Annotated in this window: 51 protein-coding genes, 1 tRNA gene and 1 other RNA gene (2 of these 53 only partly in view); 19 read left to right on the top strand and 34 right to left on the bottom strand. The window is 64.8% G+C overall.

What is annotated here, in order from left to right; all coding sequences use genetic code 11:
- The 5 genes from E0473_RS13575 to E0473_RS13595 form a co-directional block, all read right to left on the bottom strand.
- Nucleotides 1-643, bottom strand: partial view of an FAD-dependent oxidoreductase gene (locus E0473_RS13575; protein WP_137681412.1) — the 5' portion only. The gene continues 620 nt to the left of window position 1, outside the view; 643 of the gene's 1,263 nt are visible here — the first part of the coding sequence; the start codon lies at nt 641-643; its stop codon lies beyond the left edge, outside the window.
- Nucleotides 640-2,721, bottom strand: coding sequence for a PQQ-dependent dehydrogenase, methanol/ethanol family (locus E0473_RS13580; RefSeq protein WP_241657511.1), 2,082 nt, complete (start codon nt 2,719-2,721; stop codon nt 640-642). Before E0473_RS13580 ends, E0473_RS13575 begins: the two co-directional genes overlap by 4 nt.
- A gap of 76 nt (nt 2,722-2,797) precedes the next feature.
- Nucleotides 2,798-3,682 carry a kinase gene (locus E0473_RS13585; protein ID WP_137681414.1) on the bottom strand — a complete coding sequence of 295 codons (885 nt, stop codon included), beginning with the start codon at nt 3,680-3,682 and terminating at the stop codon, nt 2,798-2,800.
- Nucleotides 3,679-4,632, bottom strand: a complete 954-nt coding sequence (locus E0473_RS13590; protein ID WP_137681415.1) for a 2-hydroxyacid dehydrogenase — start codon at nt 4,630-4,632, stop codon at nt 3,679-3,681. Before E0473_RS13590 ends, E0473_RS13585 begins: the two co-directional genes overlap by 4 nt.
- A gap of 173 nt (nt 4,633-4,805) precedes the next feature.
- Nucleotides 4,806-5,636: a beta-etherase gene (locus E0473_RS13595; RefSeq protein WP_137681416.1), complete on the bottom strand. Its 831-nt coding sequence runs from the start codon at nt 5,634-5,636 to the stop codon at nt 4,806-4,808.
- Nucleotides 5,637-5,711: 75 nt separating this feature from the next.
- Between E0473_RS13595 and E0473_RS13600 the strand changes: the two genes are divergently transcribed.
- The gene (locus E0473_RS13600; RefSeq protein WP_137681417.1) at nt 5,712-6,614 is read left to right on the top strand and encodes an isopenicillin N synthase family dioxygenase; all 903 of its coding nucleotides are present in this window, start codon (nt 5,712-5,714) and stop codon (nt 6,612-6,614) included.
- Between the two features lie 170 nt (nt 6,615-6,784).
- Here the strand turns inward: E0473_RS13600 and E0473_RS13605 are convergent, their stop codons facing one another.
- Genes E0473_RS13605 through E0473_RS13625 form a run of 5 tightly spaced genes read right to left on the bottom strand, consistent with a single transcriptional unit; the run spans nt 6,785 to nt 10,379 of the window.
- The gene (locus E0473_RS13605) at nt 6,785-7,699 is read right to left on the bottom strand and encodes a ketopantoate reductase family protein (RefSeq protein ID WP_137681418.1); all 915 of its coding nucleotides are present in this window, start codon (nt 7,697-7,699) and stop codon (nt 6,785-6,787) included.
- Nucleotides 7,696-8,241: an NUDIX hydrolase gene (locus E0473_RS13610; RefSeq protein ID WP_137681419.1), complete on the bottom strand. Its 546-nt coding sequence runs from the start codon at nt 8,239-8,241 to the stop codon at nt 7,696-7,698. The genes E0473_RS13605 and E0473_RS13610 overlap by 4 nt, the downstream gene beginning before the upstream one ends.
- Before the next feature lie 22 nt (nt 8,242-8,263).
- Nucleotides 8,264-8,938, bottom strand: a complete 675-nt coding sequence (locus E0473_RS13615; RefSeq protein ID WP_137681420.1) for a TPM domain-containing protein — start codon at nt 8,936-8,938, stop codon at nt 8,264-8,266.
- A 2-nt stretch (nt 8,939-8,940) separates the two neighbouring features.
- On the bottom strand, nt 8,941-9,771 hold the full coding sequence (locus E0473_RS13620) for a TPM domain-containing protein (protein ID WP_137681421.1): 831 nt from the start codon (nt 9,769-9,771) through the stop codon (nt 8,941-8,943).
- An 8-nt stretch (nt 9,772-9,779) separates the two neighbouring features.
- Nucleotides 9,780-10,379: a LemA family protein gene (locus E0473_RS13625; protein ID WP_137681422.1), complete on the bottom strand. Its 600-nt coding sequence runs from the start codon at nt 10,377-10,379 to the stop codon at nt 9,780-9,782.
- 148 nt (nt 10,380-10,527) lie between these two features.
- Between E0473_RS13625 and mscL the strand changes: the two genes are divergently transcribed.
- A complete protein-coding gene (mscL, locus tag E0473_RS13630; RefSeq protein WP_137681423.1) occupies nt 10,528-11,007 on the top strand; it encodes a large conductance mechanosensitive channel protein MscL in 480 nt (159 codons plus the stop codon).
- A gap of 46 nt (nt 11,008-11,053) precedes the next feature.
- Nucleotides 11,054-11,398: a transfer-messenger RNA gene (ssrA, locus tag E0473_RS13635) on the top strand.
- 188 nt (nt 11,399-11,586) lie between these two features.
- On the opposite strand, the gene E0473_RS13640 is transcribed toward ssrA, so the two are convergent.
- The 9 genes from E0473_RS13640 to E0473_RS13680 form a co-directional block, all read right to left on the bottom strand.
- The gene (locus tag E0473_RS13640; protein ID WP_137681424.1) at nt 11,587-11,820 is read right to left on the bottom strand and encodes a hypothetical protein; all 234 of its coding nucleotides are present in this window, start codon (nt 11,818-11,820) and stop codon (nt 11,587-11,589) included.
- A gap of 9 nt (nt 11,821-11,829) precedes the next feature.
- Nucleotides 11,830-12,084 carry a hypothetical protein gene (locus E0473_RS13645; protein ID WP_137681425.1) on the bottom strand — a complete coding sequence of 85 codons (255 nt, stop codon included), beginning with the start codon at nt 12,082-12,084 and terminating at the stop codon, nt 11,830-11,832.
- 113 nt (nt 12,085-12,197) lie between these two features.
- Nucleotides 12,198-13,448, bottom strand: coding sequence for an N-succinylarginine dihydrolase (locus tag E0473_RS13650; protein ID WP_137681426.1), 1,251 nt, complete (start codon nt 13,446-13,448; stop codon nt 12,198-12,200).
- Complete coding sequence (locus tag E0473_RS13655) at nt 13,445-14,458, bottom strand: arginine N-succinyltransferase (RefSeq protein WP_137681427.1); 1,014 nt, start codon at nt 14,456-14,458, stop codon at nt 13,445-13,447. Before E0473_RS13655 ends, E0473_RS13650 begins: the two co-directional genes overlap by 4 nt.
- Nucleotides 14,455-15,666 (bottom strand): hydrolase, encoded by a 1,212-nt coding sequence (locus E0473_RS13660; protein ID WP_137681428.1) that lies wholly within the window; start codon nt 15,664-15,666, stop codon nt 14,455-14,457. The genes E0473_RS13655 and E0473_RS13660 overlap by 4 nt, the downstream gene beginning before the upstream one ends.
- Nucleotides 15,667-15,713: 47 nt before the next feature.
- Nucleotides 15,714-16,532, bottom strand: coding sequence for a 16S rRNA (adenine(1518)-N(6)/adenine(1519)-N(6))-dimethyltransferase RsmA (gene rsmA, locus E0473_RS13665; RefSeq protein ID WP_137681429.1), 819 nt, complete (start codon nt 16,530-16,532; stop codon nt 15,714-15,716).
- Nucleotides 16,529-17,533 (bottom strand): 4-hydroxythreonine-4-phosphate dehydrogenase PdxA, encoded by a 1,005-nt coding sequence (pdxA, locus tag E0473_RS13670; RefSeq protein ID WP_137681430.1) that lies wholly within the window; start codon nt 17,531-17,533, stop codon nt 16,529-16,531. The genes rsmA and pdxA overlap by 4 nt, the downstream gene beginning before the upstream one ends.
- A 4-nt stretch (nt 17,534-17,537) precedes the next feature.
- A complete protein-coding gene (locus E0473_RS13675) occupies nt 17,538-18,920 on the bottom strand; it encodes a peptidylprolyl isomerase (RefSeq protein ID WP_137681431.1) in 1,383 nt (460 codons plus the stop codon).
- 156 nt (nt 18,921-19,076) lie between these two features.
- Nucleotides 19,077-21,371 (bottom strand): LPS-assembly protein LptD, encoded by a 2,295-nt coding sequence (locus tag E0473_RS13680; RefSeq protein WP_137681432.1) that lies wholly within the window; start codon nt 21,369-21,371, stop codon nt 19,077-19,079.
- Between the two features lie 109 nt (nt 21,372-21,480).
- Here E0473_RS13680 and E0473_RS13685 point away from each other — a divergent pair, with 109 nt between their 5' ends.
- From E0473_RS13685 to ndk, 4 genes are all read left to right on the top strand, one after another.
- A complete protein-coding gene (locus tag E0473_RS13685; RefSeq protein ID WP_137681433.1) occupies nt 21,481-22,941 on the top strand; it encodes a leucyl aminopeptidase in 1,461 nt (486 codons plus the stop codon).
- A 97-nt stretch (nt 22,942-23,038) separates the two neighbouring features.
- Nucleotides 23,039-23,464 carry a DNA polymerase III subunit chi gene (locus tag E0473_RS13690; protein ID WP_137681434.1) on the top strand — a complete coding sequence of 142 codons (426 nt, stop codon included), beginning with the start codon at nt 23,039-23,041 and terminating at the stop codon, nt 23,462-23,464.
- A 48-nt stretch (nt 23,465-23,512) separates the two neighbouring features.
- Nucleotides 23,513-24,007, top strand: a complete 495-nt coding sequence (locus E0473_RS13695; RefSeq protein WP_137681435.1) for a hypothetical protein — start codon at nt 23,513-23,515, stop codon at nt 24,005-24,007.
- 99 nt (nt 24,008-24,106) lie between these two features.
- The gene (gene ndk / locus E0473_RS13700; protein WP_137681436.1) at nt 24,107-24,529 is read left to right on the top strand and encodes a nucleoside-diphosphate kinase; all 423 of its coding nucleotides are present in this window, start codon (nt 24,107-24,109) and stop codon (nt 24,527-24,529) included.
- 105 nt (nt 24,530-24,634) lie between these two features.
- Here ndk and E0473_RS13705 read toward each other — a convergent pair whose 3' ends face one another.
- Genes E0473_RS13705 through purM form a run of 3 tightly spaced genes read right to left on the bottom strand, consistent with a single transcriptional unit; the run spans nt 24,635 to nt 27,522 of the window.
- On the bottom strand, nt 24,635-25,840 hold the full coding sequence (locus E0473_RS13705) for a sulfotransferase family protein (protein ID WP_137681437.1): 1,206 nt from the start codon (nt 25,838-25,840) through the stop codon (nt 24,635-24,637).
- 4 nt (nt 25,841-25,844) lie between these two features.
- Nucleotides 25,845-26,432, bottom strand: coding sequence for a phosphoribosylglycinamide formyltransferase (purN, locus tag E0473_RS13710; RefSeq protein WP_137681438.1), 588 nt, complete (start codon nt 26,430-26,432; stop codon nt 25,845-25,847).
- Nucleotides 26,425-27,522: a phosphoribosylformylglycinamidine cyclo-ligase gene (purM, locus tag E0473_RS13715; RefSeq protein ID WP_137681439.1), complete on the bottom strand. Its 1,098-nt coding sequence runs from the start codon at nt 27,520-27,522 to the stop codon at nt 26,425-26,427. Before purM ends, purN begins: the two co-directional genes overlap by 8 nt.
- A 71-nt stretch (nt 27,523-27,593) precedes the next feature.
- Here purM and E0473_RS13720 point away from each other — a divergent pair, with 71 nt between their 5' ends.
- Genes E0473_RS13720 through E0473_RS13735 form a run of 4 tightly spaced genes read left to right on the top strand, consistent with a single transcriptional unit; the run spans nt 27,594 to nt 30,623 of the window.
- Complete coding sequence (locus E0473_RS13720; RefSeq protein WP_137681440.1) at nt 27,594-28,898, top strand: heavy-metal-associated domain-containing protein; 1,305 nt, start codon at nt 27,594-27,596, stop codon at nt 28,896-28,898.
- Nucleotides 28,899-28,916: 18 nt separating this feature from the next.
- Nucleotides 28,917-29,525, top strand: coding sequence for a P-loop NTPase family protein (locus tag E0473_RS13725; RefSeq protein ID WP_137681441.1), 609 nt, complete (start codon nt 28,917-28,919; stop codon nt 29,523-29,525).
- Between the two features lie 40 nt (nt 29,526-29,565).
- Complete coding sequence (epsC, locus tag E0473_RS13730; protein WP_137681442.1) at nt 29,566-30,264, top strand: serine O-acetyltransferase EpsC; 699 nt, start codon at nt 29,566-29,568, stop codon at nt 30,262-30,264.
- Complete coding sequence (locus E0473_RS13735) at nt 30,264-30,623, top strand: DUF2794 domain-containing protein (protein ID WP_137681538.1); 360 nt, start codon at nt 30,264-30,266, stop codon at nt 30,621-30,623. The genes epsC and E0473_RS13735 overlap by 1 nt, the downstream gene beginning before the upstream one ends.
- Here the strand turns inward: E0473_RS13735 and E0473_RS13740 are convergent.
- Nucleotides 30,620-31,294, bottom strand: a complete 675-nt coding sequence (locus E0473_RS13740) for an HAD-IA family hydrolase (RefSeq protein ID WP_137681443.1) — start codon at nt 31,292-31,294, stop codon at nt 30,620-30,622. The two genes, E0473_RS13735 and E0473_RS13740, sit on opposite strands and share 4 nt — an antisense overlap.
- A gap of 74 nt (nt 31,295-31,368) precedes the next feature.
- On the opposite strand from E0473_RS13740, the gene glmU reads away from it, so the two are divergent.
- The 4 genes from glmU to E0473_RS13760 all read left to right on the top strand — a co-directional run bounded on the left by glmU (nt 31,369) and on the right by E0473_RS13760 (nt 37,703).
- The gene (gene glmU / locus E0473_RS13745; RefSeq protein ID WP_137681444.1) at nt 31,369-32,727 is read left to right on the top strand and encodes a bifunctional UDP-N-acetylglucosamine diphosphorylase/glucosamine-1-phosphate N-acetyltransferase GlmU; all 1,359 of its coding nucleotides are present in this window, start codon (nt 31,369-31,371) and stop codon (nt 32,725-32,727) included.
- Between the two features lie 40 nt (nt 32,728-32,767).
- Entirely contained in the window at nt 32,768-33,385 is a 618-nt protein-coding gene (locus tag E0473_RS13750; RefSeq protein WP_137681445.1) for a hypothetical protein, read from the top strand.
- 75 nt (nt 33,386-33,460) lie between these two features.
- Nucleotides 33,461-35,284: a glutamine--fructose-6-phosphate transaminase (isomerizing) gene (gene glmS, locus E0473_RS13755; protein ID WP_137681446.1), complete on the top strand. Its 1,824-nt coding sequence runs from the start codon at nt 33,461-33,463 to the stop codon at nt 35,282-35,284.
- Nucleotides 35,285-35,420: 136 nt separating this feature from the next.
- A complete protein-coding gene (locus tag E0473_RS13760; protein WP_241657512.1) occupies nt 35,421-37,703 on the top strand; it encodes a putative bifunctional diguanylate cyclase/phosphodiesterase in 2,283 nt (760 codons plus the stop codon).
- A 145-nt stretch (nt 37,704-37,848) separates the two neighbouring features.
- Here E0473_RS13760 and purQ read toward each other — a convergent pair whose 3' ends face one another.
- Entirely contained in the window at nt 37,849-38,520 is a 672-nt protein-coding gene (purQ, locus tag E0473_RS13765) for a phosphoribosylformylglycinamidine synthase subunit PurQ (RefSeq protein ID WP_137681447.1), read from the bottom strand.
- Nucleotides 38,520-38,756 carry a phosphoribosylformylglycinamidine synthase subunit PurS gene (gene purS, locus E0473_RS13770; protein WP_137681448.1) on the bottom strand — a complete coding sequence of 79 codons (237 nt, stop codon included), beginning with the start codon at nt 38,754-38,756 and terminating at the stop codon, nt 38,520-38,522. The genes purQ and purS overlap by 1 nt, the downstream gene beginning before the upstream one ends.
- Nucleotides 38,757-38,929: 173 nt before the next feature.
- On the opposite strand from purS, the gene E0473_RS13775 reads away from it, so the two are divergent.
- Nucleotides 38,930-40,111: a PepSY-associated TM helix domain-containing protein gene (locus E0473_RS13775; protein WP_161981619.1), complete on the top strand. Its 1,182-nt coding sequence runs from the start codon at nt 38,930-38,932 to the stop codon at nt 40,109-40,111.
- On the opposite strand, the gene E0473_RS13780 is transcribed toward E0473_RS13775, so the two are convergent.
- The 3 genes from E0473_RS13780 to purC form a co-directional block, all read right to left on the bottom strand.
- Entirely contained in the window at nt 40,108-43,005 is a 2,898-nt protein-coding gene (locus tag E0473_RS13780) for a M16 family metallopeptidase (RefSeq protein ID WP_137681450.1), read from the bottom strand. The genes E0473_RS13775 and E0473_RS13780 overlap by 4 nt on opposite strands.
- A gap of 52 nt (nt 43,006-43,057) precedes the next feature.
- The gene (locus E0473_RS13785; RefSeq protein WP_241657513.1) at nt 43,058-45,100 is read right to left on the bottom strand and encodes a DUF3857 domain-containing protein; all 2,043 of its coding nucleotides are present in this window, start codon (nt 45,098-45,100) and stop codon (nt 43,058-43,060) included.
- A 97-nt stretch (nt 45,101-45,197) separates the two neighbouring features.
- Entirely contained in the window at nt 45,198-46,004 is an 807-nt protein-coding gene (purC, locus tag E0473_RS13790) for a phosphoribosylaminoimidazolesuccinocarboxamide synthase (protein WP_137681451.1), read from the bottom strand.
- Between the two features lie 187 nt (nt 46,005-46,191).
- Here purC and E0473_RS13795 point away from each other — a divergent pair, with 187 nt between their 5' ends.
- Nucleotides 46,192-48,441, top strand: a complete 2,250-nt coding sequence (locus E0473_RS13795) for a TonB-dependent receptor (RefSeq protein ID WP_137681452.1) — start codon at nt 46,192-46,194, stop codon at nt 48,439-48,441.
- Between the two features lie 82 nt (nt 48,442-48,523).
- Here the strand turns inward: E0473_RS13795 and E0473_RS13800 are convergent, their stop codons facing one another.
- Together E0473_RS13800 and wrbA are read right to left on the bottom strand one after the other, a co-directional pair.
- A complete protein-coding gene (locus tag E0473_RS13800; RefSeq protein ID WP_137681453.1) occupies nt 48,524-50,983 on the bottom strand; it encodes a PhoX family protein in 2,460 nt (819 codons plus the stop codon).
- Between the two features lie 110 nt (nt 50,984-51,093).
- Nucleotides 51,094-51,696, bottom strand: coding sequence for an NAD(P)H:quinone oxidoreductase (wrbA, locus tag E0473_RS13805; protein WP_137681454.1), 603 nt, complete (start codon nt 51,694-51,696; stop codon nt 51,094-51,096).
- Between the two features lie 190 nt (nt 51,697-51,886).
- On the opposite strand from wrbA, the gene E0473_RS13810 reads away from it, so the two are divergent.
- Nucleotides 51,887-51,961, top strand: a tRNA-Phe gene (locus E0473_RS13810).
- A 25-nt stretch (nt 51,962-51,986) separates the two neighbouring features.
- On the opposite strand, the gene E0473_RS13815 is transcribed toward E0473_RS13810, so the two are convergent.
- From E0473_RS13815 to infA, 4 genes are read right to left on the bottom strand one after another with little or no spacing between them, the layout of a single operon-like run.
- Nucleotides 51,987-52,157, bottom strand: a complete 171-nt coding sequence (locus E0473_RS13815; RefSeq protein WP_137681455.1) for a DNA gyrase inhibitor YacG — start codon at nt 52,155-52,157, stop codon at nt 51,987-51,989.
- Nucleotides 52,154-53,107, bottom strand: coding sequence for a ribonuclease (locus E0473_RS13820; protein WP_137681456.1), 954 nt, complete (start codon nt 53,105-53,107; stop codon nt 52,154-52,156). Before E0473_RS13820 ends, E0473_RS13815 begins: the two co-directional genes overlap by 4 nt.
- Nucleotides 53,100-53,687 carry a Maf family protein gene (locus E0473_RS13825; RefSeq protein ID WP_137681457.1) on the bottom strand — a complete coding sequence of 196 codons (588 nt, stop codon included), beginning with the start codon at nt 53,685-53,687 and terminating at the stop codon, nt 53,100-53,102. The genes E0473_RS13820 and E0473_RS13825 overlap by 8 nt, the downstream gene beginning before the upstream one ends.
- Nucleotides 53,688-53,698: 11 nt before the next feature.
- Nucleotides 53,699-53,950 (bottom strand): translation initiation factor IF-1, encoded by a 252-nt coding sequence (gene infA / locus E0473_RS13830; RefSeq protein WP_119592050.1) that lies wholly within the window; start codon nt 53,948-53,950, stop codon nt 53,699-53,701.
- 233 nt (nt 53,951-54,183) lie between these two features.
- Between infA and E0473_RS13835 the strand changes: the two genes are divergently transcribed.
- Nucleotides 54,184-56,335, top strand: partial view of a porin family protein gene (locus tag E0473_RS13835; protein ID WP_241657514.1) — the 5' portion only. The gene runs 632 nt beyond the window's last position; the window shows 2,152 of its 2,784 coding nt (coding positions 1-2,152); its start codon is at nt 54,184-54,186; the stop codon falls past the right edge of the window.

Consider the following 56,335-nt stretch of genomic DNA (forward strand, 5'->3'; position numbering starts at 1 on the left):
CCATGTTGACCGGGTCGCACACGAAGTTGGCCTGCTGATAACCTAGCTCGTTGAACGGGAAATAGACGTTGGTGGCGACGAACCGCTCGGGCCAGGTGTGGCCTTCGAACTCGATTCCCGCCAGCTTGCGCACCGTGCTGCGCGCGCCATCAGCTCCGATCAGCCACTTGGCGGTGAACACTTGCTCGCCTTCGGCACTTGCTGTCGTGACCGACACCGTGGCCTCATGCTCGTGCAGCGCCGTCACCTCGTGGCCGAACAGCACCTCAACGCCGAGCTTGCGGGCATGGTCCATCGCCACGCGGGCGACCTGATGCTGGCCGACATGAAGCTGGTAGTCGTAAGGAATGCCCGCGATCGGCTCGGTTACCACCACGGCGGAGTAGCCGAACTCGGGGATGTGGGTGCCGAAGGTATCGTTGGTGAAGCCGATCTCCAGCAGTTCGGGCAGCAGGCCCAGCTCTTCGAGCACGATCAGCGTGGAGGGAAAGTAGACCGCCGCGCGCGGGCTGTCGATGATGTCGGGCTCCTTCTCCAGCACGCGGACGGAGGCGCCCGCCTGCGCCAGCGTAAGCGCGGTGAGCAGCCCCACCGGGCCAGCGCCAACGATCAGGACATCGGTGGGATCAGGGCTCTCCATCATTCCTCCTCCGCTGCCGCAAGGCGTTCGGCCTCGCTCAGCACATAGGCGCGGATCGCCTCGGCTTGGTCGGCGTCGATCCACGGCGCGAAGCTGATCATGCCCTTGTCTTCCAGCACCCCGCCAATCACCACCTGCTGCCAGGCCTGGGCGTTTGTCGCGAAGGCACTCCGCATCAGGTTGGGGTTGACCGGGCCATTGTGGCAGATGCCGCAAAAGGCGAAGAACTGCTTTTGCCCCTCGGCCAGTTGCGCCGGAGTGAACTCTTCATCGCTGCGGGCATAGGGGGTGGGTTTCCATTCGGGCAGCTTGGCAATGGTGCCCGTGCCGCCGATCCTGAACACCAGCAGCGCGCCATTGGGCGGAGGGCGGCGCATCCAGTCGGTCTGCGTCGCCATGCCCATCGAGCCGCCATAGCCCGCCATCACCGCGACATATTGCACCCCGTCCACGCGGTAGGTGATCGGCCCGGCCATGATCCCGCGCTCGCCCTGCCAGCTCCACAGCTCCTCGCCCTTGTCGGCGCTGTAGGCTACGAAGCGGCCATCGGGCAGGCCCTGAAACACGAGGTTTCCGCCGGTCGCCAGCGTGCCGCCGTTCCACGGCCAGTCGCGGCGGATCTCCCACACCTTCTCCTGTTTGACCGGGTCCCAGGCGGTGAGCTTGCCGTAAGTGATCGAGGACAGGTACGCGCGGCGCGCCTCGGGCGTGGCACCGGGTACAGAGCCTTCGGGCGGGGCCATAAAGGTGACGCCGGTGTTCCAGCGCCCGATGTGCCGTTCAAAATTGGCATCGTCGGCATAGGCGTTGGGCACCTCCATCACCGGGATGTAAACAAGGCCCGTTTTCGGTGAATAGCTCATCGGGTGCCAGGCATGGGCGCCGATCCCCATGGGCGTGATGAGATAGGGGCCATCGGCAAAGCGCGCCTCGGGCACTTCGACCGGGCGGCCCGTTTCAAGGTCGATCTTTTCGGCCCAGTTCTGTTCGGCATAGGGCTCGGCGCTGATCAGCTTTCCGGTCGCCCGGTCGATCACGTAGAAAAAGCCGTTCTTCGGCGCCTGCATGGCGACCTTGCGCTGTTGCCCATCGATTTCGAGCGTCGCCAGTGTGATCTGCTGGGTGGCGGTGAAGTCCCACGTTTCGCCGGGGTTGATCTGATAGTGCCACTTGTAGGCGCCGGTATCCGGATCGAGCGCAAGGATCGAGGACAGGAACAGGTTGTCCCCCTTGCCATCGGAGCGGACGCGGTGGTTCCAAGGGCTCCCATTGCCGACGCCGATCAGCAGCTGGTTGAATTCGGCATCGTAAACGATCGAATCCCACACGGTGCCGCCGCCGCCCAGCTCCCAGTAGTCACCGAACCATGTCTCGCCTGCAAATTCCGCGAAGGCCTCGTCGGAGGCTGCGCCGTCGGGGCCATCGGCGGGGTTGCCGGGCACGGTGTAGAACCGCCAGTCCAGCGCGCCATCGTTGGCATCGTAGGCCGAGATATAGCCGCGCACGCCCATTTCCGCGCCCGAGTTGCCGATCAGCACCTTGCCGCGCACCACGCGCGGCGCGCCGGTGATGGTATAGGGCTTGGACTGGTCGACCGTGGCCACGTCCCACAGCTCTTCGCCGGTTTCGGCATCGAGCCCGATCAGCCGCCCGTCGATGGTGCCGACGAAGACCTTGCCATCCCACACCGCGACGCCGCGATTGACCACATCACAGCAGGCGTGAGCGCCCTTGGCCCCGTCGACTTCGGGGTCGTATTTCCACAGCACTTCGCCGGTGGCGGCATTCAGCGCCCAGACCTTCGACCAGGCAGTGGAGATGTACATCACCCCATCGACGACGATGGGCGTCGCTTCCTGCCCGCGATTGGTGTCCAGCTCCACCGCATAGGCGAGGCTCAGCTCGCCGATATTGCTCTCGTTGATGTCCTCCAGCGGGCTGTAGCGCTGTTCGGCATAGGTCCGGCCATAGCTCAGCCAGTTATCGGGATCGCTTTCGGCGGCGAGCAGCCGGTCCTCGTCAATCGTGCCTGCATCGGCAGCGCTGCAACCCCATAGCATCGCCGCAGCAGAAAGGGCCACCAGACCCCTGGCAATCGCCACCATACATCTCTCTCCCGATCCGGCCCGATTCTTAGCGGTGCCATAATCACAATTGTTAGGTTATCGAGCGTGCCCCTTCGAGTCCATCGGGCAAGCGCAGCGGGCGCTGATCGGGCCCGATTTCGAACACGACATCGGCCCGTGCAGGCATTTCGGTAAGCTGGTGCCGGGTCAGCCGCTCGTAATGATCGAGGAAGCGGGTGAGGGCGGCATCGTCCATCAGCGCCGGCGCGCCGGGATTGGCTTCGGCCAGCTTTTTCTCCTGCAACCGGCGGTTGGCGGCGACGGCTTCGAAGCCTTGCACCTTGAGCATCACCAGCAGATCGATTTGCGCGAAAAGATCGGCATAGTCGCCCGCGAGCGCGTTGTTGACTAGGCCGCGCCACGTGCCGCCGTGATCCTCCTCGGCTTCGAGCCGGTTGATCGGTTCGGCAAGTGCGGCGTGATCCTGCGGCACCGCCCCCACGCACCAGCCTTCAAGCAGCAGCACATCGACCGGGCCTGTGATTGTTTCGCCCTCGGCCATGCGATCATCGACCGACTTGTCGAACCGGGGCAGGGTGACACTGCGGCCCGCCCGCATGTCCTCGATCAGAGCAAGCGCCATGCTTACGTCATGCGTGCCGGGCACCCCGCGCGTGGCGAACAGCGGGTGGAGCTTGGCTGCCATTTCCGCCCGTTCGGCGCGGGTGCGGTAAAGATCGTCGAGCGAGAGTGTGACCACGCGCAGACCCTGAGGTTCGAGCAGCACTTCGAGAAAGCGGCACAGCGTCGACTTGCCCGAGCCTTGGGCGCCGTTCACACCGACGATCAGCGGCTTGCGGCGGGTCGCCTCACGCGCAATTCGCTGGGCGAGCGGCTGCCAGAATTGCTCGACGACCTCGCGATAATCTTCAGGCAGGCGCTCGGCTGCGATCAGCTCGGCGACGGGGTCGCTCATGCGACCGGATCGGGCAACGGCTGGCCTGCGGCAAAGGCCTCCACATTGGCGAGCGCGCGCATTCCCATCGCCTCGCGCGTCTCGGCATTGGCGCTGCCGAGGTGCGGCAGAAGCACCACGTTCTCCAATCCGAGCAGGCAGTCAGGCACCTGCGGCTCAGCCGGGTAAACATCGAGCCCAGCGCCCGCGAGTTGCCCACTGCGCAAGGCCTCGGCCAGAGCCTCGTGATCGAGCACGCCGCCGCGCGCGGTGTTGATGAGGTAGGTGCCCGGCTTCATTGCCTTGAGCGCTGCTGCGTCGATCAGGTTCGCCGTTTCCGGCCCGCCCGGAATGTGCAGCGAGACGACATCGGACACCGCCAGCAGCTGTTCGAGGTCGGGATAGAACGTCCCGTCGACCTCGATCGCCTGCGGCATTTCGCGGCGGGCATAGTAGGCCACGTTCATCCCGAACCCGTGATGCGCGCGGGCGGCGGTCGCCTGTCCGATCCGCCCGAAGCCGACGCAGCCGAGCACCTTGTCCTTCAAAGCCGAGCCTACGAGGTGGGTGGGGCGCCAACCGGTCCACTGTCCGGCGCGCAGTTCGCGCTCGCCTTCGCCCGCGCGGCGCGTGGCCATCAGCATCAGCGTGAGTGCGATATCGGCGGTGGCGTCGGTCAGCACACCGGGCGTGTTGCTCACGGCAATGCCTTTCGCCTCGGCAGCGGCAATATCGATATGGTCGAACCCGACGCCGTAGTTGGCGATCAGCCGCACCCGGTCGCCGCCCGCGATCACCTCTGCGTCGATAGTGTCCGATACGGTGGGGCAAAGCACGTCGAACTTGCCCATCGCCCCAGCAAGATCGTTTTGCGACAATGGCTTGTCATCGCTATTGAATGTAACATCGAACTTGTCGGCGAGGGCATCTTCGACCGCCTTGGGCCAGCGGCGCGTGACGAGAATACGCAATGGGTCAGTCCTTGTTTCGACCTGTGGCAGGGGTGGCAGTCGCCCTTGCGACGAAAACGCGCTGACCCTCCCGAACAATATTTAGAATGCTATGGGTTTGCCGGCCAAAAGAAAAGGCGCTTGTCGGGAAATCCCCACAAGCGCCATTGGTCGCTGCGAGTGCTACGCGCAGGTCAGCTCTTGTTGAGCAGGCTGGTTTCGGCCTTGGTCGATTGCGGCCCGGTGTTGCGCTTGAAGATGCCCCCAAGGCCGGCGGAGCGGTTGAACGGATCGACATCGCCCTCGCGCTGCTTCAGCCCGTAGAGGTCGAACAGGCCTGGGTGCTGGCCGAGCCCGCCGAACAGGTCGCGCACGCGCTCGATCCAGCCGCGCAGCGGATCATCGGCCGCCAAGGGCGGGGTCTGCGCCAGCGAGGCGAGCCAGAGGAAGCCGCCGATAAGGCGATAATCGGCATAGTTGGGCGAATCGCCGCCAAGAAACGGGTGTTCGCGCAGGCCCAGCCGCAGCGGTTCGAGGCTGGCCGAGATCGCCGCCAGCCGATCCTCGCGACCTTTTTGAAGATCCTCCAGATTCCCGCCCAGCATTACCTCGCGCGAGCTGGTGATATAGTCCTTGTCGTGCTCGTAGCAGACGTCGCGGTAGTCGGCGCAATAGCTGCGCATCCACGGGCCGACCGCAGTGCTCCAGAACCAGGCGTCGAGCGTCTTGGTCATCACTGCCACGCTTTCGTGCGGGATCAGCATCGGTCGCTCCGGATAGGTCTCGTCGAGATATTCGACGATGCCCCAGCTATCGAGCACCCATCTGCCGTTGTCGACGATGGCAGGCAGCCGCTCGGTCTTGCCGCCGGTGCGCTCGGCGATGCCGGTGAAGCCGCCTTCCACCACATCGAGGTCGAATCCCTTGTGGCGCACCGCGAACTTGGTCGCCCAGACGAAGGGGCTGATCGTCGCGCCGGTTGAGACCTGAAGGTCGTATAAGGTAATTGCCTTCCTATCAGCCATGGGATCCTCTCGTTGATTATGTCCGAAAAGGGTAATGCTTGCGCGCAGAAAAGGAAAGTGAGACTTGGCAGAGCGATGACACAGATCGCCACGCTTTCCATGCGCCAGCCGCTTGACAGCCTTGCCGCCGGGCTGGGTCGCTCCTTCGCTGAAACGGGCTTTGCCATCGTGCGCGACCATGGGATTTCGCCCGAGGCCATCGCCCGCGCCGATGCGGCGATGCGCGCCTTTTTCGCGCTGCCGGAACCGGCCAAGCAGGCTTACCGGATCGCCGGGCAGGGCGGGGCGCGCGGCTATACCCCGTTCGGGGCCGAGCACGCCAAGGACGCCGCAGTCCACGATCTCAAGGAGTTCTGGCATGTGGGCCGCGAATTGCCCGAAGGCGATCCGCTGGCGCGCTATATGCCCGAGAACGTGTGGCCCGTAGAGGTGCCCGATTTCCGCCCAGCAAGCCTCGCGCTGTTTGCCGAGTTCGAGAAGGCGGGCGGGCATTTGCTGGAAGCGATTGCCGTGGCGCTGGGGCAGGAGCCGGAGTTCTTTGCCGCGTCGGTAGATCAGGGCAATTCGGTGCTGCGCTATCTGCACTATCCGCCCGTGGCGGCGGCGCGAGAGGGGGCCGTGCGCGCGGCGGCGCATGAGGATATCAACACCATTACACTGCTGCTCGGGGCCGAGGAGGCGGGGCTGGAACTGCTCACCCGCGATGGCAAATGGCTGGCCGTCAGCCCGCCCGAGGGGGCGCTGGTGGTGAACGTGGGCGACATGTTGCAACGTCTGACGGCAGGCCGCTTGCGCTCGACCACGCACCGGGTGGTGAACCCGGTCGGCGAGGCCGCGGGTCGGTCGCGTTATTCAATGCCCTTCTTCCTGCATTTCCGGCCCGACTATGTGATTACGCCATTGGGTGAGGGCGGCGAGGAGCCGATTACGGCCGATGCCTACCTCCAGCAGCGGCTACGCGAGATCGGGTTGGTTTGAGCGGACCGGGACACCCCCTCGCTCATCCTGAGCTTGTCGAAGGACACGCGCCAACACCTTCCCCACGATGGGGCTGCCTTTGTGCCGATCCTTCGACAAGCTCAGGATGAGCGGGTCAGGTGCGTAGTCCGAGCAGGAGCAGGGCGCTTAGTCACAGCGGCACGGGCGCTTTAACCCAGCTTAGCCTCTTCCAGCTTCACCAGCCGCCACAAGGTCTTCAGCACTGGCGCTGAAAGGCCATGCGCCTCCGCTGCTTCGACAATCGCGCCAACAATCGCGTCGACCTCGGTGCGCCTGCCCGCCTTCACATCCTGCAACATTGAGGCTTCGTGATCGGCGTGGTCTTTCATGCTCACTTCGGTCAGGTCGAGGATCGGCTGGGCATCGATCGTCACCCCGCTAGCGCGCGCGGCGGCGACGCCTTCGGCCACCGCCTCGCCAATCAGCGCGCGGCTTTCGGCATTGGCACCGAGAAAGCCTGGCGTGCGCAGCGTGAGCGCACACATCGGGTTCATCGTCGCGTTGAAAATCGCCTTGCCCCAGATCGCGGCGTGGATTTCCGGATCGAGCTGCGCGGGCAGGCCGCCAGCGGTCATGGCGTCGACCACTTCGGCGGCAAAGGCGGGATCGCCGCCAAAGGCCGGGTAAAGCCGCGAGTAACCTTCGCCGTGGCTGCGCACCCTGCCGGGGCCGACGAGGTCGCTCGGCAGCATCGACGCGCCGACCATCACCCGATCATCGCTGACAAAGCCCGCCAGTCGTTTATCGTTGCCGAGGCCATTTTGCAGGCTGAGCAGATGGGTGTGCGCGCCGATGGCGGCGGTGATGCCTTCAAGAGCGCCTTGCGTGTGGAAAGTCTTGGTGAAGACCAGCACCAGATCGACCGGCTCGCTCACATCGCCGGGCAGGGCAGCGCGGATCGGCAGGTGCTCCACCCCGTTGCGGTCGAGTTCGAGGCCATTAGCATTGATCGCGTCTACATGCTCCTGATTGACGTCGCACAGGATCACCTCGTGACCGGCGCGGTGAAAGGCTGCGCCATAGAGGCAGCCCATCGCGCCCGATCCCAGAACCAGAACCTTCATACCTTTATCCCTCCCATTCCTGCGCCTAGCAGCAGCAGCATTTTGACATCGACCGCCACCCCGCGTGCCCGCGCATCGGCGATAAATTGCTCAAGATTAGCCCGGTTGACCCGGTGGACGACGATCTCCTCATCCTCGACACCGCCGCCTTCGCCGACCTTGGTCAGCTCGCTGGCGCGTAGCAGGGTGAAGCTCTCGCTGACCATGCCGGGGCTGGAGAAATAGACGCCGAGGTTTTCCCACCGCGCGGCGGAATAGCCGGTTTCCTCGATCAACTCGCGCCTGGCGGCTTCGAGCGGGTCTTCGTTCTCCGCGCCGTCTTCATCCCCGATCAACCCGGCGGGCAATTCGAGGCAGTTGCACCCCAGCGGCACCCGATATTGCTCGACGAGGATCACGTGATCGCCATCGAGCGGCAGGATCACGGCGGCGCGAATGCCGCGTGCGCGCCCGACATATTCCCACTTGCCACGGCGCTTGGCGGTAATGAACCGGCCCGCCCACATCACCTCTTCGGGTGCATCCGCATCGTCTGGTGTCATGGCTGTGCGGACTATCGGAGAGCTACAGCTCGATCAAGCGATCGGGCAGTTCGTTCACATCGTCCTCGGCGCGGGGGAAGTGCGGGGAGAGCACCTTGCCGACATCGCGCACGCCCGCGGCGATGCCATCGGCAATACAGCCCTTGCGCACCTCGGCCAGCATATCGGCCATGGCCTCGCCCCAGACTTCGGCGGGCACGAGTTCGGCAATCGCGCTGTCGGCCACGATTTCGGCGCGGTGTTCGTGCATCGAGAGATAGAGCATCACGCCGGTGCGCCCATGGGTGCGGCTTTCCGCGCCGACCTTGAAGTGGCGCACCGCCGCATCGCGCACGCGGGCGCGCTTCAGCGGCCCCGGCACGAGCCGGAACTTCAGCGCGCCTATCTGCAACACCGCCCAGGTGGCGGCGAAGGCAGCGATCCCCACACCGAGCATCAGCGTGGTGAATTCGCCGGTGGTCCAGTCATGCCCCCAGCCGCCAAGGATGCTGTCCCACAGGTCGGTAAAGACGGTTGGGAAAGCGGCCATCACGCTCATCACGGTGAAGGCGATGGCGGCGCAATATGCCAGCACGACATCGGAATAGCTGTCCGACGCTTGGGTGAGCACGGGCACGATCTCGCCCGAGGTGGTGAGTTCGGCCTCAGCCACGGCATCGGACACGATCTTGTGCTGAGCTGGATCGAGTATCGCCATCGTTACCACCCCCCGGAGGCGCCGCCGCCTCCGAATGATCCGCCACCGCCGCCAAAGCCACCGCCGCCGAAGCCGCCGCCACCACCGAAGCCGCCACCGCCGCCCCAGTCGCTGCCACCCATCGCGCCGCGCGTAATCGCCTTGCCGGCTTCCCACAGAACGATGTCGCCCACCACGCCGCCGACACCGCTACCGCGATAGCGCCGCTTGCGGCCGCGACCCAGGAAGGCGGGCAGCACGACGAAGAACAGCAGGAACCCGAGCCAGATCAGCCCGCCCGCCGGAATGCCGCCCTCGCTCTCGCGCTGCTGGCTTGCTTCTTGCGCCACGCGCGCGGCCTCTTCGGGCGGCAGTTGGAGCTGCTCGATGATCCGCGCCGCGCCGAGCGTGATCCCCGCTGCATAGTCGCCATCGCGGAAATAGGGCTTCATTTCCTCGACGTAGTCATAGGCGAGGCCATCGGGGATGATCCCCTCCAGCCCATAGCCGACCTCGATCCGCACCTTGCGCTCGTTCGGGGCGACGAGCAGGATGATGCCATCGTTGCGCTCGGCATCGCCCAGCGCCCATTCGCGGCCAAGCTGGTAGCCATAGTCGGCAATATCGTAGCCATCGAGACTCTCGACCGTCGCGATCACGAACTGGCGCTGGTTCTCCTGCTCGAACTGGTCGAGCGCGGCGGTCAGCTCTGCCTCGGTGCCGGGGTCGATAATGTTCGCCTGATCGACCACGGGCGCGGTGCCGCGTTCGGGAAAGGCGGGCTGGGCCGCAGCGGGCGCTGCCCACAGCATTATTGCCGCGAGCAGCCCCGCAATCAGACGATAGAGCGCCATGGGAGCGATCAGTTCACGCCCATGTCGAGCGTTGGCGCAACCTCGGCGCCTTCGGTGGTCGCCTCGTAGGACACCATCGGCTCGGCACCGTGGATGATGTTCGCGCCGATTGTATCGGGGAAGGTGCGGATCGTGGTGTTATACTGGCGCACCGCCTCGTTGTAGTCGCGGATGGCGACACGGATGCGGTTCTCCTGTCCTTCGAACTGGGTCATGAAGCGGCCGAAGTTGTCCTGGCTGCGCAGTTCGGGATAGGCCTCGACCGAAACCAGCAAGCGCGAAATCGCGCCGCCCAGCTCGTTCTGCGCGGCCTGATACTGCTGCATCTTGGCCGGATCGCTGAGGTCGTCACCATCGACCTGCACCTCGGGCCGGGTGGCCGAAGCGCGCGCGGAAACCACCGCGTCGAGCGTGGCGCGTTCCTGCTCTGCGGAGGACAGAACGATCTCCTGCAAATTGGGGATCAGGTTCGCGCGCTCCTGAAAGGCAGCCTCCACATCGGCCCATTTGGCCTTGGCGGTTTCCTCAGCCGCGGGGACCGAATTGATGCCGCACGAGGCCAGCACCAGCGTGCAGGCAACCACGAGGGCCTTGGGGACAAATTTCATCAGACGGTTCCTCCAACAGGTGTGTTGCTCATGTAGCACGGCCATGCACGGTTACAAGCATTGCGGCCACCTATGTGGCGGCGGGATCGAAGTTGCCGCATCTGAGTCAATGCGCAAGATAAGGGCGAAGACAGCAGGGGAACGCACCATGTTCACAGAGTTCAAGAAGTTCATCGCACGCGGCAATGTGCTCGATCTTGCCGTCGGTGTGATTATCGGCGCGGCCTTTGGCAAGATCGTGACATCGCTCAACGAAAGCATCATCATGCCGATAATCGGCTGGATTTTCGGCGATGTGGACTTCTCGAACTGGTTCATCCTGCTTGGCGATATTCCGGCAGACTACACCGGCAGCACGCAGAACTATGCCGAATTGAAGGCGGCGGGCGTGCCCATGCTCGGCTATGGCGATTTCCTCACCCAGACCGTGGACTTCCTGATTATCGCCATTGCCCTGTTCCTGCTCCTGCGCACGGTGAACCGGGTGCTCGACGAGATGCAGTCGAAGGCCGTGGAAGCCGAAAATACCGAGGCCAGCGCCGAGCTGCCGACCGATCCGCAACTCGATGTGCTCAAGCAGATCCTGGCCGAGATGCGCAGCCGCCCCGAGGCGGCGCTGAAGGACTAGGCGTTCGAACTCCCCTCCCAATCACGCGCGCGGAGTTTGTTCTCGGTCACTTCACATTCATTGCACAAGGCCTATATAGGGCCTGCCGGTTTCGACCGGATATGGCGATAAATGGCCTTGTGTAATAGATGCAGCGGACCCGGGGGCAGTACCCGGCGGCTCCACCAAGATCGGCGCTTTTGCGCCAGTGTTGACGGGGCCGAACCAGGATCGACGTGTATTCAAAGACAAGGTTTTTGCCCGGGCTGAGTAACCCGTAAAACTGTTCAAAACCTATAAGTGCCAACGATAACGAAGCACTCGCCATCGCTGCGTAATTGATGGGCTAACGCCCTGATATTATTAAGCTATACAGCGCGGTTGGACCCACCGGGCAACAGAAGCGGATTCCGGGGCTCCGGGGGTAGCTAGCAACAGAAACCCCCACCTTCCAATTCACCACAGCCGCGCCTCATGCCGGCCTGCGAATGCACGTTCGCTGCGCTTCCGGTGCTCACGACCTAGAAGGTCGCTGCGCGCCGGTTCTCGCGCCCGCACATTCTCGCCTCGGCCTGAGCCACGCCTGAGGCGGATTGAGCGTTAGCTGTGGTTACGCACGAACTTCATGAACATGCCGAAGCCAACGAGCACCAGCGCGCCTGTAAACCAGACGGGTACCTCGCTATCGAGCACTTCGCCGAAGAAAACCCCCAATCCGACTAGCACACCGCTCAGCAGGATGAACCCGAGCAGGCAACCGAAGCCTTCTAAGGTTGTTGGGGTATAGTTTAGCGCCATTGTCCGTTCGAACAATTTGTGCGGCTTGCGGGGCATAGTTGTCGCCTAATCCGCAGGCAGGATCGACGTCTTCTTCGCCGGCAGCTGCCCGCGCTCATATTTCAGGCAATCGAGAATCTTCGCGCCCGCCATGAACACGGCACCGGTGCAGGCAAGGAACAGCAGCTTGCCGCCCCAACCGGGATACTGCTCAAGATAGACGGCGCCGCGTTCTGTCGCGCCCAGTCCGAGGGCATAGATGATCATAAAGGCTTCAAGCCGGGTCTTGATGACGAACAGACGAGAAATCTTGCGAAACATCAAAGTGCCCTTCCTTAACCCCCAACTAAGCAACCACCGTGCCAGGCACGCAATTGCTGGCAGACGATGGTTAACGAAAGCGCCCGTGTAAGGCAATCCGACAGTCGAGAGGGTCAGGCAAGCTCGGACAGGTCGAGCGCGGTCAGCAGTGCAGCGCGGGCCGAGCGCACATCTTCGGCCAGTGCGGAGTTGCCGATATCGGCGGGGTCGATCTCTTCGGGCCAGTTGGCGGCGATGATGTCGGCCATCAGGTCGGCCTTGGCGTCTGTGAGCAGAAAGCGCGGGTCGATGGTTGCCGGATCGGCCACCACGCGCAGCCGCAAGCAGGCCGGGCCGCCGCCGTTGGCCATCGATTCGCGCACATCGACCACCTTAACCTCGCGGATTGGGCCATTGCTGGCGAGCATGTCATCCAGCCAAGCCGAGACCGCCGCGTTCTCGCGGCACTCGCCGGGCACCACCAAGGTCATTGCTCCATCTGGCATCGACAAGAGCTGCGCGTTGAACAGGTACGAGGAAATCGCATCGGCAAGGCTCACCCGCTCGGCTGGCACTTCGACCACTTCCAGCGCCGGGAACGCTGCGCGGATCGCGTCATAGGCCCCCTCGCGGTCGGCAAAGGCCTGCTCGTGCGCGAACAGCACCTGCGCGTTGGCGACCGCGACCACGTCATTGTGAAAGGCTCCGGCGGCGATGGCTTCGCCGCTTTGCTCGATAAACAGCGCGCGCGCCGGGTCGAGCCCGTGGCTGCGTGCCACCACACGGCTGGCCTGCTCGTGCTGGCGGGCAGGAAAGCGGCCGCCGGTGCGGCCGTAGACGAACACCTCGACGCCTTCGCTACCGTGTCCCTCGCAAAAGCGCATGTGGTTGGCCGCACCTTCGTCGCCGAAGCAGGGCGGGACCGGGCCATGCACGGCAAAGTGGGCGCTGTCGGCAAAGGCAAGGCGTAGCTGAGCCAGCGTGTCGGGCCATTCCTGACTGCGATGCGGCATGGTGACGAGGTTGGCGACGGTCAGGTGGCAGCGCCCGTCGGCGGAATCGGGCGCTGGGGAAACGGTGGCGGCATTGGCCGTCCACATCGAACTGGCAGACCATGCGCTGGCAACGAGCGCGGGGTTCATCGTGACATCGGCAGCAAGCGCTTCGAGCCAGGTCGCGTTGGGGCGGGGGAGCGGCAGGAAGAACCCTTGCGCGAGCCCCGCCGCCATATTCCCGCGCATTTTGGCGAGCCCCTGCAAGGCCGCCTTGCGCGGTTGCGAGACTTTCCCTGCGTTCTTCGTCGCGGCAAGATTGCCGAGGCTGAGCCCGGCATAGTTGTGCGATGGGCCGACGATGCCGTCGAAGTTGATTTCGAGGAGGCTCATCGCCCGATGCTCCACACCATTTCGCCCTCGCTGACCCCCAGCAGGTCCGCTGCGCGGGCATCGATGGCAATGCCGTCCGCCGTCTCAGCACGAGCGCCATAGCAGCAGCGGAAGTCGGCCAGTTTGCCGGTTGCCAGCAGCGCCTTTTCCCCCTTGTCGAGTTCGCACGATACCACGGGCGCGCTCTTTGCATCGCGGATGGAGGCGACATTGTCGGTCCGCGAGGTCATGGTCGGGCCGCCGTCGAAGATGTCGACATAGCCCTCATAGGAAAAGCCCTCGCTTTCGAGCATCCGCATGGCGGCGCGGCCCGAGGGGTGGGGCAGGCCGATCACCTGCCGCGCCGGTTCGCTCAGCATGGCGAGGTAGACCGGGTGCTTGGGCATGAGATCGGCGATGAACTGGTTGCCGTGGACGGCGTTGAACTCGTCTGCCTCCTGAAAGCCCATGTGGAAGAACTTGCCGCCAATCGCATCCCAGAATGGCGAGCCGCCGCGCTCGTCGATGATGCCGCGCAGTTCGGCCAGCAACTTATCGCCAAAGCGCGCGCGGTGGGCCGCGATGAACAGGTAACGGCTGCGCGCGAGCAACATGCCGCGCCCGCCCGCGCGCTCGCTCGGGTGGAGGAACAGCCCGCCGACCTCGCTCGCGCCGCCCAAATCGTTGACAAGGCTGAGCAATTCGGCGGTGACGGTGCGCTCCAGCTCCTTCGAGTGCTGGGTGACGGTGGTGATGCGGTAGGAATAGAACGGCCACTTCTGCCCGATGGCGGAGAAGATCTGGCCGGTGCCGCGCACCTCGCCCGTTTCCACGTTTTCGAGCATCAGCACGAACAGGTCGTCGCCCAGATTGTCGTCATCCCGCTCGCAAGCCGCTGCCGAACGTTCGAGCTTGGCGGTGAGCGAGGCGCGATCGGGCGGTAGGTTGGTGAAGCCGCCGCCGGTCAATTTGGCCATTTCGTAAAGTGGCTGGAGATCGCTGAGGCGAGCAGTGCGGATCACGAAACTCATAGCGGTGCTCCAGAGGCGAGACGATGCAAAACAAGCGCGCTCAGCCGGGCGCGTTCGGTGAGCGAGGAGACGATCATGAATTCCTCGATTGAATGTATTCTACCCCCGCGAACGCCCATCGTATCGACCACTGGCACTCCGCAAGCGGCGATATTGTTGCCATCGCAGACGCCGCCGCTGGGCTGCCAGCCAATGGTCTGGCCGAGATCGGCACCGGCCTGTTTTACAAGGTCGAACAGTTTTGCGGCCCGCGCGTCGACTGGCTTGGGCGGGCGCGAAATGCCGCCGGTGAGTGAGACCTCGACGTCATGATCCTTGGCAATAGTGTCGACTAAGTCATTTACCTGATGCGTAAAATTGTCCGCCGCGCTCGTGGTCTTCGGGCGGATATTGAAGCGCAGCACGGCATGATCGGGCACCACGTTATTGGCCGATCCACCGTCAATCTTCGCCGGATTTATCGGCAGGTCGTCATGCTGCATTCGCTTGAGCGCGAGCGCAAAATCGGCAGCGGCGACCAGCGCATTTCGTCCGTCCTCGGGGTTACGCCCGGCGTGGGCAGATCGGCCTTTGAAAACAACAGCATAATTGCCAGAACCGCCCCGCGCATGGGCGAGCGTGCCATCGGGGAGGGCGCTCGGTTCGTAAGTGAGCGCGGCGGCTTTTCCGGCGGCGAGTTCGGCGATCAGCGCGGCGGAAGAGAGCGAACCGGTTTCCTCGTCGGAATTGATCATCACGTCGTAACCGACCGACTGCGCTATATCGCTGGTCTCGAAGGCGGTAAGTGCTTCGAGAATAACGGCAATTCCGGCCTTCATGTCCGCCGTGCCGGGGCCGTTGAGGGTGTCGTCGTCGAGCCAGGTCAGCTCCTGGAAAGGATGTTCGGCGGGATAGACGGTGTCCATGTGGCCGGTGAGGATGAAGCGCCGCTCCGCCTCGGGGCGCACGCTGACCACGAGGTGGCGGCCATGCTCCAGCTCCACCTCGCGGCCCTCGGCGTCGATAGCCGAAACGGGGGCCGGATCGCGCAGCGTCACCTCGCCGGGAAGAGCGGAGAATGCGCCAGAGAGTTTCTCCGCCATCGCGGCGAGACCGGCCATGTTGGTGGTGCCCGAATTGATCCGCGCCCAGTCTTCGGTCCGCTCCAGCATGCGCCTCTGGTCGATGGCGTCGAACAGGGCGGCTTCGCTGGGAGAGGGCTGTTTCATCGGTAACGATCTGGCCTCTCAACGCGGCCAAGTCAAATGCACCGGAGTCAGGATAGCGCACGTGCCACAGCGACAAATTCGCCGATGGCCAGCGTTTCGGCGCGGCGCTGCGAATCGATACCGCAAGCCTCCAGCGCGTCCAAACCACCGGGCACACCCTTGATGCTTTGACGCAGCATCTTGCGGCGCTGGCCGAAGGCGGCTTCGGTCAGCCGCTCGAGCACGCGCGCTTTTACGCCTTCGGGCGCTTCGGCAGGCGTGACATGGATAATCGCGCTCATCACCTTGGGCGGCGGGGTGAAAGCGCTGCGATGGACCTTCATCGCCAGCTTCGCGGTGCTGCGCCACTGCGCCAGCACGGCGAGGCGGCCATAGGTGCCAGAGCCCGGCGCGGCGACGATCCGTTGCGCGACCTCCTGCTGGAACATCAGCGTGAGCGACTGCCACGCGGGCGGCCATGTCTCGCCGCCGAGCCAACGGGTGAACAGCAAGGTGCCGATATTGTAGGGCAGATTGGCCACCACGTGGAACGGTTCACCCAGCAGCGCGGCGTGATCTTCTGCCAGAGCATCGCCCTCAATCACGCGCAGCTGGCCGGGAAAGGCGGCGGCAAGCTCGGCCAGCGCGGGAATGCAGCGCGGGTCGCGTTCGATGGCGGTGACGCGGGCACCGGCGCGCAGCAGCGCACGGGTGAGGCCGCCGGGGCCGGGGCCGATTTCCAGCACCGCCTTGCCCGAAAGATCGCCCGGAATGGCGGCGATGCGGCTGAGCAATTGTTCGTCGAACAGGAAGTTCTGCCCCAGCGCTTTCGACGCGCTCAGCCCGTGCGCCGCGATCACTTCGCGTAAGGGGGGCAGCTCGCTCATGCGGCGGCGCTGCGGCGGGCGGCAATCTGACCAGCCATGCGGATCGCTGCGATCATCGCCTGTGGACGCGCCACGCCCTTGCCCGCAATATCGAAGGCGGTGCCGTGATCGGGCGAGGTGCGCACGATCGGCAGGCCGAGCGTGACGTTGACCCCCTCGTCGAAGTCGAGCGTCTTCAACGGTACCAACGCCTGATCGTGGTACATCGCCAGCGCGGCGTCGTAGCCATCACGCTTGTGCGGGGCGAACAACGTATCGGCGGGGTGCGGGCCAGTGGCGTCGATGCCCTCGGCGCGCAGAGCGGCAATGGCGGGCATGATCGTCTCGATTTCCTCGCGGCCCATGCGCCCGTTTTCGCCCGCATGGGGATTCAGCCCCGCCACGGCGATATGCGGACGAGCAATGCCATAGTCCTCGCGCAGTGCCCGCGAGAGAATGCGGCACCGGTGAACGATCAGCTCCTGCGTGATAAGGCGCGGCACCTCGGCCAGCGCGCAATGGACGGTGAGCGGCACGGTGCGCAGGCTTGGCCCGGCTAGCATCATCACGGCATCTTCATCCGCGCGGCCGCAGTGCCGGGCGATCAGCTCGGTCTGTCCGACGAAGCTGGGTTCGATGCGCGCAATCTGCGCCTTGGACACGGGCGCGGTTACGACCCCGCCGGCCTCGCCAGCCTTGCAAAGCGCAACCGCGCGTTCGAGCGAGGCGAAGGCGAGCTTCGCGCCGTCTGCGCTGGGAGCGCCCGGCTTGTAGGCACCGTCGGCCACACCCAGCACCGGCAAGCCATCGGTAAAGGCGCTTGCGGCCTCGGCGATGCTGTCGATTTCGACCAGCGGCACGTCGATCTTCGCGCGGGAAGCAGCGGCGCGCATTAGCTCAAGCCCGCCGATGGCGGCGAAGGCGGACAAATCACGTTCGGTCCGCAAACGCCATGCCGCAAGGATCAGCTCGGGGCCGACGCCCGCCGGATCGCCGATCGAGACCGCGAGCGGCTTGTCCATCGGTTCAGTTGTACTCGATCACCGCATCGCGGCGCAGGTCGCGCAGGTAGCGCTGAGCGCGCTTGTTGATGCGTTCGTCTTCCATCTGCGACATCAGCTGACGCATGTCGGGTCCGGCGGCGCTGGGCGGATCGTCGCGGCCGCACAGCATCAGCACACGGATGCCTTCCTCCAGATCGCCGAAGGGCGGGGTGGTCTGGCCGATGTTAAGGCCGAGCAGCACGTTCTGAAGCGCTTCGGGCAGCGCGCGGGCGGCGATCTCGTCGTTATCGACCACGGTAGCGCCGATGGCGGTGGCCTTGGAATTGGCATCGCCGCAGCCGTTCATCGAATCCACCGCTGCCACAAAGGCATTCCCGCGTCGTTCGGCTTCGGCCTGAGTGGTGCCGGGCTCGAAGGTGATAGAAATCTGCTTGAGGCTGAGGACCGCATCGCGCGGATCGGGCATACCGATCTGGCGCCGGTCGATCAGCAAGCCGATCCAGAGACCGCCCGGAATCTCGACCGGGCCGACCAGCTGGCCGGGCTGCATCTCGCCAACGACGCCTTCGAGCTGCGGGTTCTGCAATTGCTCCACGCGAATCCAGCCCAGATCGCCGCCGACTGCGGCGGTCGTCGCCTGCGAGTACTGGCGGGCATAGGCCTGAAAGCTCCCGCCTTCGCGCAGCTGCTGCACGATCTGCTGTGCATTGGCGGCGACGGCGTCGCGGTTGGCGGGGGTGGACTGGAGGAAGATTTCGCCCAGACGATATTCGGTCGCGCCGCGCGATTCCTGCATCCGCTCGTAAAGCTCGCTAACCTCGGCTTCCGAGACGTTGACGAAGGGCGCGACATTGCGGCGAAGCAGCCGGTCCCAGGCCAGCTCGCCCTGGATCTGGCGCTTGATCGTGCGCGGGCTGGAGCCGATCGTTTCGAGATACTGCCCCAGTTGCTCGACCGTCATGTTGCGGCCCTGCTGGGCGAAACGGGCATAGGCCTCTTCCACCTCGTCAGGCGTCACCGCCATGTCGAGCGCGGCGGCTTCCTGCACCTGCAAGGTTTCGTCGATCAGATTGCGCAGCACCTGCAGCCGCAGACGCTGCAATTCGTCGGCCGGAATATCGACGCCTTCGTTGGCTGCGAGAATCAGCGCCACGCGCTGATCGACATCGGTGCCGGTGATGATGTTGCCGTTAACCCGCGCGGTGGCGCGGCGCACGTTCGGATCGCTCTGGCTGAGGAACGAGATATCGTCCGGGATATTGAACGAGTCGCTCTGTGTAGGGGCGGCTTGCGGGCTGGCAGCCTGCGCAAAGGCCCCGGTCGAGCCGGAGAGCAGCAGGGCGCTCGCAGCCGTGATGCTTACGAGCTTTCGGGCAATCGCAATCACGTTATCGTTCTCTTTCATCCATGCGGCGCGAGGTCGTCTCGTGCCTGATTGTTCTTTCCGGCCAATAGCGTGCTGGACTGAACATTAGCTGAGCCATCCGTTGCTGTTGCGCGCACGCGCTCTATCGAAAACCGCGCGTGCTGCCAAATGCCTGAGCGGGCATGGAAGCGCAAATCACCGGAAACTGAGGTTGCGCAGCGAGAAGTATAGCTGAAACGAGTTACCGCTGCGGGCGTCGGCCAGCTCGATATAGTCGCGCCGCCAGGTGAAGCCCATTTCCAGGCAATCGTCGGCATAGGCGATGCCAAGGCGGGTGCGCAGCGGCTCGAACCCGTCCGATCCGTTGGTCGGGTCTTCGGCGGCATCGGTAAGGTTGACCACGGCCGAGCCGAACACCGACCAGTAATTGGCAAAGGCGATCCGACCGGCCACGCGCAGCTCCTCGCGGTCCTGCAAGTCTTCGAAATCCTGCTCGATATTGCGGTTGAGGCGCAGGTAGCCCAGCTCGACATAAGTCCGGTCCGAACCGAGCGTGGCATCGACTTCGGCCCGGCGGATCGCGAGACCGTCCTTGTCGAGCCGGAAGCGGTGGACCAGCTTCAGGAAATCGCGATAGCGCACTTCGGTGCGGCCGACGAAGTCGGAGAAACGCTCGGTAAGGCCGGTGCCATCGGGGAAGAGCACGGGTTCGGTGCTAAGGCGGTAAGACTGGCCGATGGTCGAGGAAATGCGCCAGCCAGGGAAGTTAAGCTGCCAGTCGGCACCGTAGGTCATGCGCGCGCCGTCTTCGACCCGGTCATAGCCGGGGAAGCGGTTAAGCGCGAAGAGGTTTGAATCCTCAAGATCGATGGCGCGGGCATCCTCGTTGGGGATGGCGAGATTGCGGATCGACGGCGCGGCGACGAACTGGACGCGCGGGGTGATCGTCTGCGTGCCGCCCATGAATTCGCCGATCAGTGGCCATTTGATGTCGATGGCGCCCATCGCCACGCCGCGCGTCTGCCAGCCTTCGGTGCCGGCATAGAGCGCGGTGGCGGTGAGATCGTTCTGATCCGAGTGATAGACATCGCCGCGAACCAGCGCAGTGAACGACACCTCCTGCCCGAGCGAAGTGATCTTGCGCAGGTTCCACTGGGCGCGGGCGAAGGCGCGCTGGGTATCCTGCCCATCGGTGCGGGTGATGGCGAGCGTGTTGCCCTGCAATTCGACTGTGCCGCCGAGCACCGGTTCTTCAATGCGCTGGCGATAGTCGATCAGAGGCAGGGCAATCGGCACCTGGCCCTGATCCTGATTGACCAGCAGCAGCTGCGTCGCCCAGCCAGCTATCGAGAGGTAGCTGTTCTCGTCGATATGCTCGAGCGCGACGGTCGAGCGGATGCGGTCCTCGCGGCTGATGTCGTAGCGGCGCAGGAAGGTGCGGTCGCTGGCATAGCGCAGCGAGCCGGAGAGCGAGAGATTCTCGTTGAACTGGAACCGGCCGTTGGCGGCGAGGTAGCCGCGAATGTCGTCGCGGCTGGGGCCGTTCGGCTGGCCCGTCGCGGTGAGCGGGAGGCGGCTGCCGTAGGTGCCATAGCCGGTGATCTGGAACGCGCCCTTCTCGGCCAGCTGGCGATACTTGGCTGACACCATCGGTGCTGTTGCCGTGTAGACATAGCCAGTCAGTTCCAGATCGCGGTTTTCCGCGATACGCCAGTAGAAGCTGTCGGAGATCGAGACGCCGTTCGAAGCGGTCAGCTCGATTTCGGGAATGAAGAAGCCCGAATCGGCGCTGCCATCGGCGCGGATCGAGAGGCCGGGCAGCGGCAGCAGGCGCGCACCGAACAGCTCCAGATAAGCGCCGCGGAAGCGGATGCGCTGGGTCTGCCGGTCGTAATAGACGCGCTCGGCGGTGACGCGCCAGCTCGGGCTTTTCGGGCAGCCGTCCTCGTTGATGACAGAGCAGGTGGAAAAGGCCGCCTTGTCGAGCGCGATATCGCCCTCTTCGTTGCGGCGCGCCTCGTTCGCGGCCAGCCTGGCACCTTCGCGGAACACCAGCAGCAGATTGCTCATGGCCGCGGCTTCGAGCTGGTCGGTGAGCGTCAACCGCTCGGTAAACAGCTGGTTGCCATCGGCGTCGACGAAGCGGATCGAGCCCTCGGCCACGATCTCGCCGCTCATGCGGTTCCACACCACCCGCTCGGCGCGGACCGACTGGTCGCCAGCTTCGAGAATCACGTCGCCTTGGGCGGTGACGGTGTCGGTGTCCTGATCGAACAGAATTTCGTTGGCTTCGAAATCGATCTCGCGCTCGCCATCGAGCGCGTCGATCAGATCGGCGTTCGTGCCTTCGGATTCGCTTTCTTCGGAAATACTATCGGGAACATCCTGCGCATGGGCAGGCAAAGCGGCAAGCATGGCGAATCCGGCCACGCCGATAAGGGGCAGACTGCGCAAGAGTGCCTTCCGAGGATAATGCCTGAGGGGGAGCATGGCTTGCCTATTGCACTGTGCGATCCTAATTCGCAACGCCAGCTTTGATCGCGGCGCATTCGACATGTCGGCGCTGTGCCCCGATCGCATCAGCATGACCGGAGTGACCATGAAAATTGCCTTTAGCCAAACCCTCGATGCCAATAGCCCGCGTCTCGTTGCGCGCGTGGTCGAGCAGGGCGACTTGCCGGGCGATGTGCCCGCGATCATCGCCAGCGGGGCCGAGGCCTCGCGCTTCAAGGGCAAGGCCGGGCAGACCTTCGACGGATTCTATGAAGGCGATAATGGCCCGGTGCGCCTCGCGCTGGCCGGAGCGGGCAAGAAGGACAAGGAGCGCCTGCCGTCGCTGGAAAAGGCGGGGGCGGCGCTGACCGCGAAGTTTCTCACCTCGGGCGAGACGGCGCTGGCGCTCGATTGCCGCGATGCCTCACTGAGCGCGGAGGAAGTGGCCGCCGTGCTGCTTGGCCTCAGGCTGCGGGCATGGCGCTGGGACACCTATCGCACCAAGCTGCGCGACGAACAGAAGCCGACGCTGGCCGAAGTCGTGGTGGTCGGCGCGCCCGAGGGCACCGAAGCCGCCTGGAACGAGGCTGAAGCCCTCGCAAATGGCGTGGAGTTCACCCGCGAACTGGTCAGCGAACCGGCTAACGTGATTTACCCCGAAAGCTTCGTCGAGCGCTGCCGCGAGCGCCTGAAGGACACTGGCGTCGAGATCGAGGTGCTGGGCGAGGCCGAGATGGAAAAGCTCGGCATGGGCGCGCTGCTTGGCGTCAGCCAGGGATCGGTGCGCGAGGGGCAGTTGCTGGTGATGAAGTGGAACGGCGGCGATGCTGGCGCGGCTCCGACCGTGTTCGTCGGCAAGGGCGTGACCTTCGATACCGGCGGCATCTCGATCAAGCCCGGCGCGGGCATGGAAGACATGAAATGGGACATGGGCGGCGCAGGCGCGGTGGCGGGCGCGATGGTCGCGCTGGCAGGGCGCAAGGCGAAGGCCAACGTGGTCGGCGTGTGCGGCCTCGTTGAGAACATGCCCGACGGCAATGCCCAGCGCCCTGGCGACGTGGTCACCACCATGAGCGGGCAGACGGTCGAGGTGATCAACACCGACGCAGAAGGCCGCTTGGTGCTGTGCGACGCGCTGACCTGGGCGCAGCGCGAGTTCAAACCGAAAACCGTGGTCGATCTTGCCACGCTCACGGGCGCGATGCTGATTGCGCTGGGCCATGAGCACGGGGGCGTGTTCTCGAATTCGGACGAGCTGGCCGATGGCCTGCTGGCGGCGGGCAAGGAGAGCGGCGATAAGCTGTGGCGCTTCCCGCTTTCGCCCGCTTACGACCGGCTTATCGACAGCCCGATTGCCGATATGAAGAACGTCGGTCCGCGCTGGGCGGGGTCGATCACGGCGGCGCAGTATCTCCAGCGTTATATCGAGGACGGCGTGAACTGGGCGCACTGCGACATCGCGGGCATGGTTTGGGCGGATAAGCCCGGCGCGACCTGGGACAAGGGTGCGACCGGCTATGGTGTGCGCCTGATCGACCGCTTCGTGCGCGACACCGCCGAAGGGTGAGGCCGGAGGTGGCGCGCCCTGCATTCCGCCCTCGATCAGCGCAGCGCTGGGGCGAAGGAAAACGCCCTCAAGCAGCGCAGCGGTAGGGCACAAGGTAATGCGCGTCGACTTCTACCTGCTCGAATCGGCCAGCGCCGAGCAGGCCACTGCACAGCTCGCTCGCGCCACTCTTGGTGCGGGCGAGCGGCTGCTGGTGGTGGGGGCTGGCGAACACATGGACCGAGCGCTGTGGGAGGAGTTCCCGCAGGATTTCCTCGCCCACGGCCCCGCCGATAGCCCCCACGCCGGACGCCAGCCGATCCTGCTCGCGCCCGATTGCGCGGCAGCGAACGGCGCGCGCTACGTGCTGCTCGCCGATGGCGAGTGGCGTGACGAGGCGCTCAGCTTTGCGCGGGCCTTCCTGTTGTTTGATGACACGACCCGCGCCGGCGCGCGCGATACCTGGCGCAGGCTGGGTAATGAGGCCGGGCTGGAGCGCAATTTCTGGCGGCAGCAATCCGGGCGCTGGATCAAGCAGGCGTGATGGATTAGGTCTCACCCAGGATTGAGGAATTCGAGAGGGGATTTGGCAATGCGCGCACTCTTGGTCATCGCTGCCACCGGGGCGCTCGCCGCCTGCGGATCGAGCGACTCCGGCACGATGGAGAGCGAGGATGGCGAGGTCGCCTATACGGTCGATGAGGATAGCGGCGAATCCCTAACCACCGTGACCAACGCCGACGGCGAAACGGTCACGGTCCAGAGCGGTGAAGGAGCCGCGGCGAACCTGCCCGAAGGCTTCACACTCTATCCCGGCACCAAGGTCGTATCGAGCACCAATGTCTCGGCTGGCGGTAACAGCGGCGCGCTGGTGCAACTCGAAAGCCCGGCCACGCCGGACGAGATCGTCGCGTTTTATCGCAAGGAAGCCGAGGCGGCGGGGATCGAGATCAAGATGGAGATGAAGGCGAACGACGCGCAAATTGTCTCGGGCGAAAGCGCCGATGGGCTGGTGTTCTCGATCAATGCCTCGCCCATCGATGATGGCGGAACCAGCGCGACTCTCACGATCGGCACCAAGAGCTGATCGGTGTCTCGCTTGCTTGGCCTGCTTGCCTGAAACCGAGCTTGCGGCTAGGGGCGCGCGCGAAAGAGATATAAACCAACTTTCGCGAAGGAATTTCCCATGGCGGTCACCCGCACATTTTCGATCATCAAGCCCGATGCCACCCGCCGCAACCTGACCGGTGCGGTCACCAAGATGCTGGAAGAAGCCGGCCTGCGCGTCGTCGCTTCCAAGCGCATCCACATGACCAAGGAACAGGCCGAGGGCTTCTATGCCGTCCACAAGGAACGCCCGTTCTTCGGCGAACTGGTCGAGTTCATGATGAGCGAGCCGGTGGTGGTGCAGGTGCTCGAAGGCGAAGACGCCGTGACCCGTAACCGCGACATCATGGGCGCGACCAACCCGGCCGACGCCGCCGAAGGCACCATCCGCAAGGAACTGGCGCTGTCGATCGGCGAGAACACCGTCCACGGTTCGGATAGCGAAGAGAATGCAGCGATCGAGATCGCCTACTTCTTCAAGCCGGAAGAAATCGTCGGCTGATTTTGCGCGCTGGCTTATCGCTTGCGCAGACGAAACAAGGCCCCGCCGGAGCGATCCGGCGGGGCTTTTGTTCGATCGAAGGCGAGATGGAAGCCGCCTAAACGGTCAGGCCGAGGCGGGGGCAGGCTGATAGACAGCGCGGTGTCCATGATGGGGGCTGGTCCTGGCTCGCCCCTGCTCGGCCCGCATCGCCGCCATGGCCGGCTCGCTCAGCGGTAGGCCGAGCGCATCATAGACACGGGCGATCTCGCGCTCCCAGTCGGCTCCGAGAGCATCGAACTCCACTTCGGCCACCGGGCCTTGGAATTGCGCCAATGCTGCCTCCATGCGCGCTTTGCGCAGAGCCAGCTTACGCCGCCATTCGGCTTCGACACCGTCGAGATCGACCCGGTCTGACTGATAGGCCATCTGTCCCGCCACCACCGACATCGTGCTTGCCAGCACCTGCTCGTCGCAGCGCCGGGTGACCACCACGCGCGCCTTGGGAAACTGCGCCAGCAGGGCAGGCAGATCCTCGGCATATTGCGGGCACTTGAGCACACGAGGGCGCGCGGCATTGCCCATCTGCCTCGCATCGGAGCGCAGCACGCGGGCAAATTCGCGATAGATCGGCGCAGGGTCGCGCGCTTCGCTGAACGCGACAAACGAAGGAATGCGGTACTGTGCCTCCAGCGCGGCGGGCGACAGCGCGTAGGATAGCCAGGGCAGTTCCTCGTCGACCATTGTGGCGCCGAACGGGTGCTGCACATCGATCCATGGGTTGATCTGGCGGGCCAGAGCAATGCCGATCCGTGTCTTGACCGGGCGCAGCTCGGGCTGTTCGCGCAAGGGGTTCATCCCGCAGTAGAACGGGGTTCCGGCATGGGCCGGATCGGCGGCGAGGAGGCGGTGCATTCGGGTGGTACCCGCGCGCATCTGGCCCACAACGATGATCGGCGGTGCTATGTCGGTCTGCGCGATGGCCGCATTGTTGCGCCACAGAGCGCCCAGCCGATGCCGCATCCGGATAGCCGCAGTGATCTGGCCATAGGCCATCGTGTGCCCGAGCGCGTTGAGCCGCGCTTCGTCGCGCAGCGAGCGGCACAGATGCTCTAGCCGAAGGCGGAAGTCGGCGACGTCCTCGGCGCGGCGGCCAGAGTGTTCGTCCGCCGCATCGCAGCCGCTCGCGCCGATGGCCCACAGCGCTTCCGGTTCAAGCGCGGGGCGCGGGTGCAGGCCGTTGCGCCAGATCGCGTCGATGGCGCGGTCGGCCAGCCGCGAGGCGCGCGAGCGGGCGAGCAGGTGGGGGCGGGGCGGGGGCGAACTGGCCAAACGGTCAGGACCGCGCGACGTAGTCTGCGAACATGCGCGGGTAGAGCTGATACTCTGCCAGGATCACCCGGCGGCCGAGGCTCTCGGGTGTATCCTCCGGCAGAATGGCCACCGGCATCTGCCCCAGCAGCGGCCCGCCGTCGAGTTCAGCCGTCACCACGTGGACCGAGCAGCCCCCGAAAGCATCGCCCGCAGCTATTGCGCGGGCATGGGTGTCGAGACCCTTGTATTTTGGCAGCAGCGAGGGGTGCGTGTTGACCATGCGGCTCTCCCACCCGGCAACGAAGTCCTCAGTCAGCACACGCATGTAGCCGCACAGCGCGAGATATTCGGCACCCGATTCGCGCAGGGCTGTGTCCATCGCTTGCTCGTGCGCGCGCCGGTCCATTCCGCGATGGTCGAGCGCAAAGGTGGGCAGCCCTTCGGCAGCGGCGATCTTCAGGCCCGGCGCATCGGGCACGTTGCTCGCCACGAGCACGATCTCATAGGGGCAGCCCGGCAGCTTCGAGGCATAGTGCAGCGCCGACATAGTCGTGCCGTTGCCCGAGAGCAGCGCCGCAACCTTTACCTTGGGCCGACTGGCCTCAGGCATCGTGGCCCGCGTCCCAGTCTGCGTCTGCGCCCCAGGTGCCGGCCGATCCGCGCACGGTGCAGCCGCGCTGGCCCGCTTCGATCACGCCGATCTCAAGCACGTCCTCACCAGCCTTGGCGAGCGCGGCCTTGGCTTCATCGAGCTTCGCAGGGTCGACCGCCAGCACCATGCCAGTGCCGCAGTTGAAAGTGCGCGCCATTTCGCCGGGGGCGATGTTGCCCTCGCTCTGGAGGAAGGCCATCAGCGCAGGCTGCTCCCAGGCATCGGCATTCACCACAGCGCGCGCGCCTTCGGGCAGCACGCGCGGGATATTCTCAAGCAGCCCGCCGCCGGTGATATGCGCGAGCGCGTCGATCAGACCGGCGCGCACCGCAGGCAGCAGGGCCTTCACATAGATGCGGGTCGGCTCCATCAAGGCTTCGATCAGCGGGCGCGAGCCATCGAACGGGGCGGGGGCATCAAGTTGCCAGCCCTTGTCCGCCGCCAGCCGCCGGACCAGCGAATAGCCGTTCGAATGGACGCCCGAACTTTTCAGCGCCAGCAGAACATGGCCCGGCGCGACCTTGTCGCCGGTCAATTGCTCGCCGCGCTCCACCGCGCCGACGCAGAAGCCGGCAAGGTCGTAGTCACCTTCGGAATACATGCCCGGCATTTCCGCCGTTTCGCCGCCGATCAGCGCGCAGCCTGCCTGCACGCAGCCCTCGGCGATTCCTGCGATCACCCGCTCCGCCACGCCGTTTTCCAGCTTGCCGGTTGCGAAGTAATCGAGGAAGAACAGCGGTTCCGCGCCCTGCACGATCAGGTCGTTCACGCACATGGCGACGAGGTCAATTCCCACCGTGTCGTGCTGTCCGCTGTCGATGGCGAGCTTGAGCTTCGTGCCCACGCCATCATTCGCAGCGACCAGCAGCGGATCGGTATAGCCGGCGGCGCGCGGGTCGAAGAAACCGCCGAAGCCGCCGATTTCGCCGTCGGCCCCGGGGCGGCGAGTCGCCTTGACCAGCGGCCCGATGGCCTTAACGAGGGCATTGCCCGCAGCGATGGAAACACCCGCCTGGGCGTAGGTGTAAGAAGGCTTTTCTGAACTCATGGTGCCGATGCCATAAGCTTTCGCGCTTGGATTTCCACTCACCTTTGGGCAAAAGGCCCACGATTTCCCCCATGACCACACGCACACTCCTCTCTCCCAGCCTCACGCAGCGCCTCAATTTGCGGCTCGTGCTCGGTTTTGTTGCCGCCTTAGCCCTGGCGCTTGCTGCGGCGCTGATGGCGCAGGTTTCGGGCGATCGCGGCATACCGCCGGTCGCCAGCTCCACCGATATCGAGGTGCGCGGGATCGAGGTGAATGTCACCGGCGACAACCCGGAAGATGCCCGTTCTAAGGGCTGGGTCGAGGCAACGCGCAAGGCTTGGGAAAAGATCGACGGCCCCGAACTTCCCGATGCGCGACTCGAGTCGCTCGTCTCTGCCATCGTGGTCGAGGTCGAGAATATCGGCCCGCGCCGGTATGTGGCGCGACTGGGTGTGATCTTCGATCGTCAGCGGGCAGGGCCGCTGCTCGGCGGGGGCGGGGATCGTGCGCGGTCCGCGCCGATGCTGCTGCTTCCGGTGATGATGAGCGGGGGCACGGCAACCACTTTTGAAACGCGCAATGCCTGGCAGCGCGCCTGGGCCGAATATCAGTTCGGATCGAGCGCGATCGACTATGTCCGGCCTGTAGGCTCGGGTTCCGATTCGCTGCTGTTGACCTTCGGCCAGACTGGGCGTCGCAGCCGTGCCTGGTGGAACAATGTGCTCGACCAGTTCGGCGCGGCCGACGTGCTGGTGCCGATTGCCGATCTGCGTCACGAATGGCCGGGCGGCCCGGTCGTGGGCACGTTTACCGCGCGCTACGGACCGGACGACCGCTATCTCGACGAATTTACCATGCGCGCCGAAAGCGACGAAGATTTGCCCCGGATGCTGGTGCGCGCGGTTGAGCAGTTCAACGCGATATATACCCGCGCCCTGTCCGCAGGCCGGCTGCGGCCCGATCCCACGCTGGAGCTGGACGGCTTCGAAATGACGCCCGAGATTCGCGCCCTGCTCGACGAGGCGCGCGCGGCCGAAGCTGCCGAAGCGGCGGCCAGGTCTGCGGCGGCGGCGCGCGCGCTGGCCGAGCAGGCGGAAGCTGCGCCTGACGCCGCTGGCGCTCCGGTTGCTCCTTCGGGCGAAACTCCCGCTGCTACCGCCACGAGCTATACCGTCCAGATCGCCACGCCCAATGCCTCGGCCTTCGATGCGGCGCTGGGCGCGGTGCGCGGCACCCCGGGCGTGAGCGCATCGGCGGTTACCAGCACGGCCATAGGCGGCACATCGGTGCTGCGCGTGACCTTTGCGGGCAGCCTGTCGGACTTCGCTGCGGCGTTGAGGGCGCGCGGCTGGCAGGTGACCGAGGGCACGGGCGCGCTGTCTATCACGCGCTAGCCGCGAGGCAGCCCGGCCATGCAGCAGATCGCCCTTCCACTCAGCCCTCGTTCCAGCGGGCCTGCCTCGATTGTAATCGGCAACGCCAATGCGCGCGTGGCCGAGGCGCTCGCGTCGCCGGGCTCTTGGCCTTTCCGCACCGCTGTGCTCACCGGCCCGCCGCGCTCGGGCAAGAGCCTGCTCGCGCGCTGGTTTGCCGACAGCGGGCAGGGCGAGGCGATCGACGATGCACAGAGCCTTCCCGAAGATGCGATCTTCCACCGCTGGAACCGGGCGCAGGAGGCGGGAACGCCGCTGCTGATCGTGGGCGGAACGCCGCCGTGGGAGATAGCCTTGCCCGACCTTCGCTCACGCCTGGGCGCCGCTTTGCAGATGGAGATCGGCCAGCCCGACGATGCGATGGCCGCCGATCTCATCCATTCGCTGGCGCAGGAACGCGGCCTGGCGCTGGGGCCGGGCGCCGCGGATTATCTGGTGCCGCGCGCGGGCCGCTCGTGGGCCGAACTTGAAAAGTTGGTGCTGACAATCGACCGCTTGTCTCTCGAACGAAAGACCCCACCTACCCTCGGAATCTGGCGCGCTGCGCTGGAGGAGGTAACCGGTCCGCAGGAACCGCGAATGCTATGACCTTGCCCCTCGCGGGTTTTGGTGAGAAACTGGGTTGATTATGTTTGAGCGTCTGATCTCCTATCTGGACTCGGTCCGCGCGCGCGATCCGGCGCCGCGTTCGCGCTGGGAAATCCTGCTCTATCCCGGTTTCTGGGCGCTCGCGATGCACCGTCTGGCGCATTGGCTGTTTGAGGCGGAGATGTTTTTCCTTGCCAGGCTGGTGAACCATACGGCCCGCTGGATGACTGCGATCGACATTCATCCCGGCGCCACCATCGGCAAACACCTGTTCATCGATCATGGCTTCACCGTGATTGGCGAGACTGCCGTGATCGGCAACAATGTGACGATTTATCAGTGCGTGACGCTGGGCGGCACCAACCCCACCAACGGCAAGGGCGGCAAGCGCCACCCGACTCTTTCCGATAATGTCATCATCGGCGCGGGCGCGCAGATCATCGGGCCGATTACCGTGGGTGAGCGCGCGCGCGTGGGCGCCAATGCGGTGGTGACCGACGATGTGCCCGAAGGGGCGACGATGATCGGGCTAAAGGCCCGCTCCACGCTCGTTCCTGCCGAAACCTGGCTGCGCGAGTTCATCCCCTATGGCACCCCGTGCGAGGAACCGTGCGAGCCCGCCCCGAGCGAGCGGGTGAAGGAGCTTGAGGACGAAGTGGCCGCATTGCGCCAGATGGTAGAGGCGATGGCCGCCGAGCGGGCGCCGCAGGCAGCACGCAAGAGCGGCACCGATTGCTGATGCAGCCAGGCGGCAGCGGGTCCACCATCGTTCCATTCCCGGGCGGGCGTCAGCCACAGCAGGTCGGGTTCGACCGGCTCGAACTGACGCGCATTCTCGATCTCTATGGCCGCATGGTCGCGGCGGGCGAGTGGCGTGATTATGCGATGGATTTCTCGAAAGACTGCGCCAGCTTCGCCGCCTTCCGCCGCACCGCCGACGTGCCCCAGATGCGGATCGAGAAACGCCCCGCGCTGCGCCAGCGGCAGGGGATGTGGGCGCTGTTCGGCGAACACGGGCAGGTGCTCAAGCGCGGGCACGAGCTTGCTGGCGTGCTCGCCCCGTTAGAGCGGCGGCTGGTGAAGGCGGTTGAGGACTAGCCCAGTTTCGCGAGTGCGGCGGGCAAGTCAGCGAAATGGTCGATCAGGACGTCGCCGCCAAGCTCGCTGACTGGCACATCGTGATAGCCGAAACTCAAAGTCACCACCGGCAGCTCGGCATTGCGCGCGGCGCGCACGTCGTAAGTCGAATCGCCAACCATGGCGGCGCGCGTGCCGCCGCAGACCTTGATCGCGGCCAGCAGCATGTCGGGCTCGGGCTTGCTGCGACCGGGGCCGCAGGTGTCGCCGCCGTAGATCGCGACAAAGTGGTGCGTCAGCCCAAGCGCCTCGATCAGCTGGCGCGCGGGTTGTTCGATCTTGTTGGTGCAGACTGCGAGCTTGCAGCCCTTCGCGGCCAACGCTTCGAGCGTGGCAACAACCCCGTCAAAGGGCACGGTATTGTCGGCGATATGGGCCCAGTAGTGCTTGAGCAGCACGTCGGTAAGTTCGGCCATCCGCTCGTCGCTCGGCTGTTCGCCCTTGGCTTCGAGCGCGCGCCGCAGCATCAGCGCCGCTCCGCCGCCGATGAAATTACGGATCTCGCTCTCGGCGATGGGCCCGTGCCCGGCATAGACCAGCGCATGATTGACTGCCGGGGCAAGGTCGCGGTTGGAATCGACAAGGGTGCCGTCGAGATCGAACAGGATGGTATCGAAAGGAAAATCGCTCATGGGCAGTCATGTGGCGAAGGCCGGTGGAAACCGCAATGGTTTGGTGGCATGGCCGCCAATAAGGAGAAAGCTACATGACCTCGATCGCCGCCATTGTTCTCGCCGCTGGCAAGGGCACGCGCATGAAAAGCACGCGCCACAAGGTGCTGCACGAGATTGCCGGTCGCGCGATGATCGATCACTTGCTGGCCAGCGTCGAGGCGCTTGGGCCGGAGCGGCTGGTGACCGTGGTCGGCGAAGCGCGCGAACAGGTGCAGCAGAAGTTGGGCGAACGCTCTGTTTTCGCAGTGCAGGAGCCGCAGCTGGGTACGGGCCACGCAGTGCAACAGGCGCAAGACGCTTTGGCCGGGTTCAAAGGCATCGTGCTGGTGCTCTATGGCGATGTGCCCTTTGTGCGCACCGCCACGATGCAAGCGATGATCGCACGGCTGGAGGCGGACGATGCCCCCGCCGCCGTAGTGCTCGGGTTCGAGCCTGACGATGCGCTGCGCTATGGCCGGGTGATCGCCGATGAGGCTGGCACGATCTCCAAGATGGTCGAATACAAGGACGCGAACGAGGGTGAGCGCGCCTCCAGCCTGTGCAACTCAGGCTTGCTTGCTGCGCGGGCGGACGAGCTGTTCGCGCTGCTCGCGCGGGTGGGCAACGACAATGCCCAGGCCGAGTTCTACCTGCCCGATATCGTCAACATCGCGATTGCCGATGGTCGCCCCTGCGCGGTCGTCACCACCGATACGCCAGACGAGGTGGCGGGCATCAACAGCCGCGCCGAACTCGCTGCCGCTGAGGCGCAGTGGCAGCAGTTAAAGCGCGAGGCGGCCATGGCCGACGGCGTTACGCTGCGCGCGCCCGAGACGGTGTTCTTCAGCTGGGATACCGAGATCGCCGCTGACGTGGTGGTGGAGCAGAACGTGGTGTTCGGCCCCGGCGTGTCGGTCGCCAGCGGCGCGCGCATTCGCGCTTTCTCGCATCTTGAGGGCGCGAGCGTGGGTGAGGATGTCGAGGTCGGCCCTTATGCTCGGCTGCGCCCCGGCGCGAACCTGCAAACGGGGAGCAAGGTCGGCAACTTCGTCGAGATCAAGAACGCGACGCTTGGCGCAGGGGCCAAGGCTAGCCACCTCACCTATCTCGGCGATGCCACGGTGGGCGAAGGCGCGAATATCGGGGCGGGCACGATCACCTGCAACTATGACGGCTATTTCAAGCATCAGACGACCATCGGCCCCCGTGCCTTCGTCGGCTCTAATTCGGCGCTGATCGCCCCGGTGACGATTGGCGCGGACGCAATTGTTGCGGCGGGCAGCGCGGTCAGCCGCGATGTGGCCGATGGCGAGTTGCGGATGGTTCGGGCGGAACAGTTGGTGAAGCCGGGCTGGGCCGACCGCTTCCACGACGCGATGAAGAAGAAAAAGAAGGATGCCTCGGGCAAGTAATATGGCGAGATACCCAGGTTCAATATTAAGATTGTTCCTCGTGAGTGGGCTCGCCGCATCGGCGCTGGGCGCGTGCTCTAGCGAGCCGGAAAGTCCTGCGGCCACCGCTTCGCAGGCGCCGTCACCTGCTTCCGCTCCCCCGGCTGGGGAAGCGCCGGGAAACGCGCGAGTCCCGCTCGCCTCCGATACGAAGTCCGCGCAAGCGACGACGCTGTGCGCTGATGAGGAAAGGGCGATCTTCAGCTGCAAGGTGCGCGGCGGCAAGGTCGCCTCCGTATGTCTCGCTAAGGGGGGCGAGGAAGATTTCGCACAGTATCGTTTCGGACGCGCGGACACTGCGCCCGAACTGGTTTGGCCGACCAACTCCAGCGAGCAACTCGCATGGGCCTCGACGATGTATTCGGGCGGGGGTGAAACACAGGTTAGCTTTGCCACCGGCGACGTGCGCTACGTGGTGTACAGCAAGGCTGTGCGTACCAACTTTGCCCCCGGCGAACCCAATGATCCCGCCTTTTCCGACGGGGTGGCGGTGCTTCGCGCGGGGAAAGTGCAAGCAAAGTTCGTCTGCGAGGGTGCCGACCTCAAGCCGATTGATGTTGAGGCGGCGCGAGACCATCTTGAAGAGGCGCCCGATCTGTTCACTTACGATATCGACTAGACGGCATCGGGTGGAGTCAAAGCCGCCAAACCTTGTTCAGTCGATCCAACAAATTCAGAGGTTTGGAGTTTCTACATGTGCGGAATTATCGGCATCGTGGGCAATCAGCCGGTCGCCCCGCGGCTCGTCGAAGGGCTGCGTCGGATGGAGTATCGCGGCTATGATAGCGCCGGGGTCTGCACCTATGACGATGGCGAACTGATCCGCCGTCGCGCGCAGGGCAAGCTTATGAACCTCGTTGCCGAGCTGGAGCGCAACCCCGCGCCAGGCACCATCGGCATTGCCCATACCCGCTGGGCCACCCACGGCGCGCCGACCGAGAGCAATGCCCATCCGCACGCCACGCCGCAGGTCGCGCTCGTTCACAACGGGATCATCGAAAATTTCCGCGAACTGCGTGAGGAACTGCGCGGCACCGGTCGCACATTCGAGAGCGAGACCGATACCGAGATTGTCGTTCATCTCGTCAGCCGAGAGATCGAAGCAGGCAAGACCCCGCAAGAAGCGGTACAGGCTGTGCTGCCGCGTCTGCGCGGGGCTTTCGCGCTGGCGATCCAGTTCCGCGACTATCCCGATCTGCTGATCGGCGCGCGGCTCGGCTCGCCGCTGGTGGTGGGCCATGCGGATGGCGAGACCTATCTCGGCTCCGATGCGCTGGCGCTGGCGCCGCTGACGCAGGATATCACCTACCTCGAAGAGGGCGACTGGGTGGTCATCACCCGCGAGGGCGCAAAGATCTTCGACGCCACCGGCGCGCCGGTGGGGCGCGAACAGACCCGCTCGGGCGCTTCGGCGGCTGCCATCGAGAAGGGCAACTATCGCCACTTCATGCAGAAGGAAATCTTCGAGCAGCCAACCGTGGTTGCGCAGACGCTGCGGAGCTACCTGCGCCCGGTCGAGCAGCAGGTCGCCCTGCCACAGATCGATTTCGATATTTCGGCGGTCAACCGCATAACCATCGTCGCCTGCGGCACGTCCTACTATGCCGGAATGGTAGCGAAATACTGGTTCGAACAATTCGCGCGCGTGCCGGTCGACATCGATTTTGCCAGCGAGTTCCGTTATCGCGAACCGGTGCTTGAGGATGGTGGGCTGGCGCTGTTCATCTCGCAAAGCGGCGAAACCGCCGACACGCTGGCTGCGCTCAAGCACTGTAAAGCGGCGGGGCAGGTCATCGCCGCTGTGGTCAACGTGCCGACCAGCTCGATGGCGCGCGAGGCCGATTTGCTGCTGCCGACTCACGCGGGGCCGGAAATCGGCGTCGCTTCGACCAAGGCCTTTACCTGCCAGCTCGCCGTGCTCGCAGCGCTCGCAGCGCACTTCGCGGTGAAGAAGGGACGGCTCGATGCTTCCGAAGAGGCCGAGATCGTGCGCCATCTGCTCGAAGCGCCTGCCGCGCTGAACGCTGCGCTCGATCATGACGAGACGATCGCCGCAATGGCCCACCTCGTGGCCCCGGCGCGCGACGTGCTCTATCTCGGGCGCGGGGCGGACTTTCCGCTGGCGCTCGAAGGCGCTCTGAAGCTTAAGGAAATCAGCTATATCCATGCTGAGGGCTATGCTTCGGGCGAAATGAAGCACGGCCCCATCGCGTTGATCGACGATAAGGTGCCAGTGATTGTACTGGCTCCTTCTGGGCCGCTGTTCGAGAAGACCGTTTCCAACATGCAGGAGGTGCAGGCGCGCGGCGGTCAGGTAATACTGATCTCCGACGAGGAAGGCATTGCCGAAGCTGGGGAGGGCTGCATCGCCACGATCCCGATGCCGAAGGTGCACCCGTTGATCGCTCCGCTGGTATATGCCGTTCCGGTGCAGTTGCTCGCCTATCACGTGGCCTGCGCCAAGGGGACGGACGTTGATCAACCGCGCAATCTCGCCAAGTCGGTAACAGTCGAATAGTGTGACCATTGCCATTTCCGGGGGCTGTCGCTTTACGCGGTCCTAACCATTTGCTCGCTATGGGCGGCGGGTGAGTGACGGACATTCCGATCTGCCGAAACTGCCGCTGCGACTGAGTCCGCTGCAAGTTCTGGGCTTGAAAGACACCGAAGAAGGCGACTGGTCGCGCCTGCGCAGCCTACAGTACTCCTCGTTGCACAGGGAAACGGTTGGCCGCGCTTCGGCGAACGTCGCCGCGTCGCTGGTAGCGTTTTCGATATATTCTTCCCATGTCGGTATCGCATTGCTGGCCCTCTGGAGTTTGGCGCAGCTCTTGGCGACGCTGAACCTTTTGCGGATCGAACAGAAGTTCTCCCATCTCGATGGACGGCGCATGACGCGTAGCGATTTCTACGGCCACTTGCTGGCGGTCGGCGCGCTGGCCAGCTTGTGGAGCTTCGCCCTGTTCGCCTTCGTGCCGAAGGGGCAGATGGTCGAACATTTTGCGCTGTGGACCATTGTCGGCATGATTGTGGCGGGCGCATCGGCAACGTTGAATTCCGCTCCTGCCGGGCCCGCGCTGTTCGGACTCGTCACCGGGATGGCGGGGTCGATATCGTTTGCCTTGGCCGGAGATTGGTATTTCGTGGTGGTCTGCGCGACCTTTGCCGGCATCGCGGTCGCCAGCGCGATTGCGAACGGCCGGATGTACCTCGCCGCCCGAATTGCCGAGGTGGGGGTGGCGGAAAAGTCCGAGGTGGTCTCCCTTCTGCTGCGCGAACACGAGGCTAACGAGGCGGACTGGCTGTGGCAGATCGACGTCAATCGCAAGGTTCGCTCTCCTTCGCCGCGTTTCGCCTTTGCGCTGGGACGCGACCGCGCCGCAGTGGAAGGGGAGAGCCTTCTGCGTCTGATCGGCGGCGAGATTACGCGCGACGCCAGCGAGGATAAAGGGCTGCGCAAGCTGGCCGAAAATCTGAAGCAACGCGCCACATTTTCCGACCTTCTGGTGCAGGTGCAAGTGCCCGACGGCCATCGCTGGTGGGAGCTATCGGGCGCGCCGATTGTCGATGAGAACGGTACCTTCCACGGCTTTCGCGGGGTAGGTTCGGACGTAACCGCGCAGCGTGACCGCGACGAGAAAATCGCTTACCTTGCGCGCTACGATACGCTTTCGGGCTTGCCCAACCGCCTTATGCTGAACGAGGCACTGGCCGATGCGCTGCGTTATTGCGAGCAGTGGAAGTCGCGCTGCGCGTTCCTGATGATCGATCTCGACCGCTTCAAATCGATCAACGATTCGCTTGGCCATCAGATGGGCGACCGGCTGCTGGCCAAGGTTTCGCAGCGGCTGGCCTCCGTGCTCGGAGAGGGCGAGATGTGCGGCCGTCTCGGCGGTGACGAGTTTGCGGTGGTGATCCGCGATGCCGGCAAGATCGGCAATGTCGAGCGCATTTGCGAAGCCATCATCACCAGCCTCTCCAAGCCTTACAACCTCGATCACCACACCCTGTTCATCGGCGCCAGCGTCGGCTCGGCGATTGGTCCGCGTGATGGATCGAGCGTCGAGACGCTGATGCGCAACGCCGATCTCGCGCTATATCGGGCGAAAGATGAAGGCGGCAATGTCCACTTCAGCTACGTGCCCTCGCTTCACGCCGAGGCCGAGGAGCGGCGCGTGCTGGAGGGCAGCCTGCGCCGGGCCATCGCCAACAACGAATTGCAGCTCAATTTCCAGCCGGTGGTGGACGCCAACTCTGAGGACGTGGTCAGCTTCGAGGCGCTGCTGCGCTGGAACAGTTGCGAGCACGGCAAGGTCAGCCCGGCCAAGTTTATCCCGCTCGCCGAAGACACCCGCCTCATTGTTCCTATTGGCAACTGGGTGCTGCACAACGCCTGCCGCGAGGCGGTCAAGTGGCCGGCCCACGTGAGAATTGCCGTAAATGTTTCGGGCGAACAGCTGTTGGAGCCGGACTTCGCCAATGAAGTGGTGCGCGCACTTGCCGATTCGGGCTTGCCGCCGCAGCGGCTCGAGGTGGAGGTGACCGAGAGCGTGTTCCTGCGCGATGGGCGCACCGCGCGCGAAACGCTGGAGAAGATTCTCGCGCTCGGCTGCACCGTGGCGCTCGACGATTTCGGTACCGGCTATAGCTCGCTTGGCTATCTGCGTTCGCTGCGCTTCTCCACAATCAAGGTGGACCGCAGCTTTGTGCTCGGTGCCAGCGAGGGCAGTCAGGAAAGCGTGGCAATCATCAATGCCGTGGTCGCCATGGCGCGCAGCCTTAACATGACCACCACCGCTGAGGGGGTGGAGGACAAGGAACAAGCACGGATGATCGGCGACCTAGGCTGCGACAAGATTCAGGGCTACTACTTCGGCAGACCAATGGTGGCCGAAGATGCCCGCAAGTTGCTGCGGATGAAGCGCGAGGCTGCCTAGCTTTCTTTCCGATCACCCCATCCGGGCGATCGTCCTCGGTGCTGATCCCTCCACTGCGTTGCGGGGCACCTGCGGGGTGCGCGCTCGCGCTTGCGGCCCCGAAGGGGCCGTTGGGAGGTAAGGTCAGCGTTTGGCCTGGTGGCGCTTAGGCGACCGCGAGGTTCGCGAAGATGCTCTCGAACATGGCACGGCCGTCGGTGCCGCCTTGCGCATCTTCGATGGCGCGCTCGGGGTGCGGCATCATGCCGAGCACATTGCCCGCCTCGTTCAGAACACCGGCGATGTCGCGCTGCGAACCGTTGCAGGTCTCGCCATAGCGGAAGGCCACGCGGCCTTCGCCCTCGATCCGGTCAAGCGTCTCGGCATCGGCGAAGTAGTTGCCATCGTGGTGGGCGACAGGAATGCGGATCGTCGATCCGGTGTCATAGCTGCGGGTGAAAAGGCTCTCAGCGTTTTCGACTTTGAGCGGCACGGTGCGGCAAATGAAGGTTTGCCCCGCATTGCGCATCAGTGCGCCCGGCAGCAGCCCAGCCTCCGTCAGCACTTGAAAGCCGTTGCACACGCCCAGCACCGGCACGCCGCGGCCGGCCGCCGCGACCACGCTGCGCATGATCGGGCTGTTGGCTGCCATCGCGCCCGAGCGCAGATAGTCGCCATACGAAAAGCCTCCGGGCAGGGCGATGAAGTCGAGGCTGTCGGGCAGCTCGGCATCGCCGTGCCACACGCGGATCGGCGCGGTGCCGGAAATCTTCTCGATCGCCACCGCCATGTCGCGGTCGCAGTTCGAGCCGGGAAAGGTGATGACTGCGGCGCGCATCAGGCGGCCACCTTCTCGATGCGGTAGTTCTCGATCACAGTGTTGGCGAGCAGCTTCTCGCACATCTCGGCGAGTGCCTCGTCGCTGGTGGTGTCGGCCACTTCCAGCTCGATCAGGCGGCCGATGCGCACGTCCTCGACGCCGGCAAAGCCGAGGCCATCGAGCGCATGATGCACAGCGCGACCCTGCGGATCGAGAACGCCGGGCTTCAGGCTGACATGGATACGGACTTTCATGGGCTTACTCGCGAATGGAATTTCAAACCGGGTGTGAACCGGCCTATGGCTATTGCCGCGCCCGCGCACAAGGGGGCAGGTGCGCCCAGCCACAACAGATTATTACAATTGCGCCGTTGTGCCGACAACACACGGGTTCTACCGCAAATGTCATCCAAACATGGAGGGGGCGTATGAGCCAGTCGCGAAAAAGCACCATCTCAGGTACCGGACAGCGGTTGAAGGGGCGCCCCCATCTCTCACCGCGCGCGCGCCGACAGAAGCTCTGGCTCGACGTGCACCGCTGGCTAGGGATCATCCTGCTGATCCCGATGGCGGTGCTGGGCGTGACCGGCTCGGCACAGGTCTGGCAAGATGAAACCGAGGCGCTGCTCAACCCCGCGCGCGAGGTGGCGGCCAGTGCCGATCCCGCCGCGCTGACCGTGGGGCATGTGGCGGCAGCGCGCGCAGCGGCAAGCGACTATGGGCCGCTGACCGCAATCGAGATCGGCGATGTCGGCACCCCGCTGGTGGCACGCAGCGCGCCTTATGCCGAGCCGTTGCACGGCATTGCGGGGCCGGTTTCGCGGCTGATATATGTCGACCCGGATAGCGCGCAGGTGATCGACAGCGCCCCCTCCTCGGGCAGCTTTATGTGGTACATGCATTTCGTCCACGGGCTGTTTCTCATCCCCGACGGCGGGCGGCAGGTGGTCGGCTGGATGGGCTGGTTCCTGCTGGTCTCCGCCGTGACCGGGCTGGTGGTGTTCTGGCCCGGCAAAGGCCGGATCGTTGCCGCGCTGCGCTGGCGCAAGCGAGATGGCAAGGCGCTGAACCTGCACCGGCAGTCGGGCTTCCTGCTGTCGCTGGTGATCGTGGTCGAGGCGGTGACGGGGGCGTGGATTTCCTTCCCGCAGGCGATGGCATCGCTGGTCGAGCCGGGTGTCGAGCAGCCGCAGCGCCGCCGTCCACCGCCGCCCGGTGGCAATGGCGCGCCGCTGGCGGTGAGCGACGAGGCATGGCTCGCGGCACTCGGCGAAGCGGAAATCGCCTTTCCCGGACGACCGAAGTCCATTGCCGCGCCCACCGAGCAGGAAGGCTCATGGAAGATCGAACTGGCGGGCGAGGGCGTCGACGGTTCGGTCAGCGTACCCGTCGGTGGCGGCGAGGTAACGGTCAATGAAAGCGAGCAGCGCGCCGGACCGCCGCCGCCAAGCACCCGAGCGGGCGCGATCGCGACGGTCATGCGGCAGCTGCACTATGCCACCATCGGCGGCATCGTCTGGCAACTGCTGGTGTTCCTGAGCGGGTTCGCGCTGACCTTCCTCGCGGTCTCGGGCATCTACACCTGGGGCAAGCGCAAGCTGGGCCGTTAGGGCTGGCTGCTCTGGCTGGCTTGCGGGCGCGGCATCACCGCGATCTCCAACCGTTCGTCGGGGATAAGGAACCGTTGCGCCATCGCGGTCAGATCGGCGGGCGTGAGCGCGGCGATCTTGTCGCGCCCGGTCAGGAACCGCTCGGTCCGCCACGGCTCGGACTGAACCTCGTCGGCAATCTGCAACCAGCCGCTGTTGGTGTCGAGCAGGTTGTCGTAAGCCTCCAGCATCGGCTGGCGGGCGCGCAGCAGCAGGTCTTCGTCGATCCCGCCATCGCGCAGCCTGGCAAGCGTTTCCAGCATGGCCTCGCGCGCTTCGTCGACATGCTCGGCGCTCAGCGAGGCCGAGAAGCTGAAGGTGCCGTAGCCCGGATAGGTGCGCGACTGTTCGGCATTGGCCGAGGGTGAATAGGTCTGCCCCAGTTCCTCGCGCAGCGAATCGGTAAGCGCGATCCGCGCCACCCGCTGCAACAGTTCGAGCCGCAGGTTGGTGTCGTGATCCTTATCGTCGGTGGTCGGCCAGAGCATCGTCAGGGCCGCCTGATCGGCGGGGCCATCATGATACACTACCCGCGGCGAACGATCCTGTGTGAAGCTGCGCGAGAGGTTCTCGGTGTAGGGCCGGAACGCGGCCTCGCGCTGTGGCAGCGCGCCGAGAGTGCGGGCTATCAATTCAATCGTACGATCTTCGTCGATGTCGCCCACAATAGTGAGTTCGATCGCGCCGTGGTCCAGCCGGTCGGCAATGCTGGCGCGCAGTTGATCGAACGTCATGCCGAGATAAGCGGCTTCGTCCTGGTAAGAAAAGCGCGGGTCGCCATCGCTGATGATGCGACCGCGCGCGAAGCCCAGAGCGGCAGCGGGCGTGGCGTTGCGGCGGGCGAAGAAGGCGCGCACGTTCTGCCGCGATTGCGCTTCGCCTGCCGACCGGAAGCCGGGATCGGAGAGCGCGGCGGCGAAAAGCTCAAGTTGCAGTTCTAGGTCGTCGGGCGTGGTGCCCGCGCCCATCTGGAAGCGCGATTCGTTCGAGGCAAAGCCGAACGACACATTGCGCCCGGCAAGGATCGACAGCAGCTCGTCATAGCTGTGCTTGCCAAGCCCGCCCTGCGGCAGGAAAGAGGCGAGCCCGGTCGCCAGCGGGTTATCGCGCGTGTTCAGCAGGTCGCCCCCATCGAGGTTGAGCCGCAAGAGCACCCGGTCAGCCTGAAGATCGGTCTGCTTGAGGTTGAGCATAACCCCGTTGGCGAATGTAACTTCGCGAATGCCCAGCTCGGGCTGGCGCATATCCTTTGCCACCACGCCGGGTGTGCCGAAATCCTGATAGGCAAACTCCGTCAAAGCCTCGTCGGCGGGCGGGCTGACTTCGCGCTCCATGCCCTCGCTCCAGGCGGTGCGCAGAGCTTCGGCGCCGCCTTCGGGCGCGGCTTCGCCTTCGTATCGGATGAGCGGATTGTCGAGCGGCACCACCTCGTCGCGCATCGCCGCCAGCACCGTGCCGGGCGTGATCTCGTGCGCATGAGCGGTAAAGCGTTCGAGCGCGCTTTCGGGCGTGGTCGGCACCTGTCCGTCGCGCAGCAGCGTGACCGCGCCGGTGACGAAGGTGGAGTTGGGGCGGGTGGCCGCACCTGCGGCATTGGCGGTGATCGCGGCGCGATAGTTGGCAAGCTGCTCGGCCACTTCCGCCTCGGTAAAGCCGTAGGTCAGCGCGCGGCGATATTCCTCCTGCGCCGCTTCGAGCCCGCGCTCCCACGCGCCCGAGATCGCATAGACGGTGAGCGAGGTGGTGCGCCCTTCCTTGCCGACATCGCTGGTGGACAGGCCCGCAGCGCGGAATGGCGGATCCTCCAGCCGGGTTAGCCGCTCAAGCCTTCGGTTGATGATGTCGTAGCCGATCGCGCGCCGCAGGCGGATGCGCCTTGCTTCTTCGGTGTCAGGCCCGCCCAGCCAGGGGCCGTGACGGCTCACCGTGATGCGCTGGGCGAGGGCGGGGTCGAGATATAGCTGGGTCTTGCCGGCAAGGTCGAAGTCGACTGGCCCCATCGTTGCGGCCGGCATCGACTGCTCGGCCTGCCAGTCCTCGAAACGCTCGCGGATCATCGCCTCGACCGCGTCGGGATCATAGTCGCCCACCACGATCAGTGCGACGTTATCGGGGCGATAGTAATGGTCCCACAACGCCTTCAACTTCGCGCCGGTGGCCGCATTCACAGTTTCAGGCAGACCGCCCGGAAAGCGCTGCGCCATCGCCGAGCCGGGATAAGTGAAGGCCAGCGAATCCTTGGCCGAACGCTGCTGATAGGTGTCGCGCACCGAGATTTCGGAGAGGATAATCCCCCGTTCGCGCTCCACCGCCTCCTCGTCGAATGTCAGTTCGCTGGCGGTCTCGCGCATCAGCATCAGCGCGGTGTCGAGCAGCGCAGGATCGTTGCGCGGCAGATCAAGCCGGTAAAGCGTGGTATCGAAGCCGGTTGAGGCATTGGTGTCGGCCCCAAAGGCCAGCCCCTCGCGTTCGAGCAGCTTCACCATCTCGCCTTCGGGCAGATGGGTCGATCCATTGAAGGCCATGTGCTCGATATAATGCGCCCAGCCTTGCTGTTCGTCGGTCTCGGCGGCGGAGCCGAAATCGACCCACAGCTGCACCAGCCCCTGCTCGGGCGGGGTGCCATTTGGGCGAACGATGTAGCGCATCCCGTTGGCCAGCACGCCGGTGCGGTAAGCCGGGTCTTTCGGCAAGTCGCTGGCGGCGAAGGGCCAGGGATCGGCGGGGGCGGCCACCGCCGCCTCGGCCGCATATTCAGGCGCCTGCGCCGCCGCCGGAGTGGTGAGGGCAAGCGAGAGCGCAAGCGCGGACGAGAGCGTCGCGAAAAGCCGCGCGCGATAGGCAGGACGTGTCATTGCCGCACCTTGTGGCGGCATCCAGCTGAACCTGCAATGTCCTCGGCTTGGTTCAGCCAAGGTCGGCCATGCAGGCGGAGTAATCATCGAGCCAGTCGACTTCGTCCGTGGCGGGAACGCGCTGCTGCTCACTGGCCGAGAAGTCGTCGTAGGGATCGAACTCGATGCGGGCCATCGAGTTGTCGAAGTCCGCAAGGCGGGCATTGTCACGCTCTGCCAGATCGCGATCCACTTCGGGTTGCTCGGTGCGTGACACGCGGATCATGCGGATTTCCTTCCCGCGCCGCTCGAACGCGCGGCGGAACGATGTGCCATACATCCTGGTCGAGAACGCGGTGTTGTAGGACCACTGTTCGGGCTTTGTATCGGCGGGAAGCCGCACGGTGGTCACGTTGCAGGTGAAGTCCACATCCTTGATGAAGGGAGCGTCCTGATCCTGGTCGCTGCTGCGCTGGCGGCGTTCCGGAGGGCTGAAGCCACCACCCGGCAAGGTCAGCGAGAAGCGGTCGCCGCTACGCTCGTCCCAGTCGGGAAGGCCGGTGCCGACGATTTCGAGAATGCTGGCCTGATGGTCGATATCGAACCGCCAGGTTACGTCGTCGATGGTGTCCCAATACGTCGATCCGGCGAGCTGGTTGCGGAAGGCCATCTCCAGTTGATCGTCGGTGGCGGCAGAGAACTGCGCATATTCGACCAGCGCTTGCGGGCCTCGCATGATGCGGGTCTGGCGGAGCCGAGCGGGCGTCTCGAAGCCTTCTCTGGCATCGATGTCGTGGAGAGCAATAGTGCGCGGAATGCTGTCCGGCTGCCATTCTACTGGGTCGAGGTTCGAACCAGTCTCGGTCAGCGGCAACACCCAGCGATAGGGCAGGAGCGGGCGCTCGCTCGGTCGGGCGACGGCCGGAAAGGTGCCGTCTAGCCAGTAGGTCTGGCCCTCGATCTCGGCGCGCACCAAAACGTGATCGAACAGCATCGGGCTGGGCAAGCGCTGGTCGAGCCCATCATCGATCCCGGCGTTGCTGGCGAGCACTGCCTGCGCCGGGACGCCGAGTTCGTCGAGCAGGGCGAGCAGCAGCGCGGTCTTGCCCTTGCAATCGCCATAGCGACGTTGCCACGTCTCTTCGGCGCTGGCCGGAGTCAGCGCGCCGTCATTCAGGCCGACGTAGATATAGCGCACCTGCTGTTCGACCAGTTCGAGCGCGGCGGCGGCGCGGACCATCGGGTCGGCATGGCGCGCCGCGATGCGTTCGGCTTCGCGCCGGACTGGCGAATCTGGCCCAAGCTGCCGGGCACTGTCGAACAGGCCATAGATGCGCTGCGAGACCGCTGGCCAACTCGGGAAATCGGAGAATTGCAACGTTCGCTGCCAGGCATAGCGCGGAGGGGCATCGCGTGGCGGGCTGAAGGCCGGGGGATTGTCGGCATCGATCACCAGCGAATTTGCGGTGCGCGTGGCGAAAGGCTCCAGCCCTTCGGCGAGCACAATCTCGGGCTGGGCACCGTCGGCCCAGTCGAGCGCGATGCGGAAGCGACCGGGTGGCGGAACGTCGGCGAGGAACAGCAGGCCATAGTCGCGATCCGTCAGGGTGGGGCTGCCGCTCGGCACGGTATAGGCGATTTCCAGCTCGTCTCCGATGCGCAGGTCGGGCACTTGCAGGGTAGCCGTCAGCAGCCCGTCGATCCATGCCTGTTCGAGCTGGTTTTCGCGCCGCAGCACTTCGAACTCATGATCGGCAAGGACGTCGATCGTTTCGCCATCGCGAAGGATGTTGAGCTTGTGCACTGTTGGCGTGCCAGCAGCCGGGTTCCACGTGATTGCGATATTGCCCAGCGACAGCGCGTTGGGTTGCAGCAACATCGCCTGAAAGGCGCTGTAGGTGAATTGCCCTTCGCTGCCGAAGTGCGTTTGTGTTTGTTGGCGCCGAAAGAACACCGCCCCGTGCGCATCTTCCGGCGCAGCCAGCGCCGCGATTTCGTCTACCCATTCAGGGGCAGGCGCGAGCGTGACCCCGTCGTTCTGCGCCAAGGCAGCAGAGGCCGTGGATAGAGCGAGCGAAAGGATGGTGAGCCGAAGAGCCGGAAACGATGATGTCATGGGAGCATCATCGCCGAATAATCCTCGGAGACAAGGCGCAATCGCTACAAGACACAAGCAAATTTGACCGGTCTCGCTTGGGTTCGCCCTGTGCGGCTTACTTCTTGGGCTTGCCCGGTGTCGGACGCATCCGAGAGCGCATCGCGTTCATATCGACCACTTCGCCCGGACCGTTGTCGTCGTCCTGCAGCAGGCCAAGACGGCGGGCGACCTCCTGATAGGCTTCCTGCTCGCCGCCCATGTCGCGGCGGAAGCGATCCTTGTCGAGCTTCTCGTTCGTTTCGAAGTCCCACAGGCGGCAATTGTCGGGGCTGATCTCGTCGGCGAGGATCACCCGGCTGTAGTCGCCATCGAAGATGCGGCCGAATTCCAGTTTGAAGTCGACCAGACGGATGCCGATCGCGGCGAACATGCCGCACATGAAGTCGTTCACGCGGATCGCCATGGCGGCGATGTCCTGCATCTCTTCGGGGCCAGCCCAGTTGAAGCAGGCGATGTGCTCTTCGGCGACCATCGGGTCGTTCAGCTCGTCGCTCTTCAAGTAGTACTCGATCAAGGTGTGCGGCAGCGGTTCGCCTTCTTCGATCCCCAGACGCTTGGAGATCGAACCGGCGGCCACGTTGCGCACCACCACTTCGAGCGGAATGATCTCCACCTGCCGCACCAGCTGCTCGCGCATGTTGAGGCGGCGGATGAAGTGGGTGGGAATGCCGATGTGGGCCAACCGCGTGAACACGTGCTCGCTGATGCGGTTGTTGATCACACCCTTGCCGTTGATCGTGCCCTTCTTGGCGGCGTTGAAGGCGGTGGCGTCATCCTTGAAGTACTGGATCAGCGTGCCCGGTTCGGGGCCTTCATAGAGGATTTTGGCCTTGCCTTCGTAGATCTGGCGGCGACGGGACATGGGCAAACCTCGTGGTTGAAGAACAATGTCTGCGAACAAAAGCGAGCGCCCCGGCGAACGAAGACCCTCGTGTCTCCGCATCAGCCGGGGCGCGAAGCGGCACCCTATACACGCGGCTTGGCGCTCTGGCAATTGCGGCTTAGCTCCCTTGCGGCTAGGCGGCTGCGATCCATCAGGGGGGTAAGCAATGAGATATTCACGCAAGGTCGCGATGGCGGCTGCTCTCTCTATCGGCCAGTTTGCCGCACCGGCGTTGGCACAGAGCGACGACACAGGCGACGGAGACGATATCATCGTGGTCACCGTGAAGAACGAGCAGACCGCGCTGATCGACTTTCCGGGCGCTGTCACCGCCATTGACCAGGGCGAGCTTCAGGCCCGCGCCATCGCCGACATCTCGCAGCTTTCTTATGCCGCACCGAACGTTGCGCTCGATACCGTGGGTACGTTCAAGGGCGTGGCCAATTTCTCGATCCGCGGGCTTGGCATCAATTCCTCTATCGTGTCGGTCGATCCGGCGGTGGGCCTGATCGTCGACGGGGTTTACCTAGGGATCAACGCGGGCGCGGTGTTCGATACGGTCGATATCGCGCGGGTCGATATCCTGCGCGGGCCGCAGGGCGTGGCCTTCGGGCGCAATGTGACCGGCGGCGCGGTGCTGGTCGAAACGGGCGAGCCGACCGACGAGTGGGAAGGCCGTGCGCGCCTCGCTTACGAAGGGCCTGTCGATTCGGGTCGCGGCTCGGGCATGTGGAGCGCGCGCGGCGTGGTCTCGGGGCCTCTTTCGGATGCCTTGGCCATTCGCCTTGCCGCGCTGCACAGCAACGACGCAGGCTATTTCAAGAATGAGTTCGATGGCGCAGACTTCGGCGCATCGGAAACCACCGTTCTGCGTGGAGCGATTCGGGCCCGGCTCAGCCCGACCTTCACGCTCACCGCGAAGGGCGAATATACCAAGGTCACCGGCGAAGGCGCGGCGGCGCACAACAACGGGCTGTTCGCGCGCGATTCGTTCGGGCTTTCGATCGATGAGCGCGGCCGCCACGACAGCGAGACGGGCTTCGTAGTCACCCGCGCGGAGTTGGAGCTGGGCGAGGGCAAGCTCACCAACATCTTCGGTTGGCGCTCTTACGATGTGTTTACCCGAAACGACATCGACAGCTCGCCCAATCCGATCTTCTCCTCGGACACGCTGACCACGCAGGAGCAGTTCTCGAACGAGCTGCTCTATTCGCTCGACAAGGAGGGTTGGCATCTCTCGACCGGCGGCTACTGGTTCACGCAGGATGTCAGTTATGACGAGATCCGCAACCTTGCCACGCCGCAATTCGGCGGCGGCAAGCAGACGCACGATGTCCTCGGCCTGTTCGGCGAGCTGGGCTTCGACGTGACCGAACGGCTGACGCTTACCGCAGGCCTGCGCTCGTCGCGCGAGGTGAAGGATGCGCAGGTGACCTATGTCCGTCCGCGCGCAGAGTGTTCGGTGATCGCGGGCACCTGTCCTATCACCGGCGAGCGCGTGCCCGGCGAGAACAACGGCTTTGCCGATAAGCGCGCGTGGGAGAACTGGTCGCCGCGGCTGGTTGCCAGCTACGACGCCAGCGACGATGCGCAGATCTACGCCAGTTGGGCGCGTGGCTATCGCTCCGGCGGTTACAACTTTCGCATCACCCAACCGGCCTCGTTCGAGGAGGTGGCCGCCGCGCTCGGCTCGCCCGCCTATGACGAGGAGCGGGTCGATACCTTCGAGCTTGGCGCAAAGTGGCAATCGCCCGATCGCACCATCTTCCTGCAAGGTGCGGTGTTCCGCAGCGAGGTCGACAATATGCAGCGCGAAGTCGTGGTGAGCAGCCCCACCTCTGGCCTGGCGCAGTCGGTCTATAACACCGCTGATGCACGCATCACCGGATTTGAGGGGGAGGCAACCTTCCGCGCTGCGCCCGGCTTCGAATTGGCCGCCAATGTCGGCTTCACCGATGCGGGATACAAGCGCGTGTTCTACGACATCTCGGGCGATGGCGTGATCGACGCCGCCGACCTCGCGCTCGAGCTGCCGCGCGCGCCGCGCTGGACTTTCGGCGGTAGCCTTTCCTACGAAGCCGACCTGTGGGGCGACAAGTTTGTGCGTGCCTTCGCCACCTTCCAGCGCCGCGACCGGTTCGCCTATTCGGACAACAACTTTGGCTATAACGCTGCCGCCAACCGGGTCGATGCATCGCTCGCTTTGGGTTGTCACGGCTGCGGGATCACGTTGAGCCTGTTCGGGCGCAACCTGCTCGACGAGGTGCAGTTCGGGGCCGACGCCGGGCTGCCGTTCTCAGGCGGGCCGTTCTCCGATGGCAACGACCGGCCGTTCGATCCGAGCCCGGCGCAGGGTACGTTCTCGCCCATGGCCAAGGGACGCGTTCTGGGAGTGGCGATCGAGGCCGACTTCTGACCGCTTCGGGCAGACTTCGACGCAAAGAAAAACGGCGGGGATCGCTCCCCGCCGTTTTCGTTTTCACTGGTCGGTGTTGGGCCTAAAGGCCGACGATCCCGTCAGCATCGCGGGTGATCACCACCACGCCCGAGCGCGGCCGGCCCGAGGTGGTGCCGCTCTGGCTTTGCGGCCAGTTGCTGCCCGGTGCATCGTAGGTGCCGTTTTCGCCCGGATGCTGGATGCCAACGAACAGCGTCCGTCCGTCAGGCGTCGTATCGACGCCGGTAATCTCGCACTGTTTTGGCCCGACCAGAAAGCGCTTGAGCGTTGCCGCCGTGGCATCGGCGCCGGCAATGGTGGTCTGCTGCGCGGTCGCGCCGGTCGCGTCCATGTTGGTGATGGTGACATTGCCGCCATCGCCCACCTGGCCCGGCAGCGCCGCCAGCATCATGCAGTTGGAGCGATCGGTCATCGCGCCATCGTCGGTCTGGATCCACAACAGAGGATTGACCTGACCGGCCGCGTTCTGATCGCGCGAGAACCACAGGCCGTCGGGGCTTGAGAAGTCGTTATCGGCGGTCAGCCCCGAAATGTTGATGTCGGCGTCGGCATCGGCCGAGTCGGCACCGAACAGGTAGATGTCCCAAGTGAAGCCGGTGGCCGCGCCATCGTCACCCGCCTCGCGCAGGCGGATGATGTGGCCGTTGGGGTTTCCGTACTGGTCCTTGCCGTCCTTCGGGTCGTTGTAATGGCGCGGGTTGGCCGCATCGGTGTCGTTGAGCGGACGGTTCGCGGCATTGTTGTTGGTGAGCGTGAGATAGACCTCGCCTGTCACTGGGTTCACCGCGGTCCATTCGGGCCGATCCATCGGCGTTGCGCCGACCGCGTCAGCCGCAAGGCGCGGGTTGACGAGGATGTCCGCCTGGCTCTCGAACACATACTCAGGAAAGCCGCCAGTTGCCGGGCGGTTGGGCACCTGGCCGAACACCAGCGGCAGCCACGTGCCGGAGCCATTGGCGTCGAACCGGGCGACATAGAGTGTGCCATTGTCGAGATACTTGTCGCCCACGGCGAGGCGGTCGGAAGCATTCTCGTCGGCCGCGTCCCAGTTACTGGCCGAGACGAACTTGTAGAGGTACTCGCGGCGCGAATCGTCGCCCATGTAGACCGCCACCTTCTTGCCCGGTGTCAGCTTGCCCATCCACGCGCCTTCGTGGCCGAAGCGGCCCAGCGCGGTGCGCTTGCGCGGCGTAGAGCCGGGGCTGTAGGGATCGATTTCGACCACCCAGCCGAACTGGTTAGGCTCGTTGCGATAGTCTTGCGTGGCAGCTCCGGTTCCGGCGCGGGCGTCCCAGCGGGTGAAGATGTCCTGAGTGGGCGTCGCGGTTGACCATGAATAGTTGCCGGTGGTGCTGCGCACGCCATAACGGGCGAGCGCGGTCCGCTCGCGCACGCTGCGGTTCGCTTCGTCTGATTCAGCACCCGAGCTGGGGCGCTTGAAGTAGCCGGCCCAGTTCTCTTCGCAGGTCATGATCGTGCCCCAGGCGGCATAGCCGTTGGCGCAGTTGTTGATCGTGCCGCGCCCGGAGGTGCCCGACGGCGAGAACTTGGTCTTCAGGTAGTCGGTCCCGGCGACCGGGCCCTTGAAGGTGGTGCCCGTGTTCGGGGTCACGCGGCGGTTGAAGGCGCTGTTCTGCACATAGGACCAGGCGCCGCTACCATCGTCGCTGACTTCGACGAAGCTGAGGCCGTGGCACTCGATCTCCTTAATCGCCTCCGCAGCGGGGCGCGGACCGCCCGAAAGGTTGGTCGGACCGTTGGGGTGCAGATAGGTCTCGGTGATGTTCTCGTGGTTCTGCACCAGAATACCGCGCGCACTGGCGCTGTAGTCACGCTGGCCAGCGGCGTTGAGGCCGAAGAAGTGCAGGGCATCGCCATGGTCGCCGATGCGCGAGGCGAAGTCGGTATCGGTTCCGTCGTTGGCATAAGCAGGCGTGCCTGCGATGATCGGATCGCCCAGCGCGGTAAGCACGCTCACCGAATAGCCGGCGGGGACGGTGACGACATCGTCGAGATTCTTGGGCACCGCATCGAAGTTCAGCGCGGCCGGGCTTACGGTGATAACGGTCTCATCGCTCTGGAGGCCGTTCTCCGCCGAAAAGCGGAAGGTAAGGGCGGTGGCCTCGGCAACGGCAGGGGCCACGAAGGTGACCGTGTTCTGATCGATCATGACCAGGTCGACCGCCTCCCCGCTGACCTGCGACCAGCTGTTGCCGCCGGTGCCACCGGTGACGCTTCCCTGCAGGGTAACAGCGTTGCCCGACGTGGTGGCGGCATCTGCGCCTGCATTCACGGTGATGGCCGAACCCTGCTGCGCATCGTCGTCGTCGCAGGCCGAGAGCAGGGCGCTACCGAATACCGCGAAGGCGCTGGCTTGCAGCCCGCCGAAAATTGTCTGCCGGCGCGAATAGCGTTCGTCGATGATGGCGTTGAGCGACCGGTTACTCGATTCGTTGGTATCGACGTCGCCGTCACTGTAGCCGATTGAATTATTGGACATTATCACCCCCATTCAGGACTTGGTGCTCCTGAATTAAGGGGTGATTTTGACGCGCCGAGGTCCGTTCGAAGGCAACTTGGCGACAGTTTGGTGTCTAATGGGTGTCCTGTCTAGCTTGCGAGCTTGGCAGCCGTCGCACCAACGCGCTTGCCGAGGTAGCGGGCACCGGCCAGCTCGGTCTCGCTCGGCTGGCGCGCGCCGTCCGGCCCGGCAATGGTGGTCGCGCCGTAAGGAGCGCCGCCCTTGACTTCGTCGACCCCGTTCTGGCCTTCGAAGCCATAGTCGAGCCCGATGATCGACATGCCGAAGTGCAGCATGTTGGTAATCAGCGAGAACAGCGTCGTCTCCTGTCCGCCGTGCTGCGAGTTCGAAGAGGTGAAGGCCGCGCCGGGCTTGCCGATCAGCGCGCCCGAGGACCAGATGCCGCCGCAGGTGTCGAGGAATGACGCCATCTGGCTCGGCAGTCGGCCAAAGCGGGTGGGGGCGCCGAACACCACGCCATCGTAATTAGCGAGCGCGTCCGGCCCTTCGATCAGCGGGTGGTTCTCGTTATGTGAAAAGCCGAAGTTCTCGACGATGTCGGTAGGGGCCGTTTCGGGCACGCGGCGAATGTCGCATTCGGCACCGCTTTCGCGCACACCGTCAGCGATGGCCTCGGCCATCTGGGAGGTGTGGCCGTAAGACGAATAATAGAGCACGAGAACGCGAGCCATGGTGTTTCCTTCGTTTGCAGGGTTTGCCAGAGGCAATGGGCGAGCCCCCGCACAGTTCCGGCTTCGGGAAAATTTGCGATAAGGGCAACAAAAGCGTTGGAAGGGCCTTGCCAAGCTCGCGCAGCTTCGCCATAGGGCCGCTTCCAATTTGCTCGCCGGGCGCTTCGAAGATGTCCGACGCAGGAGCAATGCCTGGGTAGCTCAGTGGTAGAGCAGACGATTGAAAATCGTCGTGTCGGTGGTTCGACTCCGCCCCCGGGCACCACTCCCCCCAAGGGGAGCGGTGTGGATCAGCTTTCCTTGGCGATATCTTCAGGATCGGCCGGCGGGCCGGGCACGGCATAGCCATCGCCGAACCACTGCGCGAGGTCGCGGTCGCGGCAGCGGCTGGAGCAGAACGGCGAGAATTCCTCGCTACGGGGTTTCTTGCAGATCGGGCAGGGGCGTGTGCTTGCAGTCATGATGTGAGTAGCTGGGCTTGCGGGGCCTCCAGCGCAAGGGCCGGATCGGTTTCGAGGCGGACCTGCTTGCCGGTACGGCGGGCCAGCTCATCCAGCCATTCCGGCTTTATCTTGGCTTTCAGCGCCGGGTGGACGCGCAGCGCCAGGATTGCGCCCGTTCCTTCCGCTCTTTCGCCCACGCGCATGGCGTAGCGCGCGGCAAGGCCGGTGCGGCTGGTGGCGAAGCGGTGCAGCAGCGACGGGCCTTCGAGCCGTGCCACGATATGCAAGAAGCCGAATCCGTTGATCGCGGTGCGCTCGTGCGGCCACTGTGCCAAAGCCTGCGCGAGCGCCTCGTCGATAGCCTTGCGGTCGGCCTTGGCGGCGAGGGTGGGAAAATCGATCCCGATGGAGCCGCCGAGATCGAATAGCGGCAACGCCTCCGCCAGGGCGGGTATGGCAGCCAGTGCCAGTTCGCGCGGCGGCAGGTCGCCGTCGATGTCTGCCAGCGTCATCGCCGGGGTGGCGCTGAACAGCAGCGCGCCGCCAGGAAAGGCGATTTCGCCCGAAGAGGCATTGTGCCACAAGTCTTCCCACATGCCGGTGGGGAAGCGATGCACCTCGCGGCCCTCGGTAAAGGGTGAGGGGCTGATGGCTTGCCTGTCATAGAGCCGCCCCTGCGCACGCTTGAGGCGACCACGCTCTGCGATCCGGGCGCGGGTTATCAGGACGTCGCAGGTGGAGCCTTCGGTGACGTCAGGCGGAAGACGGTCGACCAGCACCTCGGTGCCGCTGTCTGCAAGCGCGGTGCCGCGCTTCGAGCCAGACGCGCGGGCGACAAGTTTCGCGGACACTACCGAGCCCGCCACCAGTTCACCCGGCCATTGCATCTTTGCCGCCAGCGCCCGGTCGCCGTCGACCAGCAATGCGCGGTCTTCACCAATTCCGCGCTCGATCAGCCACTCAGCCAATGACGAACCCGGCGGCCTTGAGCAGCGCGCGTGTCTCGTATAGCGGCAGGCCCATCACGCCCGAATGGCTGCCCCTGATCCATTCGATCAGCGCCTCGGCCTGGCCCTGGATGGCATAGCCGCCCGCCTTGCCCTCCCATTCGCCGCTTGCGATGTAGGCCTCGATCTCCTCTTCGGACAGGCGCTTGAACTTCAGCTGCGTCTCGCTCAGCCGTTCGCGCAAGGTTCCATCGGGCGCCATCAGCGCCACGCTGGAAAGCACACGGTGGCGGCGGCCCGAGATCAGCGCCAGGCACTTGCGCGCGGTCGCCTCGTCCTCAGCCTTGGGCAGGATGCGCCGTCCGCAAGAAACCACCGTATCGCCCGCGAGCACGAAGCCGCTGCCATCGTGCGCAGCCTGCGCCTTTTCGCGCGCCATGCGTTCGGCGTAGGGGCGGGGGAGTTCGTCCTTGTGCGGGGTCTCGTCGATCTGTGCGGGCGCAACAGCATCGGGCGCAATGCCAAGCCGGGCAAGCAGATCGCGCCGCCGCGGGCTGGCCGAAGCGAGGATCAGGCGAAGGTCTGACAGGTGTGCGGCCATGACCGCGCGCTTTAACCGGTGTAGCCGGGCGGGCCGCCGCGACCGGGCATGAAGCGATAGGTAATGCGCGCCTTCGTAAGGTCGTAAGGCGTCAGCTCGCACAGCACCTCGTCACCGACCAGCACGCGAATGCGGTTCTTGCGCATCCGGCCAGCGGTGTGGCCAAGCACTTCGTGACCGTTTTCGAGCTCCACCCGGAACATCGCGTTAGGCAGCAGTTCGACCACCTTGCCGCGCATTTCGAGGAGTTCTTCTTTGGCCATATGTCGTCCGGTGCTTTCTCTTACTCGTCAGGCGAGTGGGCGGCGCCATAGACTGCAAACAGGCAAAAGGGAAGAGGCTCAGGTTAATGGCGCGCCATTCCTGCACAGCGGCGGAGCTTCTGCGCGATCCGCGATACAATTGCGACACTTTATTACCCAGCATTGCTTGTGTGCTGATGCACCGCACCACATAGCTTGCTCGGGGATGGGAAACATTATTTCAATCGTGTGAGGTGAGTTTGTCGTCGTCCCATCAAGTCAGCCTGCTTACGCTGGCCGTGGCCCTTGCCGCAGCGCCTGTATTCCCGCTCGCCGCCGAGAGCGCGCCTTCCGCGCAGGCGGGCGACCAGCCGGAATCCGGCCCCGAACCCGAAGATCCTACATATGACGAAAACACCATCGTCGTCAGCGGGGCGCGGGTTATCGGCGAGGTCGACGCGCCGCAGCCGCCGATCCTCGAACTCGATGCCGCCGATATTGCCGCCTATGGCGCAGGGTCGATCGCCGATCTGATCGAAGCGCTGGGCGCCGACGTATCGAGCAACCGCGGGCGCGGCGGGGGCGGGCCGGTGTTTCTGGTGGGCGGCGTGCGCATCGCCTCGTTCCGCGAGCTGCGCAGTTTCCCGCCCGAAGCTATCGAGAAGGTCGAGGTGTTTAGTGAGGAAGTGGCGCAGCAATATGGCTATGCGCCCAACCAGCGCGTGGTGAACTTCATCCTGAAGGACAATTTCTCCAGCCGCGAGATCGAAGTCGAATATGGTCAGCCGTTTGATGGCGGATACTCGACGCAGGAGGTGGAAGGCACCTATGTCCGCATCGACGGGCCGAGCCGCCTCAACCTCAACCTCGAATGGAACAATTCGAGCCTGCTGACCGAGGGCGAACGCGGTGTGGTGCAGGCCGAAAGCAGCACGCCGACCTTCGCTATCGATCCCGACCCTGCCGACTATCGCAGCCTCGTCGCCGACAGCGCCGACCTTGAGGCAACGCTCAACTGGGCGAGAAGCCTCGGCGCGGGGGCTTCGCTAAGCGTGAACGGCACTTTCGAGCGCGAGGACAGTCTGCGGCTTCAGGGCCTCGACGAAGTGACGCTGAGCGATGGCACCGACACCGTACGGCGCGTGTTCAACGCCGCGAACCCGATCACGGTCGACCGTCGGACCGAGACCTATTCAGGGGCGGCCACACTCAACTTCGGGCTGGGCGACTGGGAGATGACCGGCACCGCCGATGCCACCTTCGCCCATGCCCGCAGCGTGATCGGGCAGCGGGTCGAGACCGCCGCTATCGAGGAGGCCGCGAGCGCAGGCACGTTGCCGCTCGATGCCGATCTTGATGGCCTGTTCGATCCTGCCGGCAGCGAAACCGCGCTGACCGACACCTACACTATCAATACGCTGCTGACGGCACGGAGCCTGCCGCTCTATCTTCCGGCAGGCGATCTTTCGGTCACGCTGACCACCGGCTACCGCTGGAACGGGATCGACAGCGAGGATACGCGCAACCCCGGCGTGGTGACCGACCTAAACCGCGGGCGTTTGCAGGCTGGCGTCAACCTCGGCGTGCCGCTGACCAGCCGCGACGAGGACTTTCTTGGAGCGGTGGGCGACATCAGCCTCAACCTCAGCGCCGGGGTGGACGATCTCACCGACTTTGGCACGCTCACCAACTGGACGGCGGGCGTGACCTGGGGGCTGACCGACAAGCTGACGCTCAACGCCAGCTACATCAACCGCGAGGATGCGCCATCGCTGAGCGAACTCGGCAGCCCCGAGATCGCCACGCCCAACGTGCCGTTCTACGACCTTTCGCGCGATGAGACGGTGCTCGTCACGACACTTTCCGGCGGCAATCCCAACCTTGCCAAGCAAACGCAGAGCGATTGGAAGGTCGGCCTGCAATGGGACTTGCCGGTGTTCGACCGTTCGAATCTGACCGTCGACTATATCCGCAACCACTCTGAGAACGTCAGCGGCAGCTTCCCCACGCTGACCCCGGCAATCGAAGCCGCCTTTCCGGACCGCGTGACGCGCGATCCCGTGGGCGGCCAGATCGTCAGCATCAACCAGCGCCCGGTGACCTTTGCCGAGCAGGATGTCGAGCGGATCGCGGTCGGGCTGAACTTCTCGGGCCAGTTTGCCAAGCCTGAAGCATCGGACGGCGGCCCTGGACGTGGCGGCGCGGATGGTCCGGCGCGGATGGCGGGCGGCCCGATTGGCGGCGGCGATCCCGAGCGCTTCGCCGCTTTGCGCAAGCAATTCTGCGCAGCCGAACCTGCCGACATGCTCGCGCTGCTCAATCGCGCACTGGCCGCATCGGCGGCGGGCGAGGCCATGCCTGCCGGGCCCGATGGCCAGCCGCTGGCGATTCCGCCGCAGATGCTCC

This window comes from Aurantiacibacter suaedae (assembly GCF_005434915.1).
Lineage (GTDB): Bacteria > Pseudomonadota > Alphaproteobacteria > Sphingomonadales > Sphingomonadaceae > Alteraurantiacibacter > Alteraurantiacibacter suaedae.

Bases quoted from the DNA above. Each gene is read 5' to 3' on its own strand.
- E0473_RS13585 (WP_137681414.1), bottom strand. From the start codon at position 3,682: ATGAGCGACCCCGTCGCCGAGCTGATCGCAGCCGAGCGCCTGCCTGAA.
- E0473_RS13595 (WP_137681416.1), bottom strand. From the start codon at position 5,636: ATGGCTGATAGGAAGGCAATTACCTTATACGACCTTCAGGTCTCAACC.
- E0473_RS13600 (WP_137681417.1), top strand. From the start codon at position 5,712: ATGACACAGATCGCCACGCTTTCCATGCGCCAGCCGCTTGACAGCCTT.
- E0473_RS13605 (WP_137681418.1), bottom strand. From the start codon at position 7,699: ATGAAGGTTCTGGTTCTGGGATCGGGCGCGATGGGCTGCCTCTATGGC.
- E0473_RS13610 (WP_137681419.1), bottom strand. From the start codon at position 8,241: ATGACACCAGACGATGCGGATGCACCCGAAGAGGTGATGTGGGCGGGC.
- E0473_RS13615 (WP_137681420.1), bottom strand. From the start codon at position 8,938: ATGGCGATACTCGATCCAGCTCAGCACAAGATCGTGTCCGATGCCGTG.
- E0473_RS13620 (WP_137681421.1), bottom strand. From the start codon at position 9,771: ATGGCGCTCTATCGTCTGATTGCGGGGCTGCTCGCGGCAATAATGCTG.
- E0473_RS13625 (WP_137681422.1), bottom strand. From the start codon at position 10,379: ATGAAATTTGTCCCCAAGGCCCTCGTGGTTGCCTGCACGCTGGTGCTG.
- mscL (WP_137681423.1), top strand. From the start codon at position 10,528: ATGTTCACAGAGTTCAAGAAGTTCATCGCACGCGGCAATGTGCTCGAT.
- E0473_RS13640 (WP_137681424.1), bottom strand. From the start codon at position 11,820: ATGCCCCGCAAGCCGCACAAATTGTTCGAACGGACAATGGCGCTAAAC.
- E0473_RS13645 (WP_137681425.1), bottom strand. From the start codon at position 12,084: ATGTTTCGCAAGATTTCTCGTCTGTTCGTCATCAAGACCCGGCTTGAA.
- E0473_RS13650 (WP_137681426.1), bottom strand. From the start codon at position 13,448: ATGAGCCTCCTCGAAATCAACTTCGACGGCATCGTCGGCCCATCGCAC.
- E0473_RS13655 (WP_137681427.1), bottom strand. From the start codon at position 14,458: ATGAGTTTCGTGATCCGCACTGCTCGCCTCAGCGATCTCCAGCCACTT.
- E0473_RS13660 (WP_137681428.1), bottom strand. From the start codon at position 15,666: ATGAAACAGCCCTCTCCCAGCGAAGCCGCCCTGTTCGACGCCATCGAC.
- rsmA (WP_137681429.1), bottom strand. From the start codon at position 16,532: ATGAGCGAGCTGCCCCCCTTACGCGAAGTGATCGCGGCGCACGGGCTG.
- pdxA (WP_137681430.1), bottom strand. From the start codon at position 17,533: ATGGACAAGCCGCTCGCGGTCTCGATCGGCGATCCGGCGGGCGTCGGC.
- E0473_RS13675 (WP_137681431.1), bottom strand. From the start codon at position 18,920: ATGAAAGAGAACGATAACGTGATTGCGATTGCCCGAAAGCTCGTAAGC.
- E0473_RS13680 (WP_137681432.1), bottom strand. From the start codon at position 21,371: ATGCTCCCCCTCAGGCATTATCCTCGGAAGGCACTCTTGCGCAGTCTG.
- E0473_RS13685 (WP_137681433.1), top strand. From the start codon at position 21,481: ATGAAAATTGCCTTTAGCCAAACCCTCGATGCCAATAGCCCGCGTCTC.
- E0473_RS13690 (WP_137681434.1), top strand. From the start codon at position 23,039: ATGCGCGTCGACTTCTACCTGCTCGAATCGGCCAGCGCCGAGCAGGCC.
- E0473_RS13695 (WP_137681435.1), top strand. From the start codon at position 23,513: ATGCGCGCACTCTTGGTCATCGCTGCCACCGGGGCGCTCGCCGCCTGC.
- ndk (WP_137681436.1), top strand. From the start codon at position 24,107: ATGGCGGTCACCCGCACATTTTCGATCATCAAGCCCGATGCCACCCGC.
- purN (WP_137681438.1), bottom strand. From the start codon at position 26,432: ATGCCTGAGGCCAGTCGGCCCAAGGTAAAGGTTGCGGCGCTGCTCTCG.
- purM (WP_137681439.1), bottom strand. From the start codon at position 27,522: ATGAGTTCAGAAAAGCCTTCTTACACCTACGCCCAGGCGGGTGTTTCC.
- E0473_RS13720 (WP_137681440.1), top strand. From the start codon at position 27,594: ATGACCACACGCACACTCCTCTCTCCCAGCCTCACGCAGCGCCTCAAT.
- E0473_RS13725 (WP_137681441.1), top strand. From the start codon at position 28,917: ATGCAGCAGATCGCCCTTCCACTCAGCCCTCGTTCCAGCGGGCCTGCC.
- epsC (WP_137681442.1), top strand. From the start codon at position 29,566: ATGTTTGAGCGTCTGATCTCCTATCTGGACTCGGTCCGCGCGCGCGAT.
- E0473_RS13735 (WP_137681538.1), top strand. From the start codon at position 30,264: ATGCAGCCAGGCGGCAGCGGGTCCACCATCGTTCCATTCCCGGGCGGG.
- E0473_RS13740 (WP_137681443.1), bottom strand. From the start codon at position 31,294: ATGAGCGATTTTCCTTTCGATACCATCCTGTTCGATCTCGACGGCACC.
- glmU (WP_137681444.1), top strand. From the start codon at position 31,369: ATGACCTCGATCGCCGCCATTGTTCTCGCCGCTGGCAAGGGCACGCGC.
- glmS (WP_137681446.1), top strand. From the start codon at position 33,461: ATGTGCGGAATTATCGGCATCGTGGGCAATCAGCCGGTCGCCCCGCGG.
- purQ (WP_137681447.1), bottom strand. From the start codon at position 38,520: ATGCGCGCCGCAGTCATCACCTTTCCCGGCTCGAACTGCGACCGCGAC.
- purS (WP_137681448.1), bottom strand. From the start codon at position 38,756: ATGAAAGTCCGTATCCATGTCAGCCTGAAGCCCGGCGTTCTCGATCCG.
- E0473_RS13775 (WP_161981619.1), top strand. From the start codon at position 38,930: ATGAGCCAGTCGCGAAAAAGCACCATCTCAGGTACCGGACAGCGGTTG.
- E0473_RS13780 (WP_137681450.1), bottom strand. From the start codon at position 43,005: ATGACACGTCCTGCCTATCGCGCGCGGCTTTTCGCGACGCTCTCGTCC.
- E0473_RS13785 (WP_241657513.1), bottom strand. From the start codon at position 45,100: ATGACATCATCGTTTCCGGCTCTTCGGCTCACCATCCTTTCGCTCGCT.
- purC (WP_137681451.1), bottom strand. From the start codon at position 46,004: ATGTCCCGTCGCCGCCAGATCTACGAAGGCAAGGCCAAAATCCTCTAT.
- E0473_RS13795 (WP_137681452.1), top strand. From the start codon at position 46,192: ATGAGATATTCACGCAAGGTCGCGATGGCGGCTGCTCTCTCTATCGGC.
- E0473_RS13800 (WP_137681453.1), bottom strand. From the start codon at position 50,983: ATGTCCAATAATTCAATCGGCTACAGTGACGGCGACGTCGATACCAAC.
- wrbA (WP_137681454.1), bottom strand. From the start codon at position 51,696: ATGGCTCGCGTTCTCGTGCTCTATTATTCGTCTTACGGCCACACCTCC.
- E0473_RS13815 (WP_137681455.1), bottom strand. From the start codon at position 52,157: ATGACTGCAAGCACACGCCCCTGCCCGATCTGCAAGAAACCCCGTAGC.
- E0473_RS13825 (WP_137681457.1), bottom strand. From the start codon at position 53,687: ATGGCCGCACACCTGTCAGACCTTCGCCTGATCCTCGCTTCGGCCAGC.
- infA (WP_119592050.1), bottom strand. From the start codon at position 53,950: ATGGCCAAAGAAGAACTCCTCGAAATGCGCGGCAAGGTGGTCGAACTG.